Consider the following 56,394-nt stretch of genomic DNA (forward strand, 5'->3'; position numbering starts at 1 on the left):
CACCGCTGGCGCGGACAGCACGCTGATCGCCGGCTACGGCAGCACCCAGACCGCGGGCAGCGACAGCTCGCTGACGGCCGGTTACGGCAGCACGCAGACAGCGCGCCAGGGCAGCGACGTGACCGCCGGCTATGGAAGTACTGGCACCGCGGGTGCGGATAGCACGCTCATTGCCGGCTATGGCAGCACACAGACCGCCGGTAGCGACAGCTCGTTGACGGCAGGTTACGGCAGCACGCAAACGGCGCGGCATGGCAGCGATATCACTGCCGGCTACGGCAGCACCGGCACTGCCGGCGCCGACAGTTCGCTGATCGCCGGCTACGGCAGCACCCAGACCGCGGGCTACAACAGTAGCCTGACCACGGGCTACGGCAGCACCCAGACCGCTCGGGAGAGCAGTTCCCTCACCGCCGGCTACGGTAGCACCTCGATGGCGGGCTACGACAGCACGTTGACCGCGGGCTATGGAAGCACGCAAACCGCCGGCTACAACAGTACGCTGACCGCGGGCTATGGCAGCAACTCGACCGCCGGCCACGACAGTTCGTTGATTGCCGGTTATGGCAGTACCCAAACCGCCGGCTATGAGAGCACGTTGACCGCGGGATACGGCAGTTCGCTGACCGCGCAGCAGAACAGTTCGCTGACCGCCGGCTACGGGAGTACCGAGATCGCCGGCTACGCCAGCACGCTGATCGCCGGCTACGGCAGCTCCCAGACCGCCGGGTACGAGAGCACCCTGACCGCCGGCTACGGCAGTACCCAGATGGCCGAACACAGCAGTTCGCTGACGGCGGGCTACGGCAGCACCGGCATCGCCGGGCAGGACAGCTCGCTGATCGCCGGCTACGGCAGCAACCTGACCAGTGGCGTGCGCAGCTTCCTGACGGCGGGCTATGGCAGCAACTTGATCGCCAGCTACGGTAGCTCGCTGATCGCCGGCCATGACTGTATCCAGATCGCCGGCCACAAGAGCATGCTGATCGCAGGAAAAGGCAGCTCTCAGACGGCGGGGTCTCGCAGCACCCTGATTGCCGGTGCCGAAAGCGTGCAGACCGCTGGCGACCGCAGCAAGCTGATCGCCGGTGCCGACAGTACCCAAACCGCCGGCGATCGCAGCAAATTGTTGGCCGGACGCAACAGCCATCTCACCGCCGGCGACAGGAGCAAGCTCACCGCCGGGGACGACAGCACGCTGATGGCCGGCGACCGCAGCAAGCTGACTGCTGGCAAGAACAGCGTCTTGACCGCCGGCGCTCGCAGCAGGCTCATCGGCAGTCTGGGTTCGACGCTGACCGGCGGGGAGAATTCGACGCTCATTTTCCGCTGCTGGGACGGCGAGCGCTACACCAACCTCGTGGTCACGACCGGCGAGCAAGGCGTGGAAGCCGATATGCCGTATCAGGTCGACGAGCAAGGCAACCTCGTCGGAAGGGCCGATGCCGCCGAGGTGCTGGAGCTGGTGCCGTGCGTGCCCTCGGACCGTGATCCAGATGCCTTGGAGGACGTGCGCGATGCCTGAGGTGCGAGGTGACGGCGCAGGTCGTGGTCGCAACGGGACTCTGGATGCGTTCGAAGCCGCCCGGTTGCGTGCGTAGTTCGATTGCCTAGTTTTCCGGCCGCTCCCGGATGTGCTCGTGCGAGGCGCGCACGGGCACATCCGGGGTCGATCGTCGCGGTGTGGTGGGTGTCGTGCGACACGCTTTTGCGTTGTGCCCTTCGCCCGTTGCAACCGTTGCGGCCGTCGTCCGCTTCCGGACAGCTGATGTCACTTGCGGCATGGTGCACGAGGGATTCCAGGCGGCGGCAGCGCGGCACGGAACGGCTGCGCCACGCTGCGAAAGGGAGGGCGATCTGCCAGAATCGGCCGGTTGCCCGTCGATACCGCCTCCATGACCGTTGCCGCGTCTGCCGTTCCGCCCGTCAACTCGCCGCGTCGCGTGCTGCTGGCCAGCCTGGTCGGCACCACCATCGAGTTCTTCGATTTCTACATCTACGCCACCGCTGCGGTGTTGGTGTTCCCCAAGCTGTTCTTCCCCAAGGGCGACGCCGATGCGGCGCAGTTGCAGTCGCTGGCAACCTTTGCCGTGGCCTTCATCGCGCGACCGTTGGGGTCGGCGCTGTTCGGTCATTTCGGCGACCGCATTGGCCGCAAGGCCACCCTGGTGGCGGCGCTGCTGACCATGGGCCTGTCCACCGTGCTGATCGGCCTGTTGCCCAGCTACGACCGGATCGGCCTGTGGGCGCCGGCGCTGCTGGTGCTGTGCCGCTTCGGCCAGGGCCTGGGCCTGGGCGGGGAGTGGGGCGGGGCGGTGCTGCTGGCCACCGAGAACGCGCCGCCGGGCAAGCGCGCCTGGTACGGGATGTTCCCGCAGCTGGGCGCGCCGCTGGGCTTCCTGCTGTGTTCGGGCATCTTCCTGCTGCTGGGCGCGGCGCTGGACGATGCGCAGTTCCTGCGCTGGGGCTGGCGCATCCCGTTCGTCGCCAGCGCCCTGTTGGTGATCACCGGGCTGTGGGTGCGCCTGCGCATCCACGAGACCCCGGACTTCCAGCGCGCGCTGGACCGCAACGAGCGCGTGCGCCTGCCGATGCAGACGGTGCTGTCGCAGCACGCGGGCGCGACGGTGCTGGGCACGTTCGCGGTGCTGGCGACCTTCGTGCTGTTCTACCTGATGACGGTGTTCGCGCTGGGCTACGGCACCACCACGCTGCACTACAGCCGCGAGCAGTTCCTGCTGCTCCAGATGGTCGGCATCCTGTTCTTCGCCGCCGGCATCCCGTTGTCGGCGTGGTACGGCGACCGCCGCGGCACGCGCCCGGCGATGCTGGTGGCCAGCGTGGCCATCATCGCGTTCGGGCTGCTGTTCGCGCCGCTGTTCCAGGCCGGGCAGCCCTGGCAGGTGCTGGCCTTCCTGGCGCTCGGGTTCTTCTTCATGGGCCTGACCTACGGCCCGTGCGGCACGCTGCTGGCCGAACTGTATCCGGTGCCGGTGCGCTACACCGGCGCCTCGCTGGCGTTCAACCTGGCCGGCATCGTCGGCGCGGCGCCGGCGCCGTATGTGGCGGTGTGGCTGGCCACGCACCATGGCCTGCCGTGGGTGGGCTACTACCTCAGCGCGGCGGCGCTGCTGACCGTGCTGGCACTGCTGGCGATCAGGCGGCCGCGTCGCTGAGCGCCGGCTCCGCCGGCGGCGCGTGTTCGACCCGGTTGCGGCCGCCGGCCTTGGCCAGGTACAGGTACTTGTCGGCCTCGGTCAGCAGCGGATGCAGGGTCTGGCGTTGTGCGCCGCTGCTGCTGACGCCGATGCTGATGGTCAGGCGCAGGATCTGCGCGCCCAGCGGGATCTTGAGGTCGGCGATGCGCGCGCGCAGGGTTTCGAAGTAGTCGGCCGCCGCGGTGGCGTCCAGGCCCGGCACCAGCATGCAGAATTCCTCGCCGCCGAAGCGCGCCACCATGTCCTGCGAGCGCGCGTGCGCGGCCAGGGCTGCGGCGACCGCGCGTAGCGCTTCGTCGCCGGCCTCGTGGCCGAACGTGTCGTTGATGTGCTTGAAGTGGTCGATGTCGAGCATCGCCACGGCGACCGGCTCCTGCCGCGCCAGCCACTTCGCCAGCACGCGCTGGCTCTGTTCGAGGAAGTGCCGGCGGTTGGGCAGGCTGGTGAGGAAGTCGCGCGTCGCCAGGTCCTGCAGGGTGCCGATCAGTTCCAGCTGATCCACGTTCTGCGAGACCCGGCAGAAGAATTCCTCGCGCGAGAAGGGCTTGCGCAGGAAGTCGTTGGCGCCGTTCTTGAGGAAGCGCGGCACCAGCGACGGGTCGTTGTTGCCGGACAGGCCGATCACCGCCAGCATGTCGCGCGCACGCAACGCGCGCAGCCTGCGGGTGAATTCCACGCCTTCCATGCCCGGCATCTCCTGGTCCACCACCGCCAGGCGGATCGACGGGTTGGCCTCGATCGCGCGCAGCCCGGCGGCGCCGTCGGCGGCCTCGACCACGCGGTAGCCGTACATCGACAGCAAGCAGGCGGCATAGGCGCGCGCCGACGGCGAGTCGTCCACCACCAGCGCGGTGATGGACCGGTTGCGCGCCAGCCGCTGCACCAGCCAGGCCAGGTAGTCGATGCTGTCCGGTGCGTTCTTCAGCACGAAGTCGATGATCTGCTGGGTCAGGATGCGCTTGCGCAGGCTTTCGTCGTAGACGCCGCTGACCACCACCGTCGGCAGTCCGCGTGCGACGAAGAAATCCACCACCGTGTCGCGGTCGCCGTCGGCCAGCACCAGTCCGGTCAGCGCCAGGAACCAGGGGCCGCCGTCATCCAGGGCGGCGGCGGCCTCGGCCAGGGTGGAGACCACGACCACCGGCAGTTCGACCCGTTGCTCGATCGCCGCGCGCAGCAGGTCGGTGAAGGTGCGCGAGTTTTCCACCAGCAGGATGCGCTGCTGTGCAGGGCTGCCGTCGGGGGCGATCGGGGAGATCGGCAGCGGGTGCGACATGCGTGCCTCGCGGGCGGCAATCCAGGGGTGGAACCCCGGTTAGCGGCCGCGCGCGCGCGAACTTGAGGGCGGCGCGGTCGCGCCGGCGGTCACCACAGCGCGTCGCGCAGCTTGTACCAGGACATCGCCGCCACCAGCAGCGGCGTGCGCAGCAGGCGGCCGCCAGGGAAGGGGGCGTGTGGGATCCGCGCGAACACGTCCAGCCGCTGCGCCTGCCCGGCGATCGCCGCGGCGATGACCGCGCCGGCCAGGCCGGTCGCAGCCACGCCATGGCCGGAAAACCCCTGCGCGAAGTACACGTTCGGGGTCAGCCGGCCCCAGTGCGGGGCGCGGTTGCGGGTGATGTCGACGTAGCCGCCCCACACCGACGCCATCTCGACCTGGCGCAATTGCGGGAACACCCGCCGCATGCGCCGGGTCATCACCCCGCGCAGGCCCGGCGGCGGCAGCGACGAATAGCTGGCACGGCCGCCGAACAGCAGCCTGTGGTCGCGGCTGAGGCGGAAGTAGTCCAGCGCCCAGTTGACGTCGGCCACGGCCATGTCGTTGCCGATCAGCTCGCGCGCCAGCGCCTCGCCCAGCGGCGCGCTGGCGCCGATGTAGGTGCCCACCGGCATGATCCGCGATTCCAGTTCAGGGGCGATGCCGCGCAGCCAGGCGTTGCCGGCGAGAATGGCGAATTCGCCTTCGACCTCGCCGTGCGCGCTGCGCAGGATCGGTCGCGCCCCGCGCACCAGTTGCGTGACCGGGGTCTGCTCGTAGATGCGCACGCCGGCGGCCAGCGCCGCCCGCGCCAGGCCGCGCGCGTACTCCAGCGGGTGCAGGTGGCCGCTGGCCGCGTCGTACATCGCCCCCAGGTAGCGCGGGCTGCGCAGCTGCGACTGCAACTGCGCGCGGTCCCACCATTGCAGCGGATAGTCGTAGCGCTGCGCCATCTCGATGATGCCGGCGCGCAACGCGCGCTCCTGGCGCGGCTTGATCGCCACGTGCGCATGGCCGTCGCGCCAGTCGCAGGCGATGCCGTGGCGGGCGATGCGGGTGCGCAGCAGCTGCATGCCGTCGCGGGAGAAATCGAACAGCAGCCGCGCTTCGTCCGGCCCGAGCAGGGCTTCCAGGGTGTGCTGCTCGCAGCCGTAGCCGACGATGGCCTGCCCGCCGTTGCGCCCGGACGCGCCCCAGCCGACCCGCTGCGCCTCCAGCACCACCACCCGATACCCGGCCTCGGCCAGGGCCAGCGCCGCACTCAGCCCGGTGTAGCCCGCGCCAAGGATGCACACGTCGGCGCGCACCTGCCCACGCAACGGCTCCTGCGCCGGGAACGGCGTGGCGCTTTGGGTATACCAGTTGCGGGAGTGGGAGGGCATGCGAATGGGGATTCGGGATTGGGAATTAGAGATTGGGAGTCGCGCTGCTGGGAACTGGGTTCATCGGACCAGAAGAGGGCCGTCGTGCTGCCGTTACGAATCCCCAATCCCGAATGCCCAATCCCCGCACCTCACACCGTCCGCAGATACCAGCGATAGTCCACATCGCTGACCTGCGCCTGGAAATCCAGCAGCTCGCGGCGCTTCTGCTGGCCGTAGACATGCCGGAAGCGTGTGCCGAAATGGGTGGCGGCGAAGTCGCTGCCCAGGAAGCGGGCGATTGCGTCGCGCCAGTCCGGTTCGCGTGCGGCGTGTTGCGCGTAGGCGTTGCCCTGGGTCGGCGGGCCCGGATCGAGGCCCTGCGCCAGGCCGTGTTCGATGCCGGCCAGCACCGCCGCGGCGACCAGGTAGGGGTTGGCGTCGGCGCCGGCGATGCGGTGTTCGATGCGGGTGTTGGCCGGATCGCTGTGCGGCACCCGCATCGCCACGGTGCGGTTGTTGAAGCCCCAACTGTCGTTGAGCGGAACGAAGGCATTGGCGACGAAACGCCGGTAGCTGTTGGCGTGCGGCGCGAACAGCAGCAGGCAGTCCTCGGCGCTGCGCTGCAAACCGCCGATGGCATGGCGCAGCGGCGCGGCCGGCGCCTGCGGGGTGCAGGCGAACACGTTGTGGCCGGCGTCGTCGAGCAGGCTCACGTGCACATGCAGGCCGCTACCGGACTGCGCGGCGAACGGTTTGGCCATGAAGCTGGCGAGCAGCCCCTGCTGCTGCGCGATCGCCTTGATCGCGCGCTTGAGCAGCACCGCATCGTCGCAGGCGGCCAGCGCATCGGCGCGATGCTTGAGGTTGATCTCGAACTGGCCGGGCGCGTACTCGGCCACCGCGGTGTCGGCCGGAATGCCCTGCGCGCGGCAGGCCTGCGCGACCGCATCGGTGAAGCCACGCTGGTCGTCCAGTTCCTGCATGTAATAGACCTGGGTGCTGTCGTTGCGCAGCCCGCTGTGGGCGTGCAGCGGCGGCTGCGGGCGGCCGTGCGCGTCGGCGTGCGGGTCGAACAGGTAGAACTCCAGTTCCACCGCGATCACCGGGGTCAGCCCGCGCGCCTGCAGGCGCGCCAGCACCTGCGCCAGCACCTGGCGCGGGGCGAAGTCGAGCGCGCCGCCGGCGCCGTCCTGCATCGCCAGCAGCAGTTGCGCCGAGGGCACCGGCGCCCACGGCACCGGTCGCAGGCTGCCCGGTACCGGGAAGCACAGCCGGTCCTCGTCGCCGATGTCGTAGCCCAGCCCGGTTTCCTCGACGGTGTTGCCGGTGATATCGGTGGCGATCAGCGACATCGGCAGGCACACGCCGTCGCGGTGGACCTTGTCCAGCGCGTCGCGGGCGATGCGCTTGCCGCGCAGCAGGCCGTTGCAGTCCGGCAGCAACAGGTCGATCTGCTCGCAGCCGGCGATGCGCTGCAGGGTCTGGGCGTCGTCCGGGGGCAGCAGCGGGGCATCGTGCATGCGGGTCATCGCGGCGGACTGCGGGAGTGCTTCGAGCTTAGCAGAGCGCCATGGCGTCAAGAATACTCAACAGGTGCCCGGCGCGATGTGCCGGCGTTCGATCAAGCGGTTGCGCGGCGGTTGCGCGGTTTTGCCGAGTTGCAGGCGCAATGCACGCATTGCGCAGGCCCGGCAAGCGCTGCGTGCGCTCGCTCTGTGTTGCGTTCCGCGGTGCGTCGTGTTGTAAAAATAAAACGCCCGCGGTAAGTTGCGGCGACGCCGCACGAGTTCTTCGCATGGCCGTATCGCCCCTGGTCGGCGTGCCGACCGACCGCAAGCTCATCGGCCACCATCCGTTCCTGGCGGCAGGCGAAAAGTATCTGCGCGCCGCCGTCGATGGAGCCGGGGTGACCCCGGTGTTGCTGCCGTCGCTGCAGCCGCCGGTGGATGCCCGCGCCTGGCTGACGCGCCTCGACGGCCTGCTGCTGACCGGCGCGGTCAGCAACATCGAGCCGCATCACTACAGCGACGAGCCGAGCTGGCTCGGCAACATTCACGACCCGGCGCGCGACGCCAACACCCTGGACCTGATTCCGCAGGCGATTTCGCTGGGCCTGCCGATCCTGGCGATCTGCCGCGGCTTCCAGGAAGTCAACGTCGCCCTCGGCGGCACGCTGCATCAGAAGGTGCATGCGCAGCCGGGGTTGTCCGATCACCGCGAGGATCCGCAGGCGTCGCTGGAGGCCCAGTACGCGCCGGCGCACGAGGTGACGCTGAGCCACGGCGGCTGGCTGGAGGAGATCGCCGGCCGCGACCGGGTGCGGGTCAACTCGCTGCACGGGCAGGGCGTGGCCCGGCTCGGCGGCGACCTGATCGTCGAGGCGCTGGCGCCGGACGGGCTGATCGAGGCCTTTCGCGGCATCGGCCCCGGCTTCCTGCTGGGCGTGCAATGGCATCCGGAGTGGCGGGTGCTGGACGACGCGTTCTATCTCGGCATCTTCCAATCCTTCGGCGACGCCTGTCGCCACTATGCGGCCACCCGCAGGCACTGATTCCCATGGCCAGTCGACCCCGATCGCGCAAGCACACCCCGGAACAGCAGGAAAGCTCGCTGCGGCGCTGGCTCAAGGAACGCCACATCACCGAGGTCGAGTGCCTGGTGCCGGACATCACCGGCAACGCCCGCGGCAAGATCATTCCCGCCGCCAAGTTCTCGCACGACTACGGCACACGGCTGCCCGAGGGCATCTTCGCCACCACCGTCACCGGCGACTACCCGGACGACTACTACGACCTGACCTCGCCCTCGGATTCGGACATGCAACTGCGCCCGGACCCGGACACGGTGCGGATGGTGCCGTGGGCCGCCGACCCCACCGCGCAGGTGATCCACGATTGCTACACCAAGGAAGGCCAGCCGCACGAACTGGCGCCGCGCAACGTGCTGCGCGGGGTGCTGGCGGCGTATGCGGCGATCGGCTACAAGCCGGTGGTGGCGCCGGAGCTGGAGTTCTTCCTGGTGCAGAAGAACACCGACCCGGACTTCCCGTTGCTGCCGCCGGCCGGTCGCTCGGGCCGTCCGGAGACGGCGCGGCAGTCGTACTCGATCGACGCGGTCAACGAGTTCGACCCGATCCTGGACCTGATGTACGACTATTGCGACGCGATGGAACTGGACGTGGACACGCTGATCCACGAATCCGGCGCGGCGCAGCTGGAGGTCAACTTCACCCACGACGACGCGCTGTCGCGCGCCGACCAGGTGTTCCTGTTCAAGCGCACCATGCGCGAGGCGGCGCTGCGCCACGGTGTCTACGCCACCTTCCTGGCCAAGCCGATGGAGAACGAGCCGGGCAGCGCGATGCATATCCACCAGAGTCTGGTGGACAAGCACGGCAAGAACGTCTTCAGCGGCCGCCGCGCCGGCGAGTACAGCCGCACCTTCGCCCATTACCTGGCGGGCCTGCAGAAGTACGTGCCGATGGCAATGGCGGTGCTGGCGCCGAACGTCAATTCCTACCGCCGGCTGATGTTCGGCGAGGTGTCGCCGAGCAACGTGCTGTGGGGCTTCGACAACCGCACCTGCGGCCTGCGCGTGCCGATCGACACGATCGAGAACATGCGGGTGGAGAGCCGCTTCGCCGGTTCCGACGCCAACCCGTACCTGGCGATGGCGGCGACGCTGGCCTGTGGCCTGCTGGGCATCCGCGAGAAGCTGGAGCCGACCGCGCCGATCAGCGGCAACGGCAAGGAGTTGGGCTATCAGTTGCCGCGCTCGCTGGGCGAGGCGCTGGACGAGCTGGAGCGGTGTGCGCCGTTGCAGGAGTTGCTGGGGCCGCGCTTCGTGCGGGCGTACATTTCGGTCAAGCGCAAGGAGTACGAGACGTTCTTCCGGGTGATCAGTTCGTGGGAGCGGGAGTTTTTGTTGTTGAACGTGTGAGCTGCTTGCGGACGCTCTGGTTGGGCTGCTTCAGGCTTGTTCGTACTCATCGTCGGTGCTTCGGCTTCGGCTTCGGCTTCGGCTCGGCTTCGGCTTACGCTTCCGCTGTTGCTTCGGCTGTTGTCTTTGGCTTTTGATTTACCGGGTTCCCTTCCGAAGCGGCGAACCAGACGGGAAAAACCCGAAGGGCGGCGCACAGGGACGTGCGCCGTCCGCGGCAGGGGCAGGATGCCCCTTCCGCGGATCCCGTCTGGTTCGCGGACCCGGAGCGCGCAGCGCGGAGGGCGCGTAGGCAGGGCGCGCTTTCTTTTGGTTACCTTTTCTTTGCGCGAGCAAAGAAAAGTAACTCGCCCGCAAGGGCGAAAGCCTTTGCTGTTGCTTCAGGCTTGAGTGTCGGATGAGAAAGACTGTAGGAGCGGCTTTAGCCGCGACCAACGTAATTGGTCATACCTGTCGCGGCTGAAGCCGCTCCTACAATCCAGCGGCGCCGCCGCATCAGCTAGAGCAAGAGCAAAGCTTTCGCCTGGCGGCGAGTCACTTTTCTTTGCTTGTGCAAAGAAAAGTAACCAAAAGAAAGCACACCCTGCCTCGCGCCCTCCGCGCTAACGCGCTCCGGGTCCGCGTCCACCCCGGGGATTCGCGGAAGGGGCATCCTGCCCCTGCCGCGAACGGCGCACGTCCCTGTGCGCCGCCCCTTCGGGGTTTTTCCCCGGGCCGGCCGCCGCTTCGGAAGGGAACCCGGTAAGGCAAGGGCAACAGCGAGAGCAACGGCAACAACAAGAGCGCCAGCAACAGCAAGAGCAACGGCAACAACAAGTGCACCAACAACAGCAACAGCAACAGCAACAGCAACAGCAACAGCAAAGCTTGGTCGCGGCGGCGGCCTTGGCACCGACATTGGAGTGGACATGGACCGAATCGACACGCGTGCGCTGCAGGACCTGGATGCCGCGCACCACCTGCACCCGTTCAACGACAACGCCGCCCTGGCGCAGAAAGGCACCCGCATCCTCACCCGCGGCGACGGCGCCTACGTCTGGGATGCCGACGGCAATCAATTGCTCGACGCCTTCGCCGGCCTGTGGTGCGTCAACGTCGGCTACGGACGGAAGGAACTCGGTCAGGCCGCCGCGCGGCAGATGGAGCAGCTGGCGTACTACAACAGCTTCTTCCAGTGCACCACCGAACCCACCATCCGCCTGGCCGCCAAGCTCGCCGAGCTGGCACCGGGCGACCTCGACCATGCCTTCTTCACCAACTCCGGCTCCGAGGCCAACGACACCATCCTGCGCCTGGTGCGGCACTTCTGGGCAGTGCAGGACCAGCCGCAGAAAACCATCTTCATCGGCCGCCACGACGGCTACCACGGCACCACCATGGCCGGCGCCAGCCTCGGCGGGATGAAGGGCATGCATCGCCAGGGGGGCCTGCCGATCCCGGATATCCACCACATCGATCCGCCCTACGGGTTCGGCGACGGCGGCGACATGGATCCGGACGAGTACGGGCTGCTGGCCGCGCGGCGGCTGGAAGACAAGATCCTGGAACTGGGGCCGGAGCGGGTGGCCGCGTTCATCGGCGAACCGATCATGGGCGCGATCGGCGTGTACATCCCGCCGCGCAGCTATTGGCCGGAGATCGAGCGCATCTGCCGCCGCTACGACGTGCTGCTGGTCGCTGACGAGGTGATCTGCGGCTTCGGCCGGACCGGCGAATGGTTCGGGTCGCAGCACTTCGGCTTCCAGCCGGACGTGATGACCATCGCCAAGGGCATCACCTCCGGCTACATCCCGCTCGGCGCGGCGATGTTCGGCACGCGCGTGGCCACGGTGCTGAAGGAGCAGGGCGGCGAGTTGGCGCACGGCTGCACCTATTCCGGCCACCCGGTGTGCGCGGCGGTGGCGCTGGAGAACCTGCGCCTGCTGCAGGACGAGGGCATCGTCGCACGCGCGCGCAGCGAGATCGCGCCGTATCTGGCGCAGCGCTGGGCCGAGCTGGGCGAGCATCGGCTGGTCGGCGAGGCGCGCATCGTCGGCATGATCGGTGCGCTGGAACTGGTGCCGGACAAGCCACGCCGGCACTACTTCCCCGAGCGCGGCAAGGTCGGCGCGCTGTGCCGCGACAAAGCGCTGCGCCGCGGCCTGATCCTGCGCGCCACCAACGACGCGATGCTGCTGTCGCCGCCGCTGATCCTCAGCCGCGCCCAGGTCGACGAACTGTTCGACAAGGCCTGGCTTGCGCTGGAGGATACGGCGCAGGCCCTGGGCAAATAGCCCGGCGCTGGGTAGTCTGGAACGTCGACCCCGGATCCGGCTCGCCTCGCCGATCCTCCCCCTCTTGCCCATGGACCTGCGGAGACCTGCCATGACCTTGCGACTGCTCACTCTTTCCCTGGCCACGGCGCTGCTCGCCGGCTGCGGCGGCTCCGGCAGCGATGCGGACAAGGCGGGGCAGGGCGAGGCGAAGGTGCTCAACGTGTACAACTACTCGGACTACATCGCCGAGAACACGATTCCCGACTTCGAAAAGCAGACCGGCATCAAGGTCACCTACGACGTCTTCGACAGCGACGAGATGGTGGAGACCAAGCTGCTGGCCGGCGGCAGCGGCTACGACGTGGTGGTGCCGACGCTGAACTTCTTCGGCCGGCAGATCCAGGCCGGCGTGTTCCTGCCGCTGGACAAGAGCAAGATCCCCAACCTGGGCAATCTCGACCCGCAGATCATGCAGCGCATCGCGCAGCAGGATCCGGGCAACAAGTACGGCGTGCCGTACATGGTCGGCACCACCGGCATCGGCTACAACGTGGACAAGGTCAAGGCCGCGTTCGGCAGCACCGACATCGCCAACAGCTGGGACCTGGTGTTCAAGCCCGAGAACCTGTCCAAGCTCAAGGACTGCGGCGTGACCCTGCTGGACACGCCCTCGGACCTGATCCCGATCGCGCTGCACTACCTGGGCGAGGATCCGCACAGCACCGATCCCGCCAAGATCGAGCAGGCCGCGGCGCTGATCAAGCGCATCCGCCCGTACGTGCAGAACTTCCACTCCTCGCAGTACGTGACCTCGCTGGCCAACGGCAGCACCTGCCTGGCGGTGGGCTGGTCCGGCGACATCATCCAGGCGCGCGACCGCGCCGAAGAAGCCAAGAACGGCGTGCACGTGGCCTATTCGATCCCCAAGGAAGGCGCACCGCAGTGGTTCGACATGCTGGCCATCCCCAAGGACGCCAAGCATCCGGAGAACGCCTACGCGTTCATCAACTACCTGCTGACGCCGAAGGTGGCCGCGGCCAACACCGACTTCATCCATTACGCCAACCCGGTGCCGCAGGCGACCCCGCTGGTGGACGCGGCGATCCGCAACGACCCCACCATCTATCCGCCGCCGGACGTGGCCGCGAAGATGTTCACCTATTCGATCAACCCGCCCGAGGTGGACAAGCTGTACACCCGCCTGTGGACGGAGATCAAGACCGGCCGCTGAGCCGCTGGCGTTCGCGGTCCGGGTAATCCTTTGCGGTTTGACCCGGACAGCCATCGCACTGCGCTTGCCCAAGCGACCAGGGTGAGCGTGAGTGAGCGGCTGTTGTGGGAGGGACATCAGTCCCGACGCCATGCCGCCCGGGACATCTGGCGTCTTCGCTCGTCGCGGCTGAAGCCGCTCCTACAAGGTTTGCTGGCGCACGCAGGTACCGCGCCGGCGGGCTCTCCCGGTTGAGATCGGACAGGCAGGAACCGCTCCCGTAGGAGCGGCTTCAGCCGCGACGGGCCTTCCCGATAGCGCCTCGCCGCGCGGCTGCACGGCGCAGCCCGACACATGGCTTCCCTATCGGCATGGGAGACCGGAAATCGCTCCCTCGGCGCAGGCGACCGGGTCTGGCGCTGCCCAAGCGTCCGCAAATCGTGTAGACGCCGCAGGGCCATCGCCACGCGATGCTCACACACTCTGTACTCGCCGGTACAAATAATGCGCCGGCCGGCGTACGCTACCGTTTGGTGGTGTCGCCGTCCCGACCCGGCGACGTTCTTCCTCTCCCCAGGAATCAGCGACTTGAGCAACCACGACCCAGACTCCTCGCAGGCGCCGCGGCAGGCCGCCGCGCACGACGCCCACGCCGACCAGGGCCAGGCCGGCAAGCGCCGGGACGACGCGGGCGGCGACGACGCCGGCAAGGCCGACACTCCGTCGCCGCTGAAGAACCCGAAGGTCAAATGGACCCTGCTGCTGATCGGCCTGGTGGTGGTGATCGGCCTGGTGGTGTGGCTGATCTACTACCTCACCACCGGCCGCTACCTGCAGGAGACCAACAACGCCTATCTGCAGGCCGACACGGTCGCGGTGGCGCCGCGTGTCAACGGCTACGTGACCGCGGTATACGTGCGCGACAACCAGACCGTCGCCGCCGGGCAGCCGCTGCTGGAGATCGACCCGCGCACCTACCGCGCCACGCTGGAGCAGGCGCAGGCCGCCATTGCGGTACGCCAGGCGAACATCGCCGCCGCCGAGGCCGGGCTGCAGGCGCAGCGCGCCAGCCTGCTGCAGGCACGCACCCAGGTGACCGCGGCCGCCGCCAGTCTGCGCTTCGCCCAGGGTGAGGCCAAGCGCTTCGGGCCGTTGGCCGCCTCCGGTGCCGACACCCACGAGCACTACGAAAGCATCCTGCACGACCGCGACCGTGCGCAGGCGCAGTTCGACGCGGCCAAGGCCCAGGTGGTCGCCGCCGAGAGCCAGGTGCAGGGCACCAGTGCCCAGCTCGACCAGGCGCGCGCCGCGCTGGTGCAGGCGCAGGCCGACGCCGCGCAGGCGCAGGTGGCGGTGGAGGACACCCGGCTGACCGCGCGCATCGCCGGCCGCATCGGCGACAAGACCGTGCAGGTCGGCCAGTTCGTCGCCGCCGGCACCCGGCTGATGAGCGTGGTGCCGGTGGAGGCGCTGTACCTGAGCGCCAATTTCAAGGAAACCCAGGTCGGGCTGATGCGGCCCGGGCAGCCGGCGCGGATCGAGGTCGATGCGCTGTCGGGCGTGGAACTGGACGGCGTGGTCGAGAGCATCGCGCCGGGCACCGGCTCGCAGTTCGCGCTGCTGCCGCCGGAGAACGCCACCGGCAACTTCACCAAGGTGGTGCAGCGGGTGCCGGTGCGGATCCGGCTCAAGGCCGGCGCGGAAGCGCGCAAGGTGCTGGTGCCGGGCATGTCGGTCACCGTGACCGTCGATACGCGCGGCGCCAAGGACGCCAAGGAGCGCGTGAAGCAGGAAGACGCGCAGGGCCAGGATGCGGTCGCCCCGCGCGGGCGCAACCCGTGAGCGAAGCGGCCGCGGCGGCTGGCGCGCAGGCGCCGCGCAAGGCCGACAGCGGCGCCTGGCTGGCGGTCGCCGCCGGCACCATCGGTTCGTTCATGGCGACGCTGGACATCTCCATCGTCAACGCCGCGCTGCCGACCATCCAGGGCGAGGTCGGCGCCAGCGGCACCGAGGGCACCTGGATCTCGACCTCCTACCTGGTCGCCGAGATCGTGATGATCCCGCTGACCGGCTGGTTCGTGCGCACCCTCGGGCTGCGCAATTTCCTGCTGATCTGCGCGCTGCTGTTCACCTTCTTCTCGGTGGTGTGCGGGCTGTCCAACAGCCTGACCATGATGATCCTCGGCCGCGTCGGCCAGGGCTTCGCCGGCGGCGCGTTGATCCCCACCGCGCTGACCATCGTCGCCACGCGCCTGCCGCCAGCGCAGCAGACCCTGGGCACGGCGCTGTTCGGCATGACCGTGATCCTGGGTCCGGTGATCGGGCCGCTGCTGGGCGGCTGGCTCACCGAGAACGTCAGCTGGCATTACGCGTTCTTCCTCAACGTGCCGGTCTGCGCCGGCCTGGTGGCGCTGCTGCTGCTCGGCCTGCCGCACGAGCGCATGTACCTGCGCGGGCTGCTGGATGCCGACTGGCTCGGCATCTTCGGCCTGACCGCGGGGCTGGGCGCGTTGACCGTGGTGCTGGAAGAAGGCCAGCGCGAGCGCTGGTTCGAATCCACCGAGATCGTGCTGCTGAGCGTGATCTCCCTGGTCGGCTTCATCGCCCTGGTGGCCTCGCAGTTCTTCAGCCGGCAGCCGGTGATCCGCCTGTCGATCCTGCTGCAGCGCAGTTTCGGCGCGGTGTTCGTGATGGTGATGGCGGTGGGCATGATCCTGTTCGGGGTCATGTACATGATCCCGCAGTTCCTGGCGGTGATCTCCGGCTACAACACCGAGCAGTCCGGCTACGTGGTGCTGCTGTCGGGCATTCCCACGGTGTTGCTGATGCCGATGATGCCCAAGCTGCTGACCACGGTGGACGTGCGCGTGCTGGTGCTCGGCGGGCTGACCTGCTTCGCTACGGCCTGTTTCGTCAACATGCACCTGACCGCCGAGTCGGTCGGCATGCACTTCGTCGCCGGGCAGCTGTTGCAGGGCTGCGGGCTGGCGCTGGCGATGATGTCGCTGAACCAGGCGGCGATCTCCTCGGTGCCGCCGGACCTGGCAGGCGACGCCTCGGGCCTGTTCAATGCCGCGCGCAACATGGGTGGCTCGATCGGCCTGGCGCTGATCTCCACCTTCCAGGAGCGGCGCATGGTGTTCCATACGCAGATGCTCGGCAGCGGCACCACCGCCAACTCTCCATTGGCGCAGGACTACCTGCACGGCATCAGCGCGCAACTGCAATCGGTCTCCGGTGCCGGCGCGGCGATGCAGTCGCTGGCGCAACTGGCGCGGCTGGTGCAGCAGCAGGCGCTGGTGATGACCTACAACGACCTGTTCTGGATCTTCGGGGTGATCGTGGTCTGCACGATCCCGCTGGCGTTCCTGCTCAAGCCGCTGCCCAAGGGCGGCGCTCCGCTCGCGATGCATTGAGGATTCCATGGCCCAGCGTTTCTCCCGCGTTCTTGTCGCCGCCGCGCTGCCGTCGCTGCTGTCGGCCTGCATGCTCGGCCCGGACTACGTGAAGCCGCCGCCGGTGGCCGAGGCGGCGCTGGCGCAGCCTCGGCTGCATCGCGCCGATGCCACGGCCGCCGCCGCCGGGGTGGTGCCGGCACCGCCGCCGCAGCGTTGGTGGGAAACCCTGCACGACCCGCAGTTGAACACGCTGGTCGAGCAGGCTCTGCAGCACAGCCCGAACCTGCGGGTGGCACAGGCGCGCCTGCGCGCCTCGCGCGCGCTGGTGGACCAGCGCCACGCCGAGCAGTTGCCCAGCGTCGGCGCCAACGCGGCCTATCTCAACGCGCACGCGCCGGATGCGCTGACCGATCGCCTGGGCAGCATCGCCGCCGGCACCGGCCAGCCGGTGGAGATCGATCCGCGCGCACAGCTCTACAGCGTCGGCATCGATGCCAGCTGGGAACTGGATTTCTTCGGCCGCCGCCGCCGCGCCAGCGAGGGCGCACTGGCCGATGCCCAGGCCGACGAGGCCGACCTCGCCGATACCCAGGTGCAGATCGCCGCCGAAGTGGGGCAGGCCTACCTGGGCTACCGCAGCACCCGTGCGCGCATGGCCGTGGCCCAGCGCAATCTGGAGGCCGCCCGCCAGACCCTGCAACTGACCCGGCAGCGCCGCGAGCGCGGCGCCGACGCCGACCTGCAGGTGGAACGCGCGCAGGCCCAACTGCAGCAGCAGGAAGCGGTGCTGCCGGACCTGCAGGCCCAGGCGCAGGTGGCGCTGGACCAACTGGCGCTGATGATCGGCCGCGAGCCCGGGGCGCTCGACGCCGAACTGGCCGCCGACCGCCCGTTGCCGACGCTGCCGGCCAGCGTGCCGGTGGACGATGCCGGCGCGCTGATCCGGCGGCGCCCGGACGTGCGCCGTGCCGAGCGCCAGCTGGCCGCCTCGTCGGCGAAGATCGGCGAAGCGCTGACCGCGTATTTCCCGCAGGTCACGTTGCTGGGCAACATCGGCATGGCCGCGACCTCGCCGGGCGATCTCGGCCGCGACGCGGTCAACAGCGTGGTGGCGCCGTTCCTGCGCTGGTCGATCTTCGACTTCGGCGGCACCCGCGCCAAGGTCGAGCAGGCCCGTGCCGGCAATGCCGCGCGGGTGGCCGCCTACGAGGGCACGGTGCTGGCCGCGCTGCAGGATGCCAACGGCGCGCTGGCGCGGTTCGGCGCCGCGCGCCAGCAGGCGCTGGCGGCGGACAAGGCCGCGGCCTCGGCGGATCGTTCCGCCGCGTTGCTGCAGCAGCGCTATGCCGCCGGCGCCTCGTCGCTGATCGATGCGCTGGACGTGCAGCGCCAGCAAGCCTCCGCGCAGGACAGCGCGCTGCAGGCGCACACCCAGGTGCTGCTGCGCTACGTCGCGTTGCAGAAGAGTCTGGGCCTGGGTTGGGCGGCACCGGAGGCTCCGTCGTCCGCGCCAGCGCCAGCCACGGCGCACTGAGCGCGCGCTGCTTTTACCAATCCCCAATCCAGACTCCCGAATCCCGCGCCGTCACAGCTACACTGCGGTTCACCGCGCCGCGGTCGCCACTGCATCGGCGCTCCGCACGACGGCGTTGTTTCACGGGGAAATCACCAATGGCGTTGAGCGAAGCGAGAACCGACCATCTGCCGGCGCCGCCGCCGGCCAAGGGGGCCGGTTATGTGTCCATCGCCGGCCTGCGCAAGGAGTTCGACGGGTTCGTCGCGCTGGACGACATCGATCTGGACATCGGCCAGGGCGAGATCTTCGCGCTGCTCGGCGGCTCCGGCAGCGGCAAGTCGACGCTGCTGCGCTGCCTGGGCGGGTTCGAGCAGCCCAGCCGCGGCCGCATCGTGCTCGACGGCCAGCCGCTGGATGGGCTGCCGCCGTACCAGCGGCCGCTCAACATGATGTTCCAGTCCTACGCGCTGTTCCCGCACATGAGCGTGGAGCAGAACATCGCCTTCGGGCTGAAGCAGGACGGGTTGTCGCGCAGCGCCATCGCCAGCCGCGTCGGCGAGATGCTGGAGCTGGTGCGGCTGGGCACGCTCGGCAAGCGCAAGCCGCACCAGCTCTCCGGCGGCCAGCAGCAGCGCGTGGCGCTGGCGCGCTCGTTGGCCAAGCGGCCGAAATTGCTGCTGCTGGACGAACCCATGGGCGCGCTGGACAAGAAGCTGCGCTCGCAGATGCAACTGGAGCTGGTGTCCATCATCGAGACCTCGGGGGTGACCTGCGTGATGGTCACCCACGACCAGGAGGAGGCGATGACCATGGCCACGCGCATCGCGCTGATGGAGCAGGGGCGCATCCGCCAGGTCGGTACCCCGGGCGACATCTACGAGTCGCCGAACAGCCGTTTCGTTGCCGAGTTCATCGGCTCGGTGAACATGTTCGAGGGCCGCATCGGCGAAGACCACCCCGACCACGTGACCGTGCTCTGCCCGCAGTTCCCGGTGCCCATCTACATCAGCCACGGCATCACCGGCGTGGAAGGGCAGGAGGTGGCGTTCGCGGTGCGTCCGGAGAAGGTCTGGATCACCAAGGGCGAACCCGAGCAGACCTACAACAAGGCGCGCGGCACCATCGAGGACATCGCCTATTTCGGCAGCCACTCGATCTTCCACGTGCGCCTGCCCAGCGGTATCCGCGTGCAATCCAATTTCGCCAACCAGAAACGCTGGGACAGCGAAGGCATGACCTGGGGCGACACGGTGTGGGTGTCGTGGGACGACAACGACGGCGTGGTGCTGACCGCATGAGCGCGCCCGTCGTGCCGGTGCCGCCCGACTCGACACTGCGGCTGCGCCTGCAGCAGCGCTTGCGCCTGCGCTCCCTGCCGGCGATGCGCTGGCTGGTGATCGCCGCACCGTACCTGTGGCTGCTGCTGTTCTTCGCGATCCCGTTCCTGATCGTGCTGCGCATTTCCTTCGCCGAACAGGCGATCCGCAGCCCGCCATACAGCGAGCTGCTGCAGGTCCGCGACGGCGTGCTGACGCTGAAGCTGACCCTGCAGAACTACCTGGCGCTGCTGCGCGACCACCAGTACATCGAGGCCTACTGGGGCTCGATCAAGATCGCCGGCATCTCCACCGCGCTGACCCTGCTGATCGGCTACCCGATGGCCTACGCGATCGCACGGCTGTCGCCGTCGGCGCGCAACATCGCAATGATGCTGGTGGTGCTGCCGTCGTGGACCTCGTTCCTGATCCGCGTCTATGCCTGGATCGGCATCCTCGACAGCAACGGCGTGCTCAACCGGGCGCTGCTGGCGCTGGGCCTGATCGATGCGCCGCTGCACATCCTGTACACCCCGGTCGCGGCCTACATCGGCATCGTCTACTGCTACCTGCCGTTCATGGTGCTGCCGCTGTATGCGACCCTGGTCAAGCTGGACCAGCGCCTGCTCGAGGCCGCCTACGATCTCGGCGCGCCGCCGTGGAAGGCGTTCCTGACCGTGACCCTGCCGCTGTCGCGGCCGGGCATCGTCGCCGGCTGCATGCTGGTGATGATCCCGGCGGTGGGCGAGTTCGTGATCCCGGAGATGCTCGGCGGTCCGGACACGCTGATGATCGGCCGGGTGCTGTGGGGCGAGTTCTTCAACAACCGCGACTGGCCGACCGCCTCGGCGGTGGCGATCGCGATGCTGGCGTTGCTGATGGTGCCGATCCTGATCTTCAACCGCTACCAGCAGCGCCAGCTCGAAGGCGGGCAGGCATGAGCGGCGCGCGCGGCGGCATGGGCACGGTGCTGCGCTGGACGGTGCTGGGCGCCGGCTTCGCCTTCCTGTACCTGCCGATCCTGCTGTTGATGGTGTATTCGTTCAACGCCTCCAAGCTGGCGACGGTGTGGGCCGGCTTCTCCACCAAGTGGTACGGCGAGTTGCTGCGCGACCGGCAGATCCTGCAGGCGGCGTGGATCAGCCTGAAGGTGGCGTTCTGGACCGCCACCGCGTCGATGGTGCTCGGCACGCTGGCGGCGATGGCGATGACCCGCTTCCGCCGCTTTCCCAGCAAGAGCCTGTTCGGCGCGCTGGTGACCGCGCCGCTGGTGATGCCCGAGGTGATCATCGGCCTGTCGATCATGATGATGCTGGTGTCGATGGGCGGCGTGCTCGGCATCCCGCCCAAGGGGGTGATGGCGATCTGGGCCGCGCACGTCACCTTCACCCTGTCCTTCGTCACCGTGGTGGTGTCCTCGCGCCTGCAGGAGCTGGACCGCTCGCTGGAAGAGGCGGCGATGGACCTGGGCGCCAACCGGCTCAAGGTGTTCTTCCTGATCACCGTGCCGATCATCGCGCCGGCGCTGGTGTCGGGTTGGCTGCTGGCGTTTACCCTGTCGCTGGACGACGTGGTGATCGCCAACTTCGTCGCCGGCCCGGATTCGACAACGCTGCCGATGACCGTGTTCTCCTCGGTGCGCATGGGCCTGAAGCCCAAGATCAACGCGCTGGCCACGCTGATGGTGCTGGCGGTGTCGATCGCCGCCGTCGTCGGCTGGTGGTTGATGGCGCGCAACGAGAAGCGGCGTCAGCGCGATATCCAGCTGGCTCAGCAGCAAGCCGGCTAAGGTGTTGCGTTGCTCCGCGTAGGAGCGGCTTCAGCCGCGACTGGGCATTGCCGGTAACGGCCCCGTCGCGGCTAAAGCCGCTCCTACGGGCCTTGCGGAACACTGTGAGCCATCGCACTCGGCATGATCGCCACGCCGCCGCAACTTCCGCCGCGCTAGGCTGACCGGACATTTTCCGAGGAGTCCGCGCGATGCCTTACGACACCGTCAACCCGGCCAACGGCCAGGTCGAATACAGTCTCGAGCTGATGGATGCCGCTGCCGTCGAGCAGCGCCTGGCCGCCGCGGCGCAGGCGTTCCCGGGCTGGGCGGCGACGCCGCTGGAGCAGCGCGGCGCGCTGGTGCGCAAGGTCGGTGCGCAGTTGCGCGACCAGCGCGACGCGATCCAGCGGGTGATGACCGCGGAAATGGGCAAGCTGCGCAAGGAAGCCCTGGCCGAACTCGACAAGTGCGCCGCGGCCTGCGACTACTACGCCGAGCACGCGGCCGAGTACCTGCGCGAGCAGGCGGTGGCCACCGATGCGCAGCGCAGCTACGTGCGCTACGAACCGTTGGGCTGCGTGCTGGCGGTGATGCCGTGGAACTTCCCGATCTGGCAGGTGTTCCGCTTCCTGGCGCCGGCGCTGATGGCCGGCAACGTCGCCCTGCTCAAGCACGCCAGCAACGTGCCGCGCTGCGCCGACGCGATCGCCAAGGTGCTGGCCGACGCCGGCCTGCCGACCGGCGTGTTCGACGTGTTGCACATCGACAACGACCAGGCCGCCGAGGTGCTGCGCGATGCACGGGTGGCCGCGGTCACCCTGACCGGCAGCGAGCGCGCCGGCCGCTCCATCGCCGCCAACGCCGGTGGGCAGCTGAAGAAGTGCGTGATGGAACTGGGCGGCAGCGACGCCTTCGTGGTGCTGGACGACGCCGATCTGGACGTTACCGTGGCCGCGGCGGTGAAGTCGCGCTTCGACAACGCCGGGCAGACCTGCATCGCCGCCAAGCGTTTCGTGGTGGTGGAGGCGATCGCCGACGAATTCGTGCGTCGCTTCGTGGCCGCCACCGCCGAGCGTCGCCTCGGCGATCCGCAGGACGAGGCGACCACGCTGGCGCCGATGGCGCGCCAGGACCTGCGCGACGAACTGCACAAGCAGGTGCAGGCCAGCATTGCCAAGGGGGCCAAGCCGCTGCTCGGTTGCGAGCCCGAGCGCGGCAGCCACGCCGGCTATCCGGCGTCGATCCTCGACCACGTGGCACCGGGCATGCCGGCCTACGACGAAGAACTGTTCGGTCCGGTCGCGGCGATCCTGCGCGTGGCCGACGAAACCGAAGCCGTACGCGTGGCCAACGACACCACGTTCGGCCTCGGCGGCAGCGTGTGGACCGGCGACCGCGCCCGCGGCGAACGCGTGGCCTGTCAACTCGAGTGCGGCGCCGCCTTCGTCAACGCCATCGTCAAGAGCGACGTGCGCCTCCCGTTCGGCGGCATCAAGCGCTCCGGCTTCGGCCGCGAACTGGCCGAGCATGGCATCCACGAGTTCATGAACATCAAGACGGTGTATGTGGCTTGAGGGCGGGGATTCGGGAGTGGGGATTGGGGATTCGCAACAGCGGATCCCCTCCGCTGATGCAGCCCGTGCAACCCAGGCTTTAAACCATCAGGCGCAGCGCACCGCTTCAACGAATCCCCAATCCCCAATCTCCAATCCCGGCTTCACAGCCACCTTGCCCGCTTGAACGCCACATACAGCGCCACGCACACCGCGGCGACGCCGCCGACCATCAGCGGGTAGGCCCAGGGCCATTCCAGTTCCGGCATCTGCTTGAAGTTCATGCCGTACCAGCTGGTGATCAGGGTCGGGGCGGCGAGCAGGGCGGCCCAGGCGCCGAGGCGCTTGACCGTCTCGCCCTGGGCCAGGGTGACCAGCGACAGGTTCACGCTCAGCGCGGTGCCGAGCATTTCGCGCAGGGTGTCGATGGCGTCGTTGGTGCGCACCGCATGGTCGAGCACGTCGCGCACGTACAGCCTTACTTCCTCGGCGATCAGCGGGCCGGGGTGGCGCTTGAGGTGCGCCAGCACGTCCTGCAGCGGCGCCACGCCCAGGCGCATCTGGTTGAGTTCGCGCTTGAGTTCGTACAGGCGGATCGCGGTGTCGCGCCGATAGGCCTCGGCGAAGATGTCCGTCTCCAGGCGTTCCAGGCTCTGCCGGAAGTCGTCGAGGATCGGCTGGTAGTTGTCGACGATGTAGTCCAGCACCGCGTACAGCGCATACGACGGCCCCAGTTTCATCAGCGAGGCCTCGCGTTCCAGCCGCTCGCGCACCGGCGCGTAGGGCAGCGAGGCGCCATGGCGCACGGTCAGCAGGAAGCGCTCGCCGAGGAAGGCGTGGGTCTCGCCGTAGACGATGCGCGCGTCGATCACCTGCGCGGTGTGCACCGCCAGGAACAGCGAATTGCCGAAGGCCTCGACCTTGGGCCGCTGGTGCGCCTTGCGGGTGTCCTCGATCGCCAGTTCGTGCAGCTGGAACTCTTCCTTGAGCTGCTGCAACACGGCGTCGCCGGGCTCGTACATGCCGACCCAGACGAAGCCGTCGTCATGCCCGGCCAGCACATCGCTGATCTGCTCCAGGGCGATGTCGTGGCGGCGGCCGTGGCCGTCGTAGTGCACGCAGTTGATGACGCAGGCGGGATTGGCGGTCGCGGAGGCCATGGCGGGATCGGGTTCGGCGGAGACGCGCGTGGCGAGGTGGCGCGACGGTATCAGGGCTGCGGGCGAGGGCGGGTGAGCGCCCAGGCCAGTGCCGCGTGCACCGGCAGCATCAGTGCGATCCACTGCAGGTTGAACTGCGGCTGCAGCATCGACAGCCAGTGGATCAGCAGCGCGGCGCCGGCCAGCGCCACCACCAGCCACAGCAGCACGTCGAACCAGCGCCCGGGGCGGCGCCCGCGCAGCAGCGCCACGCCGCCGACCAGCAGCGGCAGGCACAGTGGATCCAGCAGCAGCAGGTTGCGGTTGCCCCAGGCGGCGCGATGCTCGCTGAAGCCCCACAGGTACAGCAGGACCGCACCGCCCAGCGCGCACAGCAGCCAGAACGGCAGCGCCAGCGTGGCCAGCCAGCGCGGGCGGCGGCCCAGCGCCAGCACACCGGCCGCCGCGGCCAGCCCGACCAGCAGCCACGGCCACCAGTGCCGCAGCTGTTCCGGCGGCTCCGGCGGCAGGCGCTGCGGCAGCAATTGTTGGCGCGCCTGCACCAGCGGGCGGCCGGCGCTGTTGTGAACCTCGTTCAGGCTCTCGGCCAGGCGCATCGGCACGAAGGCTTCTTCCCAGCGCGACAGCGGCTTGTCGGCATACGGGCCCAGGCCCAGGTCGAAGCCGAGCCACATCCACGGCGCCGGCGAGGCCAGGCGCACCGATTCGCTGCGGTAGGTGTTGCCGCGCGAGCGGCCCGACAGTTGCGCATGCAGCGCCCCGCCCATGGCCCGGTCCAGCGCGTCGCGGACCATCGTGGCGCAGTTGGCGGTGTAGTAGTCGTAGCGGTAGCGGGCATTCTCCGGGCGTGCGCGCCAGGCCAGCGCCTGCTCGAGTGCGCGTGCCTGCGCCGGCGCCAGGTCCAGCCACTGGATGTCCACGCCGCGTCCGGCCTCGCGGTACTGCTGCAGATCCTCCTGCAGCGGCAGTGCGACCAGGTAGTAGCGCATGTCGCCGGCGGCGAAGCGGCCGACGAAGCCCGGTTCGCTGGGGTCGAAGAACCCGAAGTTGTACGAGGTGGCCTGGCCCGTGCGCGGATCCAGCACCACGATGGCGTCGTGGCCGAAGCGCTCGAAGAACACTTCGCCGGGCTGCATCGTGGCCACGCCGATGCGCGGCGCCGGGTCGCTGGCATCGGCCGCGGCGGGCGCAGCCGTAACGGGCGCCGGTGCGGCCAGCGGCGGCGGTGACGCCGGATCCGCGGACGTGATCTGCGCGAAGGCCAGCCCGGCCCACAGGGCCAGCAGCATTCCCAGCCAGCGGGCCGCGCGTCTGCGCGGCACGGCGTGCGTGCTCAAGCGCCGTCCTGCGCAGGCGGCGGCAGGATGGTCACGTGGAAGGCCTGCACCCGGCGCGCGTCGGCCCGCGCCACACGGAATGCGAAACGCCCCAGGGTCAGTTCCTCGCCGGTCTCGGGCAGGTGGCCGATCGCCTCGGTGACCAGCCCGCCGACGGTGTCGTAGTCGTCGTCGGGGAAGTCGGCGCCGAAGCGTTCGTTGAAATCCTCGATCGGGGTCAGCGCATCCACCACGTACTGGCCGTCGGCCTGCGCGGCGATCAGCGACGCCTCGTCCTCGGCGTCGTCGTGCTCGTCGTCGATGTCGCCGACGATCTGCTCCAGCACGTCCTCGATGGTCACCAGCCCGGCCACGCCGCCGTACTCGTCGACCACGATCGCCATGTGGTTGCGCGAGAGCCGGAACTCCTTGAGCAGCACGTTGAGCTTCTTCGACTCGGGAATCAGCACCGCCGGCCGCAACAGTTCGCGCACCGTGCCCGGACCGTCATCGGCGACCACGCCGCGCAGCAGGTCCTTGGCCAGCAGGATGCCGAGGATGTCGTCCTTGTTCTCGCCATGCACCGGGAAGCGCGAATGGCCGGATTCGACCACCTGCTTCATCAGGTCGAGGAAGCGCGCCTCCACCGGCAGCGAGACCATCTGCGCGCGCGAGATCATCACATCGCCGACGGTGAGTTCGGAGACCGACAGCGCGCCCTCCATCATGCGCAGCGTGTCGGCGGCGATCAGGCCATCGTGCTGCGCGTCGCGCAGCACCTCGACCAGATCGTCGCGGGTGTGCGGATCGCCGGAGAACACCGAGGTCAGGCGTTCCAGCCAGCCGCGACGTTTTTCGTGGGATTCGGGGGAGGAGCTACTCGGTCCGTCTTCTGACATGTTCTGTGGGTAGGCGCCCGGTCGAACGGGCGGTAACCCCAAGTCTAGCAGGGCGGTCGCGACAGCATCGCGACGCCGGCGGCGGGCCATCGGCGGCGCGCCGGCCCGGGTTCAGCCGCCGGGGGGCGGAGTATGCAGCGCGTCGGGTGCCGGTGCCGCGCCCGGTTCCTCGGGCAGGTCCAGGCTGTAGCTGCAGCCGGCCAGGGTCTTGCCGGGGTGCGATTTCACCGTGGACACGCTGAGGATGATCGACTCGATCATCGGCTCGCCGGTCTTGGGGTCGTGGACGTCGCGGCTGAGTACCTCGCGGCCGAACATGGCCTTCTCCGGGGTGTCCACCGCCGCTTCCAGGTTCAGGCGCTTGGCCAGCGGCCGCGGGTCGGGCAGGTCCAGGATCGCCATCACGCTGGAGCCGGAGAAGGCGATGCGCTCGCTGCTGTAGCCGAACACCTGGATCGGCCGGGTCAGCGCGTACTCGGTCATGAACAGGTTGGACTGCGGCAGCGGTCGCCAGCCGTGCGCCACCGCCTTCAGCGGATCGGCCAGCAGCGGCGCCAGCGCACTGAAGTCGGCCACGTGCTGGCGGCATTCCAGCAGCGCCGGCAGGTCGATGGCCGGATCGGCGGCCGTGGTGGCGGCAGGCGCTGCCGCCGGCGGCACGGCAGGCGCGGCGACCGCTGGAGCGGCGCAGGCGAGCGCGAGCAGGACGAGCGAGGGACGGATCAACGCACGGAACCTCGAAGGAAAACGGGGCGGCGATCGCCGCGCGGCCACGTTACCGCCGGCGCCTGCGCTTGACCAGCGTGGGAGAGGTGGGCGACACACCGAGCCCCTCTCCCCCCGGGAGAGGGGTTGGGGTGAGGGTCGGTCGCGGCAGAGCGCGCGGGATATCGGATCAACGCTCGCCGGCGTAGGGGTCGGACACGCCGAGGCCGGCGAGGATCTCTCGCTCCAGTTGCTCCATCGCCTCGGCTTCCTTGTCGTCCTCGTGGTCCCAGCCGAGCAGGTGCAGCACGCCGTGCACGGTCAGGTGCGCGTAATGCGCGTTGAGCGGCTTGTCCTGTTCGGCGGCTTCGCGCGCCACCACCGGTGCGCAGATCACCAGATCGCCGAGCAGCGGCAGCTTGACGCCCTTCGGCAGCCCCTCCGGCAGTTCCGCCGGGAAGCTGAGCACATTGGTGGCGTAGTCCTTGCCGCGGTAATGCAGGTTGAGGGCGCGGCCTTCGCGGTCGTCGACCAGGCGGATCGCCAGATCGGCCTCGCGGATGCGGCCCTTCAGCGCCGCGGCGACCCATTTGCGGAAGCTCGGCGCCGCCGGCAGCCCGGCACGGGGCAGGGCGTAGCTGACGCCGACATCGAGGCGGACGGGACCTTTGGTCATGGCGGAACGGCCGGGTGCAGCGGTGGGTGCCACAGTATCGCGCTAACGCGCGCTCAGGGCGACGCCCCGTCGCCGGCGTCGTAGGCGATTTCGATCACTGTCGTGCGGTCGATGCCGGCGTCCGCTGTGCAGTTCCGGTCATGCACGCCTTGTCCTGGAGCGGCAGACGCGCCACTACAGACTCAGGTGACGCATTCGACCAGGAACAGCACGGGCTTTTTTTCGGCGTCTATGCGGTACGCCACGCTGCCCATCGGGCCTTGCTGGCATTGCGGATTGTCGTGCCGGATCTCCACCGTGGCGGCGAAGCGCCCCGAAGCAGAGAGCCATACGGCGGCCTGGCCGCGTTCGAGCAGGCGGCCGACCAGGTAGAGGCTGTCCGCTGGCACCTTGGCGTAGGCCAGCGCGTTGCAGCCGAAGCGATCGCGTGTCACGCCGGCGGTTTCGGCCGCATCGAGCAGCGCTTGCGCGCGGGTGCCGGCGATCCAGGCCAGGCGTTGCGCTTCGTCGCCGCGCGGTGCGGTCGGCGAGGTGCGAGAAATTGCCGCAGCGCGCTCGAGGACGTCGCGCGGCAGGCCGATGCTGGCCGCGTCCTGCACGATCGACAGGCAGGGCGGGGTCAGCGCTTGCGCCAGGGCGATGCGTTGCGGCGCCGGGTTCTGCGCGCGCGGCGGGTCCGACGAATGGCCGCTGGCGCCACCGGCCACGCCGAGCATCGCTGCCAGCAGGCCGGGCCAGGGCCGGATCATGCGGCGGGTCCGGTGGCGCGGTCGACGACGTCGCGCTTCTCGTAGGCGTTGACGATGCGCGCCACCAGCGGATGCCGGACCACGTCGCGCGCCTCGAAGAAGGTGAAGCTCACCCCGTCTACTTCGTGCAGCACCTCGATCGCGTCGCGCAGGCCGGACTTGACGTGCTTGGGCAGGTCGATCTGGGTCAGGTCGCCGGTGACCACCGCGGTGCTGCCGAAGCCGAGCCGGGTCAGGAACATCTTCATCTGCTCGATGGTAGTGTTCTGCGCCTCGTCCAGGATCACGTAGGCGTCGTTGAGGGTGCGTCCGCGCATGTACGCCAGCGGCGCGATCTCGATGACGTTCTTCTCCAGCAGCTTGACCACCTTCTCCACGCCCAGCATCTCGTACAGCGCGTCGTACAGCGGGCGCAGGTAGGGATCGACCTTCTGGCTGAGGTCGCCGGGCAAAAAGCCCAGCTTCTCGCCGGCCTCCACCGCCGGGCGCACCAGGATCAGGCGCTGCACCCGCGATTCGTTCAGCGCTTCCACCGCGCTGGCCACGGCCAGGAAGGTCTTGCCGGTGCCGGCCGGGCCGATGCCGAAGTTGATGTCGTGGGTGGCGATCTGGTGCAGGTACTTGGCCTGGTTGGCGCCGCGGCCGCGCACCGTGCCGCGCCTGACCTTGATCGCCACTTCTTGCGGCTGGTATGCGCGCTGCGCCACCTGGTCGACGTTGGACTGATTGAGCCGCAGGTGGATTTCCTGGTCGTCGAAGGTGACGTGGTCGGCCTCGACATATAGCGCCTGCAGCAGCCGCTCGGCCGCCGCCACCGCCTGCTCCGGCCCGGTCACCCGGTACACGTTGCCGCGGTTGGAGATCTCCACGCCCAGGCGCAGTTCGATCTGCCGCAGGTGCGCATCGAACGGGCCGGCCAGGTTGGCCAGGCGCTCGGTGTCGGCGGGATCCAGGGTGAAGTCGCGTTGCGCAGGGGTGGTCATGGCGGGCGCACACCGCCAGCGGCGGCGTCGAAGAAACGAGGGGCGCAAAGGGTAGCGCGCAGCGCGTAGCCGGGCCAGTGAAGGGCGCGCGGCGGCGCCGTCGTGGTGCGCAGGCCGCCGCGGTGGAGGTGCGCCGTGCGGATCGGCGCGCGCAGGCGCGGCGCCACCGCCGCGATCCTCGCGCCGCGGCGATGGCAACGTTGTCCACAATGGATGTGGATCGATTGTCCAAAAGCCTGTGGACAACCGCGCGAATACCTCGCTGCGCAAGGCCCCGGCCTGTGCTGGCGAAAAAATCGCACCGATCCGCCCGGCAACGCCTGCATGGCGGCGGCGCTGGTTCCGCGGAATCGGTTGCGGCGCGTCTTATCGACGATCGCCAGCGTCGGTGTCGCCTTCGCAGCGCGCCTCGCGGGCCTGCATCCACGCGCCCGCAATCGCGCGTGCGCCGGCGGGATCGTCCACGACCAGGATCAGTTGCCCGTGGTGGTCGCTGTACTGCACGGCGATGTTGATGCCGGCGGCGCCGAGCATGCCGGTCAGCAGGCCGAGCTGCCCTGGCGTTTCCTGGTCCAGGCGCAGGCTCACCACCGGGTGTTCGGCGGCCACGTGGAAACCGCGCGCGCGCAGGGTCTCGCTTGCCGGTGCGGCGGCGTCGAACAGGAAGTGCGCGACCGCGCGTCCGTCCACGCGCCACACGCCACCGCCTTCGATGCTGATGCCGGCCGCGCCGAGTGCCTGGGCCATGGCGGACAGGGCGCCGGGGCGGTCTTCGAGGCGGATTTCGACGTCCTTCATCGGCCTGCCTCCGGCGAACCGTCCAGGCACACGATCGTCGCCTCGCAACGCACCGGCATGGCGCAGCTGTTGGCGACGAAGCACTGCGCGTGGGCCTGCGCGTGCAAGGCCTGCGCGCGGCGCGCATCGCCGTCCGCCGCGATGGTCACCCGTGGCGCCAGTGCCACCTCGCGAAAGCGTCCGCCCTGGCCTGGAACCACCTCCAGCCAGCCCTGGGCCTGGTCCTCGTAGGCCAGCACCCGGATGCCGGCATGCGCGCACAGCGCCAGGTAGGTGAGCATGTGGCAGGCAGCGAGGGCGCCGACCAGCAGATCCTCGGGGTTGTGCAGCGCCGGGTCGCCGCGGAAGCGCGGGTCGGCGCTGCCGGCCAGCGCCGCTTTGCCGGGAACCTGCAGCGTGTAGTCGCGACCGTAGCCGCTGTAGTCGACGGTGCCGTTGCCGCGGTTGCCGGTCCAGTGCAACTGCGATGCGTAGTGGTGGAGCGTGTCGGTCATGCGCCTGCCTCGTGTGGAGAGCGGGCACGGTAGGCGCCGGCGTGGCGCCATGCTTCGTCTAGAATCGAAGCATGAGCGAGGACACCCTGCTTGCGCGCGCCGCCTTCCTGCTCGGCGACCCGGCGCGCAGCCGCATGCTGGCGGCGCTGATGAGCGGCCAGGCGCGTACCGCCAGCGAACTGGCGTTGGACGGCGCGGTGGCGCCGTCGACCGCCAGCCGGCACCTGGCGCAACTGGTCGACGCCGGCTTGCTCGTGGTGGCGCGCCAGGGTCGGCATCGCTATTTCCGCCTGGCCGGCGCGCAGGTCGCCGCGGCGGTCGAGGCGATGATGGGGCTGGCGCCGCCGTCGACGCGGCGGGTCGGTCCGGCGGATCCCGCCTTGCGCCGGGCGCGGGTGTGCTACGACCACCTCGCCGGCGACCTGGCGATCCGCTGGCGCCAGCAGATGGAAGCGCGCGGGCACCTGCTGTGCAGCGATGGCATGGCCCTGAGCGCGTCCGGCGCGGCCTGGTGCGCGGCGATCGGCATCGACGTGGCGGCGCTGCGTGCGTCGCGCCGGCCGTTGTGCCGGCCGTGCCTGGACTGGAGCGAGCGCCGCGACCACGTCGCCGGTGCGCTGGGCAGCGCCATGCTCGGGTATCTGCTCGACAACGGCCTGGCCCGGCGTGTGCCGGATTCGCGGGCCGTGCAGATCGGCCCGCGCGGAGAACGGTTCCTCAGCGCGCTCGAATAGAACGCACCCGCCGCCGCTCAGGCCGCGGCGTCGTCCTCGGCCAGGTGCAGGCGGCCGCGCAGCGAATTGCTCAGCGCCTCGGTGATCGTCACCTCGACGAACTGGCCGACCAGGCGCGGGTGGCCGGGGAAGTTCACCGAGCGCATGTTCTCGGTCTTGCCGGTCAGCTCGGCCGGATTCTTCTTCGACGGCCCTTCCACCAGCACGGTCTGCACGCTGCCGATCATCCCCTGCGAGATCTGCTGCGCATGCGCATTGATGTGCGCCTGCAGCCGCGCCAGCCGCGCGTGTTTGACCGCCTCGGGGGTGTCGTCTTCCAGGTCGGCGGCGGGCGTGCCCGGGCGCCGCGAATAGATGAAGGAGAAGCTCTGGTCGAAGCCCACGTCCTCGATCAGCTTCATGGTCTTGTCGAAGTCGGCGTCGGTCTCGCCGGGGAAGCCGACGATGAAGTCCGAGCTGATCGAGATGTCCGGGCGCACCGCGCGCAGCTTGCGGATCTTCTGCTTGAACTCCAGCGCGGTGTAGCCGCGCTTCATCGCGCTGAGGATGCGGTCGCTGCCGGCCTGCACCGGCAGGTGCAGGTAGTTGGCCAGCTGCGGCACGTCGCGGTAGGCCTCCACCAGCGAGTCGCTGAACTCCAGCGGATGCGAGGTGGTGAAGCGGATGCGGCCGATGCCCTCGATCTGCGCGATGCTGCGGATCAGCAGGCCCAGGTCGGCATGCTGCAGGTCCTCGCCGGCCTCGGCGTCGGCGTAGGGACCGCGGTAGGCATTGACGTTCTGGCCGAGCAGGTTGATCTCGCGCACGCCCTGCGCCGCCAGTTGCGCCACTTCCACCAGCACGTCCTCGAACGGCCGGCTGATCTCCTCGCCGCGGGTGTAGGGCACCACGCAGAACGAGCAGTACTTGGAGCAGCCTTCCATGATCGACACGAAGGCCGACGGGCCTTCGGCGCGCGGCTCCGGCAGGCGGTCGAACTTCTCGACTTCGGGGAAGCTGATGTCCACCTGCGACTTGCCCGATTCGCGCCGCGCGCGGATCAGTTCCGGCAGCCGGTGCAGGGTCTGCGGGCCGAACACCAGGTCCACGTAGGGCGCCCGCTTGACGATGGCCTCGCCTTCCTGCGACGCCACGCAGCCGCCGACGCCGATGATCACCGGCTTGCCGCCGGCCTTCAGCGCCTTCCAGCGGCCGAGCTGGCTGAACACCTTCTCCTGCGCCTTCTCGCGGATCGAGCAGGTGTTGACCAGGACCACGTCCGCTTCTTCCGGGTTGTCGGTCAGCTCCAGGCCCTCGGACGCGGCGAGCACGTCGGCCATCTTGGCCGAGTCGTACTCGTTCATCTGGCAACCGTGGGTCTTGATGTACAGCTTGCCGCGCACCACGGTCGGTGGTGCCGGCCGTGCGCTCGGCAGCGGCAGCAGGGCGGGGACGTCCGCGGCGGCGGTCGCGGTCGGCGAAACAGGGGCGGGCGTCCCGGGCATGGCGCTTATTCCAGACGGGTTGCGGGCGGGCAGCCGGCGACGGCTGCGGTGAGCCACATAGTGTATCGGGAACCGCGCCAGGACGTTGCGCGGTGGCCAGTCCGGCACGGAAGGCGCAGACGGCCGGCGTTGTCGCCGGCCGCCCGGGTGCGGCTCAGCGCACGTAGGGGGATTCGGCGTTCTCTTCCTGCTTGCGCTTGGCCTCGTCGTAGCGCCGCTGCGCCTCTTCGCCGCTCATCCGGTACTTGGGTGCGAGATGCGGCAGCAGCAACTTGGCCCAGGCGGTAGTGATGCGTTCGCTTTCGGTCTGGCAGCGCAGGGCACGGTCCTCGGGCAGCATGCCGCTGGTGACCAGGCGCAGGTATTTGGCCGGGTCGTGCCCGTACAGCATGCACATCAGGTTGTAGAAGCGTTGCTGACCGAGCGAATGCTCGTCGGCGAAGTCGGCCGCGCCGTACTGTTCCTTGGTGTTCAGCATGAAGAACAGACCGGCCAGGCGCAGGTTCTCAGCCAGAATGCTCGGCGACTCGTTGGGGGCCATGAACATCAGCATGAGCGATGAGGCCAACTGATCGGCAGCATCCTCTTCACGGCCGGTGCTGGGCAGCTTCAGCATGTCGATCAGCGCGTGGCCGAATTCGTGCAGCATGATGAAGCGTGCGTTGGCGAGCAGGAAGCGTGCGCTGAAGTTTTGATCCTGGTTCTGTTCGCCGAGGCCGGCGCCGACCTTGACCAGCATGTCCACCATTTCATAGCACATCACCAATTCGTGCTTGGCGGGCGAGTAAAAGGCATTGATCTGGCCGCATTCGGCCGCGATCAGATGCAGCGGCCCCGGCAGCATCAGCATCCCGTCCATCGCGTTGATCTCGGGCAGGCGATGCAGGATGTCGATGTCGACGGCGAAGTCGTGCGCCTCCTTCAGGTCGGGATTCTTCGGCGCGACATACTCGTAGGTGAACTTGACCCCTTCCGCGGCCACTGCATCCGCGGCCGGCGCCGGCGGAGCCCCGGCGGCCTTGTCGGCCTCGGCGGGCGCGGCCTGCTTGGGGTCGGCTGGCTTGGCCGCGGTTGCCGCCACCGGCGCTGCCGCCGTCGGGGCGGCCTGTTGCGCCTTCCAGGTGCTGTATCCCCAGGCGCCGCTGACCGCCAGCAACGCGAACAGCAGAATTGCGATCAAGATCTTTTGCATGGCGATGTCTTCCTTGGCGTCGATGGCGAGTCCGTGCGCGGAGCACACGCAACGCGAATGGTACGGTGCAGACTCTCTGCAGGAAAGCTGCGGCGTCGCTGGCAGGGCTCAGGCGGCGGCGTCCACCGCCAGCGCGCGCTGCACCGCCGGCCGTGCCGCCATGCGTTCGGCGTACGCGCGGGTCGGTGCCGGCGGGTCGAGCAGGCCGAACCCCAGCATCCAGCCCAGTGCGCTGCCCCACAGCACGTCGGCGGCGCTGCAGCGGTCGCCGAGCAGGTAGTCGCCGCGCGCCAGTTGCGCGTCCACCACCGCCAGTACGGTGTCGCAGTCGGCATACGGCGACATCGCCCGCGGCGGCGGGGCGCGCTTGAGCGCGCGATCGACCAGTGCCGGTTCGAAGCAGGCGCCGTAAAACGCCAGCCAGCGCAGGTAGGGGCCGCGCAGCGGGTCGCCGATCGGCGGCGCCATGCCGGCCTCGGGATACAGGTCGGCCAGGTAGGGGTAGATCGCGCCCTGTTCGGTGACCACCGCGCCGGCATGCACGATGGCCGGCACCTTGCCCATCGGGTTGATCGCCAGGTACTCCGGCGCCAGTTGCCCCTGCCGATCGAAGTCGATGCGCTCGATGGCGTAGTCGGCGCCCAGTTCCTCGAGCAGGATCAGCACGCCGCGCGAGCGCGAATGCGGGTTGTGGAACAGGGTGACGTGGCGGTCGGCGGTCATGGGCGGCTCCTGGGTGGTCGGTGCGCACAGCCTAGACCCCATTGCGGACAGCTTCTGTCCGCAATAGCGTGCACCGATGTCATCGCCCGCCGCCCGCCTGTTGCGCCTGATCGCCTTGCTGCAGACCCGCCGCCTGTGGTCCGGCGCCGAACTGGCGGCGCGGTTGGGGGTGGACCGGCGCAGCCTGCGCCGCGACGTGGAGCGGCTGCGCGCGCTGGGCTATGCGGTGGAGGCGGCGGCCGGCGTCGGCGGCGGCTACCGGCTCGCGGCGGGCGCGCAGATGCTGCCGCTGCTGTTCGAGGAGGACGAAGCGGTGGCGGTCGCGGTGGCGCTGCGCGCTGCCTGCGCCAGCATGGCCGGCCTGGAGGACACCGCGGTGCGGGTGCTGGCCAAGCTCGAACCGCTGCTGCCGGCGAGGGTGCGGCAGCGCGCCGAGGCCTTGCAGGGGGCGACCCTGGCGCTGGGCCAGGACCCGCTGCGGCCGGACACGCGGGTGCTGATCGGTGTCGCCAGCGCCTGCCGCGATCGGCGCCTGCTCGGCTTCGCCTACCGCGACCACGGCGGCCGCGCCAGCCAGCGCCTGGTGGAGCCGTTGCGCCTGGTCAATGCCGGCCGCCGCTGGTACCTGCTGGCCTGGGACCGCGACCGTGCCGACTGGCGTACCTTCCGCGCCGAGCGCATCGCGCCGCCCTTGCAGCTCGGCGCGGCGGCGGCGTTGCGCCTGCCGCCGCAGGAACCGGCGGCCATGGTCGATGCGGCGATCCGCTACAGCCCGCAGGCGCTGGGCTTCGCCCTCAGCGTACGGCTGCGCGGTAGCGCCGCCGAGTTGGGCGCGCGCATTCCGCTGTGGTGCGGCACCCTGCAGGACGAAGCCGACGGCCACTGTCGGCTGTCGCTGCTGGCCGACGCGATACCGTGGCTGGCAGCGCAGTTGCTAACCCTCGGCGTGCCGTTCGCCGGGCTGGAGGCTACGCCCGAGGTGCGTGCGGCGCTGCGCGAGGCGCTGAACGCGTTGCTGGAGCAGGTGCCGGAGTCGGTTCCGGTGGGATAGGTGCTACGGCCAGGGAGGGCACACTGACCGCTCGGCCGCGTCGCGGCCTCGAGCGGCCTGGACTTGGCAAGCGCCAGGGAAGTTGGGACACTCGCCGCCATGAAGGGGAAGCTGTGGCTCCTGGGGCTGGGACTCGCCACGTTGACGGCTGCGCCGGCCAGCGCCGGCACCCTGTACAAGTGCACCGGCGGCGACGGCGTGCCCAGCTACGGCAGCAAGCGCGTATCCGGCGCCAACTGCAGCGTGATCGGCCGCTACACCCCTGACCGCCGCGCCGCGCATACCGCCCCGGCGCCAGCGCCGGCCAGGGCCAGCACCGAGCGGCCGCCCAGCCGCGGCGTCATCGCCAACGCCGGCACCGTGGCGCCGGCCACCCTGATCAGCGCGCCGGTCGCGGCTCCTACGCCGGTCACTGCCAATGCCATGCCCAATCGCGTGGCGCCGGTGCCGCCCAGCAGCAGCGGTACGCCACGGCGCCTGGTCAGTGGCCAGCTGTACTCGTACATGAAGGACGGCGTGCGCCACTACACCAGTGCGCGCCCGACCCAGGTCGCCAATCTCGGTGCGGTGCGCACGATCCGCTACAGCTTCATGGAGACCTGCTACGCCTGCGCCAACCCGGGGGTGAACTTCGGTGCGGTGCGGCTGAACACCACCGCCTACCAGAGCGAGATCGCCGCCGCCGCGCGCGAATATGGGGTCGACGAGGCGGTGGTGCGCGCCATCATCCATGCCGAGTCCGCCTACAACCCGATGGCGCTCAGTCGTGCCGGCGCGCAGGGGCTGATGCAGTTGATGCCGCCCACCGCACGCCGCTTCGGCGTCAGCGATTCGTATGATGCAGCGCAAAATATTCGCGGCGGCGTGCAGTACCTGGCGTGGCTGCTGAAGCGCTTCAACGGCAACCTCAGCCTGGCCGCGGCCGGCTACAACGCCGGCGAGGGCGCCGTAGACAAACACGGCGGCGTGCCGCCGTACAGCGAGACCCAACGCTACGTGCAACGGGTGGGCGTGCTCGCCGAGCGCTACCGCGGCGTGCTGGCGACCGCGCATTGAGCCGTCGCCGCGGCCCGGCAGGAGGCGTTGCGCGTCCATTGTCGGCGCGTTAAGGGTTCCGCTACACTGCAGTGGATTCAGTGCGGCTCGACCCCCACCGAGCTGCTGGCAGCCTCACGCTACCCAATCACAGATCGGAGTGCCGGATGGCCAACGATGGGGTCAACGATTCTGTAAACGTAGGACGCCGCCGCTTTCTCACCGCCACCACGTCCGTCGTGGGCGCGGTCGGTGCGGGGTTCGTCGCGGTTCCTTTCATCAAGTCCTGGAATCCGAGCGCAAAGGCCAAGCTGGCCGGCGCGCCGGTCACCGCCGACATCAGCGCCCTGCAGGAAGGCCAGCGCCTGATCCTGGAGTGGCGCGGCCAGCCGATCTGGATCGTCAAGCGCTCCAAGGCGATGCTCGACGCGTTGCCGTCGCTGGACGGCCGGCTCAAGGATCCGGAGTCCACCAACAAGGACCAGCAGCCGGACTACGTGCTGAAGAATCCGGAGTACCGCTCGATCAAGCCCGACGTCTCGGTGCTGGTCGGCCTGTGCACCCATCTGGGCTGCTCGCCGGAAATGGTCGCCGAGATCCGCCCCGAACCCTACGACGCCGATTGGAAGGGCGGTTACTTCTGCCCTTGCCACAAGTCGCGCTTCGACATGTCCGGCCGCGTGTTCCAGGGCGTGCCGGCGCCGATCAACCTGCTGGTGCCGCCGCACCATTACCAGGACGACAACACCCTGGTGATCGGCGTCGACCCGGCCGGGTCCGCGAAGGGAGGGGCGTAAGTCATGGCCGACAACATCCTCACCCGCACCGCGGGCAACGTGTTCGACTGGGTCAACGAGCGCGCCCCCGGGCTGATGCCGTTCTACCGCAAGCACGTCACCGAGTACTACGCGCCGAAGAACTTCAACCTCTGGTACTACTTCGGCTCGTTGGCGATGGTGGTGCTGGTCAACCAGATCGTCACCGGCATCTTCCTGACGATGCACTACAAGACCAGCGCGGCCGAGGCGTTCAACTCGGTCGAGTACATCATGCGCGACGTCGAGTGGGGCTGGCTGATCCGCTACATGCACTCCACCGGCGCCTCGCTGTTCTTCATCGTGGTGTACCTGCACATGTTCCGCGGGCTGATGTACGGCAGCTACAAGAAGCCGCGCGAGCTGGTGTGGATCCTGGGCATGCTGATCTACCTGGTGCTGATGGCCGAAGCCTTCATGGGCTACGTGCTGCCCTGGGGGCAGATGTCGTTCTGGGGCGCGAAGGTGATCATCTCGCTGTTCGGTGCCATCCCGGTGATCGGCAACGGCCTGACCGAGTGGATCATGGGCGATTACCTGCCGTCCGACGCCACCCTCAACCGCTTCTTCGCCCTGCACGTGATCGCGCTGCCGCTGGTGCTGTTGCTGCTGGTGGTGCTGCACCTGGGCGCGCTGCACGAGGTCGGCTCCAACAATCCCGACGGCGTGGAGATCAAGAAGGGCCCCAAGGGCAATCGCTGGAGCCCGAACAAGCCCGCCGACGGCATCCCGTTCCATCCGTACTACACGGTCAAGGATCTGGTCGGCGTCGGCTTCCTGCTGATGATCGGCGCCTTCATCATCTTCTTCGTGCCCGGCTTCGGCGGCCTGTTCCTGGAGCACGACAACTTCACCGAGGCCAACCGCCTGGTGACGCCGGAGCACATCAAGCCGGTCTGGTACTACACCCCGTACTACGCGATGTTGCGGGTGGTGCCGAACAAGCTCGGCGGCGTGCTGGTGATGTTCTCGGCGATCGCGATCCTGTTCCTGGTGCCCTGGCTGGACCGCGCCAAGGTCAAGTCGATCCGCTACCGCGGCTGGATCTCGCGGGTGATGCTGGGAATCCTGGTGGTGTGCTTCGTCTGGCTCGGCGTGATCGGTTCCGGCCCCGGTACCGAGATCATCGAGACCTATATCGGCCGCGTGCTGACCGTGCTGTATTTCGCCTTCTTCCTGACGATGCCGATATGGACCTCGCTGGATCGAACCAAGCCGGTGCCGGAGCGGGTGAGCAGCCATGACTAAGCGCCTGATCGCTGTGTTCGCCGGCTTCGCCTCGGCGCTGCTGCTGTCCGCCTCGGCCATGGCCGCCGAGGGCGCCGCCACCCTGCAGGCCGGCAACGACCTGGGCGACCGCGCCTCGCTGCAGCGTGGCGCCAAGCTGTTCATGAACTACTGTTCCGGCTGCCACTCGCTGAAGTACCTGCGCTACCAGCGCATGGCCGAGGATCTGGGCCTGAGCGAGGACGAGGTGATGCACAACCTCAACTTCACCGGGGCCAAGATCGGCGAACACATCGAGACGGCGATGCCGCACGATGCGGCGACCAAGTGGTTCGGCAAGGCGCCGCCGGACCTGAGCCTGATCGCCCGCGTGCGCGGCACCGACTGGGTCTACACCTACCTCAAGTCGTTCTATCTCGACCAGTCGCGGCCGCTGGGCTGGAACAACAAGCTGTTCGCCAACGCGTCCATGCCCAATCCGCTGTGGGATCTGCAGGGCCTGCAGCAGCCGGTCTACGGCAAGGCCGAGCAGCCGGGGGTGGACAAGCCGGTGGAGCGGCTGCAGCTGGCGACACCGGGCAAGCAGAGCCCGGTCGAGTTCGACCAGACGGTGCGCGACATCAGCAATTTCCTCGAATACGCCGGCGAGCCGGCGGCGTTGAAGCGGCAGAGCCTGGGCGTGTGGGTGGTGCTGTTCCTGGCGCTGCTGACCTTCCTGGCCTATCTGCTGAAGAAGGAATACTGGAAGGACGTGCATTGAGCGGCGGCCGTCTCGGCCGCATCCCGGCTGCACCGTTGCTGAGCCGATCCCCTGTTCATCCTATTGGCTTTTGTGAGCGAGGGTTGCACACTCAGGGGCCGTGACGACCGTCCGCAATGTGCGGGCGGCGTCGATGCGGCCGGCGGATTCCGGCCGTCGGAGAGCCTTGAATGGCGGCGAGTTTGCGCATGCGAAATACCTTGACGTTGTTTTCCTCCACGGATGATGTCCTGTGCCACCGCGTCCGCCTGGTGCTCGCGGCCAAGGGCGTGACCTACGATTTCGTGGCGGTGGATCCGCAGAATCCGCCGGAAGACCTGATCGACCTGAATCCCTACCACTCGGTGCCGACCCTGGTGGAGCGCGAGCTGGTGCTGTACGCCGCCTCGGTGGTCAGCGAGTACCTGGACGAGCGCTATCCGCATCCGCCGCTGATGCCGGTGGACCCGCTCTCGCGCGCGCGGCTGCGCCTGGCGATGCTGCGCATCGAGCACGACTGGGTGCCGCAGGTGCAGGCGATCCAGCTCGGCAACAAGGCCCAGGCCGAAGCCGGGCGCAAGCGCCTGAAGGAACTGCTGACCGCGTCGGTGCCGCTGTTCAAGGCCAGCAAGTTCTTCCTCAATCCGGAGATGAGCCTGGCCGATTGCGCGATGGCGCCGATCATCTGGCGCCTGCAGGCGCTGGACATCCCGCTGCCGAAGGACGGCAAGGCGATCGAGGATTACGGCAACCGCATCTTCCGCAACCCGGGATTCATCCGCAGCCTGACCGACCAGGAAAAGAAACTGCGCGACCTGCCGGCATGATGCTGTCCGCCGCGCCGTCCCCGCTGACTTCCGAGCTGTACCGGCGTTGCGCGCCGGCACGTAGAATGGGCGCATGAGCGACGATACTTCCCGCATGACCAGCCATCGCCCGTACCTGCTGCGGGCGCTGGTGGAATGGATCAACGACAACGGCATGACCCCGCACATCCTGGTGGATGCGGGACTGCCCGGCGTCCAGGTGCCGCCGAGCGCGGTCAAGGACGGGCGGGTGGTACTGAACATCGCCGAGCGCGCGGTGGTGCGGTTGCAGATCGACAACGACGGAGTCAGCTTCACCGCCCGCTTCGGGGGCGTCAGCTACCCGGTGCAGGTGCCGATGTCCGCGGTGCTGGCGGTCTATGCGCGCGAAACCGGGCAGGGCATGGCGCTGCCGGACGACATCCACGGCGCCAGCGAGCCGCAGGGCGACGACACTCCGCCGCCGCCGCGGCCGGGCGGTTCCGACGACGCCGGCAAGCGTCCGCGTCTGCGCGTGGTCAAGTAAGCAGTGGTTGTGCGGCCCCGGTGGCCGCGCGCTGGCCCCGCGAGCTGGTGTTTTTCAGTGTGCGCGCATCGCACGCACCGCGTTCCGTCGTAGGAGCGGCTTTAGCCGCGACGGGCGTTACTGGTAAAGCCGATCGCGGCTGAAGCCGCTCCTACAACAGGCGGGGCGAATCCCTGCGACTGCCCGCTGGACGCGCCGGTGTCGAGGATCGAGGACGGTCGCCGTCCATTCCAGGTGGCACGCGAAGCGGTGTTGACCCACCTTTGCTGTCGCCCAAGAGGCCGCACGCCATCGGTGCGCAGTCGTGATAACTCGGCTCAGTCGCGCTGCGCGCGCGCTTCCTGCAGGCTGCTCACGCTGGCCACCGACGGCCCGCTGAAGGCGATCAGCTGGTCGCCGAGCAGCACCAGACGCCCGCTGTGGCGGTCGGTGCCGTCGTAGGAATAGTCGAAACGGAAGCTGCGCTCGAAGCCGAGCCAGCCGTTGGGCAGACGCCGCAGGCGCAGGCCGGTGCCGTGCACGCTCTGGTCCAGCCACTGCACGTCGGCGGCCTTGCAGGCATTGCGGCCGAGGATTTCGGCGCGTTCGGCGGCGGCGCGCGCGGCGTTCCAGAACGCGAACACCGCGGCGCCGGCGATCATCAACAGGATCAGGCTGGGCATGGCGCCACTGTAGCGAGGCGGCGGTAGGCGGGCAATCTTGGGGCGGTGATTGGGGATTGGGGATTGGGGATTTGCAAGAGCCGCGCCCTTGGGCCGCGTCGCGCGCTGCTTGCAGATGTCTGGGGCGAGGTGCCTTGGCTGACGGGCGCCTCCAGCCCCCACCATGGTCCTGAGCGAGGCGCCTGCATTGCATTGATCACGCGAGGTGTGCGTCCACCGGAGTCCCGGTGTTTAGAGGTGCCCTGGTGTCACGATTGGGCGAACACGCCTTAGCGCTGTGGCTGTGGCTGTGGCTGTGGCTGAGGTTCGGTCTTGGGTGCCTGGTTGCCGGTGGGCGCGGTGGGTTGCGGCGGTGCTGGTACCGCGATGGGGACGGGTGATGCCGCCGCCGGCGTGTTCGGGATCGTGGGTGGTGTGAGTGGTGCCGGCGGGGTGGCGGGCGTGCCGGGGGCCGCCGCGCTGGCCGCGGGCGCGGCTGGCGTCGCCATCGGCGCGGTGGCGGGATCGGTCGGCGCGGTCGGCAGCAGCATCTGCGCCTGCGGTTGCAGCTTCAGCAGGGCGGACCAGTCCTGGCGGTTGAAGTCGCACAGTTCCTCGTGGCCGGGCGTGCATTCGAGCGCGGCGCCTTCGTCGTTCTGGTCCTGCGCCAGCGGCGCATCCAGTTGCAGACGCCCGCTGCGGTCCAGCTTGAGCTTGCGCATGGTCACCGCGTTGAACACGTTGCCGCCGATCAGATACAGGGTCTGGTCGCCGCCGACATTGGCCGCGACCACGATGTCGCAATGCGATTCCCACGGCAGCGGGCGGCCGCGCGCCAGCGCCTCGCGCAGGCCGGCAGCGCCGACCGGCTGCCGACGTCCGCGCAGAAAACACAGCAGGTCGCCGGGCGCGGGTTTTTCCTGCTGCGGGTCGGCAAGGCGATAGGGCAGGCCGTCGGCACCGGCCTGGTAAGCGGCACGGATGTAGTCGATATGGCGGATCGAGGTGTGGAAGCCGGCCACGCCAGCGCGCACCATCACGTAGGACACGAAGGCCGCCGACCACGGGTTGTCGACGATGAAGGCGCGGCAGTCGTTCTCGCGGTAGCGCGACCCGTCCAGCTGCTGGCAGCTCTCGGCGCCGTCGAAGCGGCCCATCGCGCCCAGCGTGCCGCTGTCGCGCCAGTACGTGGCGACGCGCTGCCAGGCTTCGATGCCATCGTCGGCAAGGTCGGCGCGCTCTGCCTCGGTGACGCGCAGGCCGGCCAGGCGGCCGTCGCGATCGATGAACGGGCGCCACCACAGCCGGTGTTCGTTGCAGGCGGTGCGCACGATCGCCACTGCCGCCGGAGTCAGGCCGAAGCGCGGCGGCAGATCGCAGACTTCCGCGGCCGCGGCGCGGCCGGCGGGAAACAGGGCGGCGACACACAGCAGCGCGAACCAGGGGCGGAACATCGGCGAACTCGGCGGGGAGGGGAAAGCGTGCAGCGTCGCAGAGCGGCGTTGGCGAGGCCGTGAAGTGTAGGGCGTGTCGTGCGATGTAGGCAGGTCGCACCGTGCTGGCTGACGCGTTCGCTGGCGATCAGGCGCTTTGCAGCTTGCCCTGGCGCGTGGCGTGACTCATCCAGCGAGGGCTGAAGCGATCAATCTCGGGACCGAGGCATGCGTGCAGACGTGCACGCTTGAGAGAATGTGTCCGCGTTCGCCGCGGGCGAGGGTTTCGCCACAGCGGTCGCCTCGCCACGTGCAGGTCTTGCCGCTACCGCGGGGGCGGGCCGAGTTTCAGCGATAGATCCACCGCCTGCACGTGTTTGGTCAGGGCACCGATGGAGATGCAGTCGACGCCGTCGGCGGCGATCGCGCGCACCGCGTCCAGGTCGACGCCGCCGGAGACTTCCAGCGGGATCGCGCGGTGGAATGGTGCGGCTGCGGCGATCGCCACCGCGTCGCGGCGCTGCTCCGCGGTGAAGTCGTCGATCAGGATGCGGTCGCAGCCGGCCTCTAGCGCCTCGCGCAGTTGCTCCAGGGTTTCCACCTCGACCACCAGCGGCAGTGTCGGCCACTGCGCGCGCGCGGCGGCCACCGCGGCGGGCAGCGAGCCGGCGGCGTGGATGTGGTTTTCCTTGAGCATCACCGTGTCGTACAGGCCGATGCGGTGGTTGCTGCCGCCGCCGCAACGCACCGCGTACTTCTGCGCCAGGCGCAGGCCGGGCAGGGTCTTGCGCGTATCCAGGATGCGCGCGCCGGTGCCGGCGACTGCAGCCACGTAGGCGGCGGTGGCGGTAGCGGTGGCCGACAGAGTCTGCAGGAAGTTCAACGAGGCGCGCTCGGCGCTGACCAGGGCGCGACTGCGCCCGTGCAGCAGGGCCAGCACGGTGCCGGCAGCCACGCGCTGGCCTTCGGCCACCTGCCAGTCGATCCGTACCTGCGGATCCAGCGCCTGGTGGCAGGCGTCGAACCAGGGGCGGCCGGCGATCACCGCGTCCTGCTTGCACAGCAGGTAGGCGCTGTCGGCACGGTCGGGCAGCAGCGCGGCGGTGACGTCGCCGCTGCCGAGGTCCTCGGCCAGTGCGCGCGCCACGTCGGCGGCGATCAGCTCCGCTGCAGGCGCCTGCGGCGGCGCCGGGTCGGGGCTCATTTGGCCGGGAAGTCGGCGAGTTGGGCGGTGCCGATGGCTTCCTCGGCCAGCAGCACTGGAATGCCGTCGTCGACGCGGAACACCTGCTTGCGGTCGCGGGTGATCAGGGCTTCGCGCAGCGGTTGCGCCTGCGCACTGCCATCGGCGCGCTGCACGCCGCCGGCGGCGATGGCGCGATTCAACGCCTCCAGGCCGCGCGCCTCCAGCAGCGCCAGCGGTTGGCGGGTGTCGGGCGAGCAGAGCAGGTCGAGCAGTTTGCGGTCCATCCGGTCTTCGTCTTGCGTGGAAGACGGCTAGAATACGTCTTTAAGGCAGGGGACGGCCATGACCTCCAAGCAAACCGCGCCGCTCGTCGGCATCGTGATGGGTTCCCGCTCCGATTGGGAGACCATGCAGCATGCGGCGCAGAAACTCGATGCGCTGGGTGTGCCCTATGAAGTGAAGGTGGTGTCGGCGCATCGCACCCCGGACGTGTTGTTCTCCTATGCCGAGCAAGCGGCCGCGCGCGGCCTGCGCGCGATCGTGGCCGGCGCTGGCGGCGCCGCGCACCTGCCGGGCATGCTGGCGGCCAAGACCGCGGTGCCGGTGCTGGGTGTGCCGGTGCAGTCCAAGGCGCTCAACGGCATGGACTCGCTGCTGTCGATCGTGCAGATGCCGGCCGGCATCCCGGTAGCCACGTTCGCGATCGGCGTCGCCGGCGCGGCCAATGCCGCGCTGTTCGCCGCGGCGATGCTGGCTCACGACCACGCCGAGATCGGCGCGGCGCTGCGCGAGTTCCGCCAGCGTCAGACCGACGAGGTGATGACCAAGGACGATCCGCGCCAATGACCACCGTCGGCATTCTGGGGGCGGGGCAGTTGGCGCGCATGCTGGCGGTGGCCGGCGTGCCGCTGGGCCTGCGCTTCGCGCTGCTGGATCCGGCGGCCGATGCCTGCGCCGGGCAGGTGGCGCCGCTGCGGGTCGGCGACTATGCCGACCAGGCCGCGCTGGCGGCGTTCGCGGACGCGGTCGACGTGGCGACCTTCGATTTCGAGAACGTGCCGGCGGACAGCGCCGCGGCCCTGGCCGGACAGGTGCCGGTGTTCCCGAGCCCGGATGCGCTGGCGGTGGCGCAGGACCGCCTGGCCGAGAAGACCCTGTTCCGCGAGCTCGGCATCCCGGTGCCGGCGTTCGCCGCGATCGACACCCGCGCGGACCTGGATGCGGCGCTGGCGCAGGTCGGTACGCCCTGCATCCTCAAGACCCGCCGGCTCGGTTACGACGGCAAGGGCCAGTTCCGCATCGCCTCCGCCGCCGACGCCGATGCGGCCTGGGCGGCGCTGGGTGCGCAGGCGGCAAGCGTGGGCCTGATCGCCGAGGCGTTCGTGCCGTTCCAGCGCGAGGTCAGCGTGGTGGCGGTGCGCAGCCGCGACGGCGAATTCCGCACCTGGCCGCTCACCGAGAACTGGCATGTGCACGGTGTGCTCTCGGCCAGCCTGGCCCCGGCGCAGGCCGATGCCGCGCTGGAGCAGGCGGCGGTGGCGCATGCGCGTGCCCTGGCCGAGCGTCTGCAGTACGTGGGCGTGTTCGCGCTGGAACTGTTCTGCCGCGACGGCGAGCTGCTGGCCAACGAGATGGCCCCGCGCGTGCACAACTCCGGCCACTGGACCATCGAAGGCGCGGAAACCTCGCAGTTCGAGAACCACCTGCGCGCGGTGCTGGGGCTGCCGCTCGGTTCCACGCGCATGCGCGGCCACGCCTGCATGCTCAACTGGATCGGCACGATGCCCGATGCCGCAGCGGTGCTGGCGCAGCCCGGCGGACACTGGCACGACTACGGCAAGGAACCGCGCGAGGGCCGCAAGGTCGGCCACGCCACCTTGCGCGAGGACACGCCCGAGGCGCTGGCCCAGGCACTGCAGGCGGTGGGCGAGCAGCTGCAGCGCCAAGCCCAGGTCGCCCCGGTGATCGCCGCCCTGCGCGGCCAGCGCTGAATCAGGAGCAATAGGCCCAGGTTACGCCTGGGCCGGTGACTGGCGGCCACGGCCACCGCTCCTGCGACTCCCCAATCCCGACTCCCCAATCCCCACTCCCGGCTCACCGCAGATTGAACGCCGCGAACTCCCAGTTCACCAGCTTCCAGAACGCCTGCAGATAGCGCGCGCGGTCGCCGGGGTAGTCGGTGTAGTAGGCGTGTTCCCAGACGTCGCAGGCCAGCAGCGGCGTGTCGTCGCCGGTCAGCGGGGTGCCGGCGTTGGCCGTGCTGACCACCGCCAGACTGGCGTCCGGACGCTGCACCAGCCAGACCCAGCCGGAGCCGAACACGGCCAGCGCCATGCGCTCGAACTCGGCCTTGAACCGGGCCACGTCGCCGAAGCTCTTGACCAGGCGTTCGCCGAGCGCACCGCCGGGTTCGCCGCCGCCGCGCGGGCGCAGGCCGCGCCAGTAGAACTCGTGGTTCCAGACTTCGGCCGCCTCCTGGAACAGCCGGCCCTGGGCGCGCCGCAGCAGGTCCGGCAGCGCCAGCTCGGCCAGGTCGCTGCCGGCCAGCCGCGCATTGAGCCGCTCCACCAGGGCGCGCTGATGTTGGCCGTGGTGCTGTTCCACCGCGGCAGCGGACAGGTGCGGGGCCAGCGCCGCAGCGGCGTAGGGCAGGGGAGCGAGTTCGATGGGCATGGATCCTCTGGCGGTTTCGGGCGCGCGTCGCGGTACTGCCGCGCGCAGGGCTTACACTATGCGGCTACGCGAGAGTCTAGCCGACCGCCAAGGTCGTTCTTTCGCCCCAGCAGGAGAGAACCCGCATGCAGGTGATGGAGCGCATCCAGGCCGACGTCGAACGCCATCCCATCGTGTTGTTCATGAAGGGCACGCCGCAGTACCCGATGTGCGGCTTTTCCAGCCGCGCGTTGCAGGCGCTGCTGGCCGCAGGTGCCGACCGCCTGCACACCGTCAACGTGCTCGACGAGCCGGAGATCCGGGCCAACCTGCCGCGCTACTCGAACTGGCCGACGTACCCGCAGTTGTTCATCCACGGCGAGCTGATCGGCGGCTGCGACATCACCATGGAACTGTTCGAGTCCGGCGAACTGCAGCGCATCGTGACCGAGGCCTACCAGTCGTGAGCGCGCCTGCGTCGCCGCAGGCCGGCGCGCTGGCGCAGCGGGTGATCCTAGTCAGCGGTGCCGCCGGCGGGCTCGGCAGCGCCGCGGCGCTGGCCTGCGCCCAGGCAGGGGCCACGGTGGTCCTGCTGGGGCACAAGCCGGCGCGCTTGAACCGGGTCTACGATGCGATCGCCGCGGTCGGCGCCGCGCCGCTGCTGTATCCGCTGGACCTGCTCGGCGCCACTCCCCCGGACTACGCCACCTTGGCCGAGCGCCTGCAGGGCGAACTCGGCCGCCTGGACGGGCTGCTGCACTGCGCCGCCGACTTCGCCGGGCTGACTCCGTTCGAGCATGCCGATCCGGCCCAGTTCGCGCGCGCCCTCCACGTCAACCTGACCGCCGCGGCCTGGCTGACCCAGGCTTGCCTGCCGTTGCTGCGGCAGGCCGAGGATGCCGCGATCGTGTTCGCGGTGGACGATCCGGAGCGGGTCGGCCAGGCTTACTGGGGTGGCTACGGCGCGGCCCAGCATGGCCGCCGCGGCCTGTTGGCGAGCCTGCACGGTGAACTGGCCGCCTCGCGCGTGCGCGTGGCCGGCCTGCAGCCGGGGCCGATGCGCACCGCCTTGCGCGCCCGCGCCTATACCCATCAAGAAGACCTCGATGCGGTCGACCCGGCGCGCTACGCCGGCGCCTGCGTCGAGCTGTTGTCGCCCGCCGGCGCCGCGCACCGCGGCGCGATCTGGAATCCCCTGGCATGACCATTCTGTCGGCAGCGCTGCTGCTGTTCCTGATCCTCGACCCGCTGGGCAATATCCCGGTGTTCCTCAGCGTGCTCAAGCCGCTGCCGGCGCGGCGCCAGCGCGTCGTGCTGGCACGCGAACTGCTGATCGCGCTGGGCGTGCTGATGGGCTTCCTGTGGGGCGGCAAGTACGCGCTGGAAGTGATGCATCTGCGCCAGGAGTCGGTGGCCATCGCCGGCGGCATCGTGCTGTTCCTGATCGGCATCCGCATGATCTTCCCGCGCCCGGAAGGGCTGATGGGCGAGATTCCCGACGGCGAGCCCTTTATCGTGCCGCTGGCCATCCCGCTGGTGGCCGGTCCCTCCGGCATGGCCGCGGTGATGCTGATGGGCAGCAACGAGCCGACCCGGCTGGGCGAGTGGAGCCTGGCGCTGATCCTGGCTTGGCTGGGGACCTCGGCGCTGCTGTTCTCCGGCACGCTGCTGTACAAGTTGCTCGGCATGCGGGTGCTGACCGCAGTGGAGCGGCTGATGGGCATGCTGCTGGTGGCGATCTCGGTGCAGATGTTCCTGGACGGGCTCAGCGCCTATCTGAAGCTGCCAGTCGCCGGCTGAGGCCGCCCGCGGCCGAGCGGTGAGCGCCGTGGGGACGGCGCGGTCCCGGCAAATGTTTCGCCGCATCACGCTGCGCCGCTCGCCGGCCAGCGTGTGAGGTCATGGGAGGGCATCCGGTCGATCGCCGCCACATCCCGGCCGTGATCCTGTCTCCTCCTTGTCGCCAAAAGCGGCCAGGACTGGGATCCAGGTCCTGTGATGTCCGCTTGTGCCGGGTTGTCACGATTTGGCAACAAATTGGCCCTATGGTGTTAAACTCATGTTAACCCTTGCGGGGAATCGGCAAGGGTGACCAGCCCCCATTCCGCGGCCGTGCGCCCTTACTCGCACGGCACTGCCATGCGCATTTCGTCAAACTCCATCGAGGCTATTGCAATGATTCAACCCCGTCTGCGGATGTCCAAGCTCACTCTGGGCCTCGTTGCGGCGCTGGCCGCTGCGCCGGTGTTCGCCCAGAGCACCTCCGCCGGTGTCGGCGGTGTGGTGACCCATGGTGGCCAGCCGGTCGCTGGCGCCGAGGTGACCATCACCCACGTCGAGTCGGGTACGGTCAGCCGCGCCACCACCGATGCCGCAGGTCGCTACAACGCGCGCGGCCTGCGCGTCGGCGGTCCGTACAGCATCACCATCACCAAGTCGGGCGACGGCACCAAGACCGAAGACGGCGTGTACCTGAGCGTCAACCAGAACGCCACCATCAACGCCGACCTGACCGGCGACATGGCCGCGCCGACCACGCTGGAGACGGTCAATGCCGTCGCTATCGCCGGCGGCTCGGAAGTGTTCAGCGCCACCAAGATGGGCTCGGGCACCAACGTCGGCCGCGAGCAGATCGAAGCGCTGCCGTCGATCAACGGCAACATCCAGGACTACATGCGCCTGGATCCGCGCGTGGCCTTCGTCGATCGCGCCTCGGGCACGATCAGCGCCGGCGGCCTGAACCCGCGCTACAACTCGATCAACATCGACGGCGTCTCGGCCAGCGACACCTTCGGCCTGGAAGGCAACAACATGACCACCCGGCGCCAGCCGGTGTCGATGGAGGCCATCGAAGCCATCGACGTCAACCTGTCCAACTACGACGTCAGCATCGCCAGCGCCGCCGGCGCCACCGTCAACGCGGTGACCAAGTCCGGTACCAACGAGTTCCACGGTTCGGTGTACGGCAGCTATCGCGACGGCGACTGGTTCGGCGACAACCCGGACGGCAGCAAGTTCAACGGCTTCACCAAGGAGAAGACCTACGGCGCGACCTTCGGCGGCCCGATCGTCAAGGACAAGCTGTTCTTCTTCGCCAACTACGAGAAGTTCCAGCAGGACGCGCCGGGCCTCGACCTGGGCAGCACCGCGCTGGGCAAGGCCAACGCCAAGTACGGCATGGCCGACGTGACCCGCGCCCAGCAGATCGCCCAGAACTACGGCTTCGACGCCGGCACCCTGGACAGCGACGGCAACACCGATCTGAAGGAATACGCGCTCAAGCTCGACTGGAACATCAGCGACAACCACCGCGCCAGCTTCCGCTACAGCAAGCTCGACCAGAGCAAACTGCGCATCAACGGCGCCGGCAGTTCCAGCCAGGCCTCGCTGAGCTCGTACTGGTACCAGCACGAGAAGTCGGTCGAGAGCTACGTCGGCCAGCTGTTCAGCGACTGGTCCGAGAACTTCTCCACCGAGTTCAAGGTGTCCTACCGCGACTACTCCGCGATCCGCGTGGTGCCGACCAACGCGCCGAGCATCGCCGTGTACTTCGACGGTTCGGTCGCCAACCCGACCGGCGACGTGCTGTACCTGGGCACCGAGACCAACTCGCAGGGCAACATCCTCACCACCAAGACCTGGAACTACTACGGTGCGGGCACGCTGACCCTGGACAACCACAACCTGAAGTTCGGCGTCGACTACAGCACCAACGACATCTACAACCTGTACGGCCGCAACACCTGGGGCGTGTACACCTTCTTCGGCCTGGACAACTTCGCCAGCGGCCGCTGGAGCTCGTACCAGCTCAACCAGGAGCGTAGCCCGGGTTCGATCGCGGCCGACTACAAGAACAGCAACCTCGGCCTGTTCGTGCAAGACACCTGGTACGTCAACAACAACCTGACCCTGACCCTGGGTCTGCGCGGCGATCGTGCGAAGGTGAGCCCGGATCCGACCTACAACGCGGCGGCGCAGGCCTACTTCGGCTACGACAACAGCAAGGTCTTCAACGGCGACTTCCTGATCCAGCCGCGCGTCGGCTTCAACTACACCTTCGACACCGACCGTCCGACCCAGTTGCGCGGTGGCGTGGGCCTGTTCCAGGGCGATGCGCCGCAGGTGTGGATCGGCAACAGCTACTCCAACACCGGCTTCAACTACAACGCCTACAGCTATACCGCCTACAACCCGGCACTGCCGTTCAGCCCGAACAAGGACACCCAGCCGGTACCGAACGCCCCGGGTTCGGCGACCCAGGGCGTGAGCTTCGTCGGCAACGACTTCAAGCTGCCGTCGCTGTACAAGGCCAACCTGGCCCTGGATCACGAACTGCCGTGGTACGGCATCGTGGCCTCGGCCGAGCTGCTGGTGACCAAGGTCAAGGACGGCCTGTACTACAAGAGCCTGAATATCGGTCGCGTCAATGGCCAGGGCCAGGATCCGAGCGCGGCCTACTATGGTCCGGACGGCCGTGCGCTGTACTGGAACCCGGCCCGTACCGGGCGTCCGTGGGCGACCGGCGACAACCGCTACAACCGCAACCAGGCGTATAGCGACGTCTACCTGATCGACAACACCGACAAGGGCAAGACCCAGCAGTTCACCGTGTCGCTGTCCAAGCCGTTCAGCGAAGGCGGCGACTGGTCCTGGACCCTGGGCTACACCTACACCCACGCCACCGAAGTCGGCTCGCTGACCAGCTCCACCGCCAGCTCGGGCTGGGGCTACCAGTACGCCTTCAACGCCAACTCGGAAACCGAGAACACCTCGCGCTACGAGATCAAGGACCGCATCTCCGGCTCGCTGGATTGGAAGCACATGTTCTTCGGCGACTACGAGACCCGTGTGGGCCTGGTCTACGAAGGCCGCAGCGGCCGTCCGTACAGCTACGTGTTCAACGGCGACGCCAACGGCGACGGCCGTTCGACCAACGACCTGTTCTACGTGCCGAAGGGCCCGGGCGACGTGCTGTTCGGCACGCTGAGCAGCACCGGTGCGTTCACCGCCAACCCGGCCCTGCAGCAGCAGTTCTTCGACTGGCTGGCCAAGAACCCGCAGCTGGCCAAGTACGCCGGCAGCTACGCCCCGGCCAACGGCTTCCGTTCCGGCTGGATCAACACCTTCGACGTGCGCATCACCCAGCAGCTGCCCGGCTTCTTCAAGGGCCACAAGTCCGAGGTCTGGCTGGACATCCAGAACGTGGGCAACCTGCTGAACAAGAAGTGGGGCCGGATCTACGACTACGGCTTCTACGCCGACGCCCGCGTCGCCAACCTGCAGGGCATCTATCAGGGCAAGTACGTGTACAACACCCTGTACACCGACCAGCCGACGGCCGCCAACGCCGACGCCGATGGTTTCAACACCGGCGTGTCGCAGTGGTCGCTGCAGTTGGGCTTCCGCTATCAGTTCTGATCGCGGCGCAGGCTAGCTGAAGCGTTGGGAACGGCCGGGGCGACCCGGCCGTTTTCTTTTTGTGGGGGCTGACGTTAAAGTCGCCGGCTGACGACACCGACAAGACATTCGATATGACGACCAGCAATACGGCCGCGCGCGCGCTGCCGGTAGTGGATGCGCGGATCTACCCGCGCGGCGGCCTGGACATCCTCTCGCGCGTGGAAGTGGCGCGCCTGCGCGATGCCTCCAGCGGCGGCCTGCACGAGTTGCTGCGGCGCTGCGCGCTGGCGGTGCTGACCAGTGGCAGCGCGTCCGACGATCCGCGCGCGGCGCGCGACCTGTATCCCGACTTCGACATCCAGGTGGTGCAGCGCGACCGCGGTGTGCGCATCGATCTGCTCAACGCACCGGCGATGGCCTTCGTCGACGGCGAGATCATCAACGGCGTGGCCGAGCTGCTGTTCGCCGTGGTCCGCGACCTGGCCTACATGGCCATCGAGCTCGGCCCGGAATCGACCACCGACCTGCAGTCCAGCGAAGGTATCACCAATGCGGTGTTCGGCCAGTTGCGCAACGCGCGCATCCTGCAGCCGAACGATCCCAAGCTGGTGGTGTGCTGGGGCGGCCATTCGATCTCGCGCGACGAGTACCTGTACACCAAGCAGGTCGGCTACGAGCTGGGGTTGCGCGGGCTGGACATCTGCACCGGCTGCGGCCCGGGTGCGATGAAGGGGCCGATGAAGGGCGCCACCATCGCCCACGCCAAGCAGCGCAAGCACGACAACCGCTACATCGGCGTGACCGAGCCGGGCATCATCGCCGCCGAGTCGCCGAACCCGATCGTCAACCATCTGGTGATCATGCCGGACATCGAGAAGCGCCTGGAGGCCTTCGTCCGCATCGGCCACGGCATCATCGTGTTTCCCGGTGGCGTCGGTACCGCCGAGGAGATCCTGTACCTGCTCGGTATCCTGCTGCGCGAGGAGAACCGCGACCTGCCGTTCCCGCTGATCCTCACTGGCCCGACCATCGCCGCGCCGTATTTCGAGCAGATCGATCGCTTCCTGCGCCTGACCCTGGGCGAAGCGGCGACCTCGCGCTACGAGATCGTGGTCGGCGATCCGGTGGCGGTGGCGCGCAAGATGGCTGCCGGCATCCAGCAGGTGCGCACGCACCGCAAGGAGCAGAAGGACGCGTTCTACTTCAACTGGTCGGTGGACATCCCGCTGGAATATCAGCGTCCGTTCGAGCCGACTCACGAGGCGATGGCCGCGCTGGATCTGCACCATGGCCGTCCGCCGCACGCATTGGCCGCTGACCTGCGTCGCGCCTTCTCCGGCATCGTCGCCGGCAACGTCAAGGAAGACGGCATGCGCCGCATCGAGCAGCATGGCCCGTTCGAGATCCATGGCGATGCGGACATGATGCAGGCGCTGGACGAACTGCTGCGCGCCTTCGTCGAACAGCGCCGCATGAAGATCTCCGGCGAGTACCGGCCCTGCTACCGGGTCATGGCCTGAGCCCGATCCGGATCGTCGCGACGAACCAGGCGCCATCGCTGGCGGTGTGCAGCGAGGCGCCTTCCATGCTTTCCAGGCGCGTGCGCAGGGCCGACAGGCCGACGCGGTGACCGCGACCGATGTGCGGCGACAGGCCGCCTGCCGGCACTGCGTTGCGCACCCGGATCTCCAGGGCGCCGTCGCGTTCGCCGATGGCGATGCCGATCTCGCCGCCCTCGGCAGTGCATTCGATGCCATGATGCACGGCGTTCTCCAGCAGCGGTTGCAACGACAGCCGCGGAATCCGCACCGGTACCGACATCTCGGGTAAATCCCACTGCACGCGCAGGCGCGGCCCGAAGCGGATCGCCTCGATGTCCAGGTAACGCCTGGCCAGGTCGATCTCGTCCTGCAGGTCGACCAGGTCCGGCGCCGCCAGCGCGGCGCGAAACAGGTCCGACAGGTCCATCAGCAGCTGTTCCACCTGCTGCGGTTGCCGGTGCACCAGCATCACCGCGGTGTTGAGCGTGTTGAACAGGAAGTGCGGCTGCACGCGCGCGGTCAGCGCGTCGATCTCGGCCTGCTTGGCGCGTTCGACCAGTTGCTTGATGCGCACATGGTTGTGCAGCGCGGCCATGCCGAGCAGGCCGATCAGCAGGGCGATGCCGGACAACTGCAGCGACAATGCCAGCCATGCGCGGCTGGAGAGCTGCCAGTAGTCGCCGAAGGCATACAGGATCACCCCGCTGATCAGCCAGGTCAGTGCCTGCATCAGGCCCAACGTGGCCACGGTGATGGACAGGAAGCCGCCTCCGGCCAGCGCCCGTCGCAACAGCAGTAGGCTGGCCAGGGTCAGCAGCGCGACCCACTGGATGCCCAGCGATGCCAGCCCGAAGTAGACCCAGCGGCTTCCGGCCATGCCCGCGCCCGGGACCGGGGTCAGGGCCAGGATGGCGGCGATGCATTCGCCGGCCATCACGATCCAGATCAGGGTCGAGGGTTGCTTGAGGACCTGCAACTGGTCGTTGGAATAGGCGGAGGCGGGCATCGGGGCGGAAGGCGGTGGGGCAGGGCCGAGGTGCATCATGCCGGCTGGCGCCGCGCCGCGCACGGTCCGTCCACTCCCCCATATCCGCCATCCGTCGGCAACGGCTGGCGCGTGGGCGGTCCGGCCGCTAGCGTGGCCGGCGGGAGAATCTGGGGAAGACTATGGCGGTTCCTTGCGAGCGTGGCCTTGCCGAGCGGACGCAACGTGGCTTCACGCTGGTGGAGCTGATGGTCACCGTGGCGGTGCTGGCCATCATCATGGCGCTGGCAGTGCCCAGCTTCACCGGCCTGATCCGCAGCAACCGCCTGACCAGCGCCGCCAACGAGCTGATCGCCGCGGTGCAGTTGACGCGCTCGGAAGCGGTACGCCTGAACGGTGGTGTCAGTCTCTGCCGTAGCGACGACGGTGCCACCTGCGCCAGCGGCGGCAACTGGACCCGTTACCTGACCGTCGCCCGCGATGGCACCGTGCTGCGCAGCACGACCCTGCGCACCGGCCTGGTCGTCACCAGTAGCACCCTGGATGCCCTCGGCGACAAGCTGACCTTCGGTGCCGACGGCATTGCGCGCAACAGCAGCGGTACGCCAGTGATAGGCGGCATCGTGGTCTGCATGGCGGTTACCAACCCATCCAACAATGTCCGGAGCGTCAAGCTGATGGGCGGCAGCCGCGCCCAGGTCACATCGACATCCGACGGCGGCAGCTGTACCACCACCGGCTGAGCCGGTTCCGGCAAGCGGAGACACCATGAAGCGGTTCCAGAGCGGCAGACACATGGCAGGCGTCACCCTCATCGAGGTGATGATCTCGGTGTTGATCCTGGGAGTGGGGATGCTGGGCGTGGCGGCGATGCAGACCACGGCGCTGCGCAACAACCAGAGCGCGCTGCAGCGCAGCCAGATCGTCATGCAGACCTACACGATCCTCGATGCGATGCGCGCCAACCGCAGCGCGGCGATGCTCGGGGCCTACAACACCGGCAGCATGCTGTGCACGGCGCCGGCCGCGGGCGATCTGGTGGCGACCGACAAGTCGGTCTGGCTCAACGGCTTGAAGGATGCGATTGGCGGCGACAAGACGACGACCTGCGGTTCCATCGCCTGCAACGACGGCAATTGCACGATCACCGTGCAATGGGACGACAGCCGCGGAATGAACTCCAGTGCTAACGGCAACATCAGCGGCAGCGCGACCCAGACCCTGAGCACGACGGCCCAACTGTGAACATACGTATCGCGCTTACGCCGCCGCGGCGCCAATCCGGCTTCAACCTGATCGAGCTGATGATTTCGATGTTGCTCGGCCTGCTGGTGGTCGGTGCGGCGATCGGCATCTTCCTGTCCAACCGCCAGACCTATGCGGCGACCGAGGGCCTGAGCCGGATCCAGGAGTCGGCGCGGACCGGCTTCGAGATGATGGCCCAGGACATCCGCGAGGCCGGCGGCAATCCCTGCGATTCCGGATTGCCGGTGGCGAACGTGCTGAACAATCCGACGGCGAGCTGGTGGATGAATTGGGCGTTGCCGCTGACCGGTTACGAGAACACCAGCCCGTCCGGCCTCTCCATCACGTCAGGCACTGACGTGATCCAGATCCTGTCCGCCGGTACCGGCGGTGCGACCGTG

General features: G+C 68.9%; 51 protein-coding genes and 1 pseudogene (1 of these 52 only partly in view). 31 read left to right on the forward strand and 21 right to left on the reverse strand.

The window, feature by feature from the left end; all coding sequences use genetic code 11:
- Positions 1-1,525, forward strand: a pseudogene (inaX, locus tag GGR64_RS20900) (ice nucleation protein); the annotation flags it as partial.
- A gap of 370 nt (positions 1,526-1,895) precedes the next feature.
- Complete coding sequence (locus GGR64_RS13290) at positions 1,896-3,176, forward strand: MFS transporter (RefSeq protein WP_184646441.1); 1,281 nt, start codon at positions 1,896-1,898, stop codon at positions 3,174-3,176.
- Here GGR64_RS13290 and GGR64_RS13295 read toward each other — a convergent pair.
- The 3 genes from GGR64_RS13295 to GGR64_RS13305 form a co-directional block, all read right to left on the reverse strand.
- Positions 3,157-4,494, reverse strand: a complete 1,338-nt coding sequence (locus tag GGR64_RS13295; RefSeq protein ID WP_160965823.1) for a diguanylate cyclase — start codon at positions 4,492-4,494, stop codon at positions 3,157-3,159. The two genes, GGR64_RS13290 and GGR64_RS13295, sit on opposite strands and share 20 nt — an antisense overlap.
- An 89-nt stretch (positions 4,495-4,583) precedes the next feature.
- A complete protein-coding gene (locus tag GGR64_RS13300) occupies positions 4,584-5,858 on the reverse strand; it encodes an FAD-binding oxidoreductase (protein ID WP_184646443.1) in 1,275 nt (424 codons plus the stop codon).
- Positions 5,859-5,989: 131 nt separating this feature from the next.
- A complete protein-coding gene (locus GGR64_RS13305) occupies positions 5,990-7,369 on the reverse strand; it encodes a glutamine synthetase family protein (RefSeq protein WP_184646445.1) in 1,380 nt (459 codons plus the stop codon).
- A 266-nt stretch (positions 7,370-7,635) separates the two neighbouring features.
- On the opposite strand from GGR64_RS13305, the gene GGR64_RS13310 reads away from it, so the two are divergent.
- From GGR64_RS13310 to GGR64_RS13360, 11 genes are all read left to right on the forward strand, one after another.
- Positions 7,636-8,391, forward strand: coding sequence for a gamma-glutamyl-gamma-aminobutyrate hydrolase family protein (locus GGR64_RS13310; protein WP_160965827.1), 756 nt, complete (start codon positions 7,636-7,638; stop codon positions 8,389-8,391).
- A 5-nt stretch (positions 8,392-8,396) separates the two neighbouring features.
- On the forward strand, positions 8,397-9,779 hold the full coding sequence (locus GGR64_RS13315; RefSeq protein WP_160965829.1) for a glutamine synthetase family protein: 1,383 nt from the start codon (positions 8,397-8,399) through the stop codon (positions 9,777-9,779).
- Positions 9,780-10,687: 908 nt separating this feature from the next.
- Positions 10,688-12,052, forward strand: a complete 1,365-nt coding sequence (locus GGR64_RS13320) for an aspartate aminotransferase family protein (RefSeq protein WP_160965831.1) — start codon at positions 10,688-10,690, stop codon at positions 12,050-12,052.
- 91 nt (positions 12,053-12,143) lie between these two features.
- Positions 12,144-13,265, forward strand: coding sequence for a polyamine ABC transporter substrate-binding protein (locus GGR64_RS13325; protein ID WP_184447530.1), 1,122 nt, complete (start codon positions 12,144-12,146; stop codon positions 13,263-13,265).
- Positions 13,266-13,832: 567 nt separating this feature from the next.
- Entirely contained in the window at positions 13,833-15,086 is a 1,254-nt protein-coding gene (locus tag GGR64_RS13330) for an HlyD family secretion protein (RefSeq protein ID WP_160965835.1), read from the forward strand.
- The gene (locus GGR64_RS13335; RefSeq protein WP_184646447.1) at positions 15,083-16,660 is read left to right on the forward strand and encodes an MDR family MFS transporter; all 1,578 of its coding nucleotides are present in this window, start codon (positions 15,083-15,085) and stop codon (positions 16,658-16,660) included. Before GGR64_RS13330 ends, GGR64_RS13335 begins: the two co-directional genes overlap by 4 nt.
- Before the next feature lie 7 nt (positions 16,661-16,667).
- Positions 16,668-18,176, forward strand: a complete 1,509-nt coding sequence (locus GGR64_RS13340) for an efflux transporter outer membrane subunit (protein ID WP_184646449.1) — start codon at positions 16,668-16,670, stop codon at positions 18,174-18,176.
- 137 nt (positions 18,177-18,313) lie between these two features.
- Entirely contained in the window at positions 18,314-19,456 is a 1,143-nt protein-coding gene (gene potA, locus GGR64_RS13345; RefSeq protein WP_017912269.1) for a polyamine ABC transporter ATP-binding protein, read from the forward strand.
- Positions 19,453-20,415 (forward strand): ABC transporter permease subunit, encoded by a 963-nt coding sequence (locus GGR64_RS13350; protein ID WP_184646451.1) that lies wholly within the window; start codon positions 19,453-19,455, stop codon positions 20,413-20,415. The genes potA and GGR64_RS13350 overlap by 4 nt, the downstream gene beginning before the upstream one ends.
- Positions 20,412-21,263 carry an ABC transporter permease subunit gene (locus tag GGR64_RS13355; RefSeq protein ID WP_160965843.1) on the forward strand — a complete coding sequence of 284 codons (852 nt, stop codon included), beginning with the start codon at positions 20,412-20,414 and terminating at the stop codon, positions 21,261-21,263. Before GGR64_RS13350 ends, GGR64_RS13355 begins: the two co-directional genes overlap by 4 nt.
- Before the next feature lie 191 nt (positions 21,264-21,454).
- Positions 21,455-22,819, forward strand: coding sequence for an NAD-dependent succinate-semialdehyde dehydrogenase (locus tag GGR64_RS13360; RefSeq protein ID WP_184646453.1), 1,365 nt, complete (start codon positions 21,455-21,457; stop codon positions 22,817-22,819).
- Between the two features lie 143 nt (positions 22,820-22,962).
- On the opposite strand, the gene GGR64_RS13365 is transcribed toward GGR64_RS13360, so the two are convergent.
- From GGR64_RS13365 to GGR64_RS13405, 9 genes are all read right to left on the reverse strand, one after another.
- Positions 22,963-23,958, reverse strand: a complete 996-nt coding sequence (locus tag GGR64_RS13365) for a magnesium and cobalt transport protein CorA (protein WP_160965899.1) — start codon at positions 23,956-23,958, stop codon at positions 22,963-22,965.
- A gap of 50 nt (positions 23,959-24,008) precedes the next feature.
- A complete protein-coding gene (locus GGR64_RS13370) occupies positions 24,009-25,247 on the reverse strand; it encodes a DUF4105 domain-containing protein (protein ID WP_260303028.1) in 1,239 nt (412 codons plus the stop codon).
- A 44-nt stretch (positions 25,248-25,291) separates the two neighbouring features.
- Positions 25,292-26,173, reverse strand: a complete 882-nt coding sequence (locus tag GGR64_RS13375; RefSeq protein ID WP_160965847.1) for a transporter associated domain-containing protein — start codon at positions 26,171-26,173, stop codon at positions 25,292-25,294.
- 111 nt (positions 26,174-26,284) lie between these two features.
- The gene (locus tag GGR64_RS13380) at positions 26,285-26,899 is read right to left on the reverse strand and encodes a hypothetical protein (protein ID WP_184646457.1); all 615 of its coding nucleotides are present in this window, start codon (positions 26,897-26,899) and stop codon (positions 26,285-26,287) included.
- A gap of 169 nt (positions 26,900-27,068) precedes the next feature.
- On the reverse strand, positions 27,069-27,554 hold the full coding sequence (gene ybeY, locus GGR64_RS13385) for an rRNA maturation RNase YbeY (RefSeq protein ID WP_184646458.1): 486 nt from the start codon (positions 27,552-27,554) through the stop codon (positions 27,069-27,071).
- A gap of 182 nt (positions 27,555-27,736) precedes the next feature.
- Positions 27,737-28,303: a hypothetical protein gene (locus GGR64_RS13390; protein ID WP_184646460.1), complete on the reverse strand. Its 567-nt coding sequence runs from the start codon at positions 28,301-28,303 to the stop codon at positions 27,737-27,739.
- The gene (locus GGR64_RS13395) at positions 28,300-29,286 is read right to left on the reverse strand and encodes a PhoH family protein (RefSeq protein ID WP_184646462.1); all 987 of its coding nucleotides are present in this window, start codon (positions 29,284-29,286) and stop codon (positions 28,300-28,302) included. Before GGR64_RS13395 ends, GGR64_RS13390 begins: the two co-directional genes overlap by 4 nt.
- A gap of 366 nt (positions 29,287-29,652) precedes the next feature.
- On the reverse strand, positions 29,653-30,084 hold the full coding sequence (locus tag GGR64_RS13400) for an ACT domain-containing protein (protein ID WP_184646464.1): 432 nt from the start codon (positions 30,082-30,084) through the stop codon (positions 29,653-29,655).
- Positions 30,081-30,578, reverse strand: a complete 498-nt coding sequence (locus tag GGR64_RS13405) for an OsmC family protein (protein ID WP_184646466.1) — start codon at positions 30,576-30,578, stop codon at positions 30,081-30,083. The genes GGR64_RS13400 and GGR64_RS13405 overlap by 4 nt, the downstream gene beginning before the upstream one ends.
- 71 nt (positions 30,579-30,649) lie before the next feature.
- Here GGR64_RS13405 and GGR64_RS13410 point away from each other — a divergent pair, with 71 nt between their 5' ends.
- Positions 30,650-31,312: a winged helix-turn-helix domain-containing protein gene (locus GGR64_RS13410; RefSeq protein ID WP_184646468.1), complete on the forward strand. Its 663-nt coding sequence runs from the start codon at positions 30,650-30,652 to the stop codon at positions 31,310-31,312.
- Between the two features lie 17 nt (positions 31,313-31,329).
- Here the strand turns inward: GGR64_RS13410 and miaB are convergent, their stop codons facing one another.
- The 3 genes from miaB to GGR64_RS13425 form a co-directional block, all read right to left on the reverse strand.
- Positions 31,330-32,796: a tRNA (N6-isopentenyl adenosine(37)-C2)-methylthiotransferase MiaB gene (gene miaB, locus GGR64_RS13415; RefSeq protein WP_184646470.1), complete on the reverse strand. Its 1,467-nt coding sequence runs from the start codon at positions 32,794-32,796 to the stop codon at positions 31,330-31,332.
- A gap of 154 nt (positions 32,797-32,950) precedes the next feature.
- A complete protein-coding gene (locus tag GGR64_RS13420; protein WP_167087791.1) occupies positions 32,951-33,988 on the reverse strand; it encodes a DUF4344 domain-containing metallopeptidase in 1,038 nt (345 codons plus the stop codon).
- Positions 33,989-34,096: 108 nt separating this feature from the next.
- Complete coding sequence (locus GGR64_RS13425) at positions 34,097-34,711, reverse strand: glutathione S-transferase family protein (RefSeq protein ID WP_160965867.1); 615 nt, start codon at positions 34,709-34,711, stop codon at positions 34,097-34,099.
- Between the two features lie 76 nt (positions 34,712-34,787).
- Between GGR64_RS13425 and GGR64_RS13430 the strand changes: the two genes are divergently transcribed.
- From GGR64_RS13430 to GGR64_RS13460, 7 genes are all read left to right on the forward strand, one after another.
- Positions 34,788-35,762: a WYL domain-containing protein gene (locus GGR64_RS13430; protein WP_184646472.1), complete on the forward strand. Its 975-nt coding sequence runs from the start codon at positions 34,788-34,790 to the stop codon at positions 35,760-35,762.
- A gap of 99 nt (positions 35,763-35,861) precedes the next feature.
- Positions 35,862-36,818 (forward strand): lytic transglycosylase domain-containing protein, encoded by a 957-nt coding sequence (locus tag GGR64_RS13435; protein WP_160965871.1) that lies wholly within the window; start codon positions 35,862-35,864, stop codon positions 36,816-36,818.
- Between the two features lie 146 nt (positions 36,819-36,964).
- Complete coding sequence (gene petA / locus GGR64_RS13440) at positions 36,965-37,594, forward strand: ubiquinol-cytochrome c reductase iron-sulfur subunit (protein ID WP_160965873.1); 630 nt, start codon at positions 36,965-36,967, stop codon at positions 37,592-37,594.
- A gap of 3 nt (positions 37,595-37,597) precedes the next feature.
- Complete coding sequence (locus tag GGR64_RS13445; protein WP_184447546.1) at positions 37,598-38,860, forward strand: cytochrome bc complex cytochrome b subunit; 1,263 nt, start codon at positions 37,598-37,600, stop codon at positions 38,858-38,860.
- Positions 38,853-39,599 carry a cytochrome c1 gene (locus tag GGR64_RS13450; protein WP_160965877.1) on the forward strand — a complete coding sequence of 249 codons (747 nt, stop codon included), beginning with the start codon at positions 38,853-38,855 and terminating at the stop codon, positions 39,597-39,599. Before GGR64_RS13445 ends, GGR64_RS13450 begins: the two co-directional genes overlap by 8 nt.
- 170 nt (positions 39,600-39,769) lie before the next feature.
- Positions 39,770-40,405, forward strand: a complete 636-nt coding sequence (locus tag GGR64_RS13455) for a glutathione S-transferase N-terminal domain-containing protein (protein WP_010342124.1) — start codon at positions 39,770-39,772, stop codon at positions 40,403-40,405.
- A gap of 73 nt (positions 40,406-40,478) precedes the next feature.
- The gene (locus tag GGR64_RS13460) at positions 40,479-40,910 is read left to right on the forward strand and encodes a ClpXP protease specificity-enhancing factor (RefSeq protein ID WP_184646474.1); all 432 of its coding nucleotides are present in this window, start codon (positions 40,479-40,481) and stop codon (positions 40,908-40,910) included.
- Positions 40,911-41,227: 317 nt separating this feature from the next.
- Here the strand turns inward: GGR64_RS13460 and GGR64_RS13465 are convergent, their stop codons facing one another.
- The 4 genes from GGR64_RS13465 to GGR64_RS13480 all read right to left on the reverse strand — a co-directional run bounded on the left by GGR64_RS13465 (position 41,228) and on the right by GGR64_RS13480 (position 44,454).
- A complete protein-coding gene (locus GGR64_RS13465; protein WP_184447549.1) occupies positions 41,228-41,572 on the reverse strand; it encodes a DUF3301 domain-containing protein in 345 nt (114 codons plus the stop codon).
- Between the two features lie 269 nt (positions 41,573-41,841).
- Positions 41,842-43,005, reverse strand: a complete 1,164-nt coding sequence (locus GGR64_RS13470; RefSeq protein ID WP_184646476.1) for a DUF2272 domain-containing protein — start codon at positions 43,003-43,005, stop codon at positions 41,842-41,844.
- Positions 43,006-43,309: 304 nt separating this feature from the next.
- Positions 43,310-44,188, reverse strand: a complete 879-nt coding sequence (nadC, locus tag GGR64_RS13475) for a carboxylating nicotinate-nucleotide diphosphorylase (protein WP_184646478.1) — start codon at positions 44,186-44,188, stop codon at positions 43,310-43,312.
- On the reverse strand, positions 44,185-44,454 hold the full coding sequence (locus GGR64_RS13480) for a Trm112 family protein (RefSeq protein WP_010342118.1): 270 nt from the start codon (positions 44,452-44,454) through the stop codon (positions 44,185-44,187). Before GGR64_RS13480 ends, nadC begins: the two co-directional genes overlap by 4 nt.
- A gap of 58 nt (positions 44,455-44,512) precedes the next feature.
- Here GGR64_RS13480 and purE point away from each other — a divergent pair, with 58 nt between their 5' ends.
- Both purE and GGR64_RS13490 read left to right on the forward strand, forming a co-directional pair.
- Positions 44,513-45,016 (forward strand): 5-(carboxyamino)imidazole ribonucleotide mutase, encoded by a 504-nt coding sequence (gene purE, locus GGR64_RS13485; RefSeq protein ID WP_184646479.1) that lies wholly within the window; start codon positions 44,513-44,515, stop codon positions 45,014-45,016.
- On the forward strand, positions 45,013-46,161 hold the full coding sequence (locus tag GGR64_RS13490; RefSeq protein WP_184646481.1) for a 5-(carboxyamino)imidazole ribonucleotide synthase: 1,149 nt from the start codon (positions 45,013-45,015) through the stop codon (positions 46,159-46,161). Before purE ends, GGR64_RS13490 begins: the two co-directional genes overlap by 4 nt.
- Before the next feature lie 103 nt (positions 46,162-46,264).
- On the opposite strand, the gene GGR64_RS13495 is transcribed toward GGR64_RS13490, so the two are convergent.
- Entirely contained in the window at positions 46,265-46,843 is a 579-nt protein-coding gene (locus GGR64_RS13495) for a Fe-Mn family superoxide dismutase (protein ID WP_184646483.1), read from the reverse strand.
- Positions 46,844-46,968: 125 nt separating this feature from the next.
- Between GGR64_RS13495 and grxD the strand changes: the two genes are divergently transcribed.
- The 5 genes from grxD to ppnN all read left to right on the forward strand — a co-directional run bounded on the left by grxD (position 46,969) and on the right by ppnN (position 53,742).
- Entirely contained in the window at positions 46,969-47,289 is a 321-nt protein-coding gene (gene grxD / locus GGR64_RS13500; RefSeq protein WP_048489897.1) for a Grx4 family monothiol glutaredoxin, read from the forward strand.
- Positions 47,286-48,026, forward strand: a complete 741-nt coding sequence (locus tag GGR64_RS13505) for an SDR family NAD(P)-dependent oxidoreductase (RefSeq protein WP_184646485.1) — start codon at positions 47,286-47,288, stop codon at positions 48,024-48,026. The genes grxD and GGR64_RS13505 overlap by 4 nt, the downstream gene beginning before the upstream one ends.
- Positions 48,023-48,622, forward strand: a complete 600-nt coding sequence (locus GGR64_RS13510; RefSeq protein WP_160967296.1) for a MarC family protein — start codon at positions 48,023-48,025, stop codon at positions 48,620-48,622. The genes GGR64_RS13505 and GGR64_RS13510 overlap by 4 nt, the downstream gene beginning before the upstream one ends.
- Positions 48,623-49,018: 396 nt before the next feature.
- Positions 49,019-52,240: a TonB-dependent receptor gene (locus GGR64_RS13515; RefSeq protein WP_160967298.1), complete on the forward strand. Its 3,222-nt coding sequence runs from the start codon at positions 49,019-49,021 to the stop codon at positions 52,238-52,240.
- Between the two features lie 113 nt (positions 52,241-52,353).
- Positions 52,354-53,742, forward strand: coding sequence for a nucleotide 5'-monophosphate nucleosidase PpnN (ppnN, locus tag GGR64_RS13520; protein WP_184646487.1), 1,389 nt, complete (start codon positions 52,354-52,356; stop codon positions 53,740-53,742).
- Here the strand turns inward: ppnN and GGR64_RS13525 are convergent.
- Positions 53,732-54,769, reverse strand: coding sequence for a histidine kinase (locus GGR64_RS13525; RefSeq protein ID WP_160967300.1), 1,038 nt, complete (start codon positions 54,767-54,769; stop codon positions 53,732-53,734). The two genes, ppnN and GGR64_RS13525, sit on opposite strands and share 11 nt — an antisense overlap.
- A 227-nt stretch (positions 54,770-54,996) precedes the next feature.
- Between GGR64_RS13525 and GGR64_RS13530 the strand changes: the two genes are divergently transcribed.
- The 3 genes in view from GGR64_RS13530 to GGR64_RS13540 are tightly spaced (at most 25 nt apart) and all read left to right on the forward strand, a layout consistent with a single transcriptional unit that may run on beyond the window.
- Positions 54,997-55,491, forward strand: coding sequence for a GspH/FimT family pseudopilin (locus GGR64_RS13530; RefSeq protein ID WP_237475329.1), 495 nt, complete (start codon positions 54,997-54,999; stop codon positions 55,489-55,491).
- 25 nt (positions 55,492-55,516) lie between these two features.
- Positions 55,517-55,993, forward strand: coding sequence for a type IV pilus modification protein PilV (gene pilV / locus GGR64_RS13535; RefSeq protein ID WP_160967302.1), 477 nt, complete (start codon positions 55,517-55,519; stop codon positions 55,991-55,993).
- Positions 55,990-56,394, forward strand: partial view of a PilW family protein gene (locus GGR64_RS13540; RefSeq protein WP_184646488.1) — the 5' end (the start) only. It continues 564 nt past the right edge of the window; only the first 405 of its 969 coding nucleotides appear in the window; its start codon is at positions 55,990-55,992; its stop codon lies off the right edge, out of view. Before pilV ends, GGR64_RS13540 begins: the two co-directional genes overlap by 4 nt.

The organism is Xanthomonas sp. 3307 (assembly GCF_014199735.1).
Classification (GTDB): Bacteria; Pseudomonadota; Gammaproteobacteria; order Xanthomonadales; family Xanthomonadaceae; genus Xanthomonas_A; species Xanthomonas_A rydalmerensis.

Coding starts and splice junctions, on each gene's coding strand:
- GGR64_RS13290 (WP_184646441.1), top strand. CDS start 1,896: ATGACCGTTGCCGCGTCTGCCGTTCCGCCCGTCAACTCGCCGCGTCGC.
- GGR64_RS13295 (WP_160965823.1), bottom strand. CDS start 4,494: ATGTCGCACCCGCTGCCGATCTCCCCGATCGCCCCCGACGGCAGCCCT.
- GGR64_RS13300 (WP_184646443.1), bottom strand. CDS start 5,858: ATGCCCTCCCACTCCCGCAACTGGTATACCCAAAGCGCCACGCCGTTC.
- GGR64_RS13305 (WP_184646445.1), bottom strand. CDS start 7,369: ATGACCCGCATGCACGATGCCCCGCTGCTGCCCCCGGACGACGCCCAG.
- GGR64_RS13310 (WP_160965827.1), top strand. CDS start 7,636: ATGGCCGTATCGCCCCTGGTCGGCGTGCCGACCGACCGCAAGCTCATC.
- GGR64_RS13315 (WP_160965829.1), top strand. CDS start 8,397: ATGGCCAGTCGACCCCGATCGCGCAAGCACACCCCGGAACAGCAGGAA.
- GGR64_RS13320 (WP_160965831.1), top strand. CDS start 10,688: ATGGACCGAATCGACACGCGTGCGCTGCAGGACCTGGATGCCGCGCAC.
- GGR64_RS13325 (WP_184447530.1), top strand. CDS start 12,144: ATGACCTTGCGACTGCTCACTCTTTCCCTGGCCACGGCGCTGCTCGCC.
- GGR64_RS13340 (WP_184646449.1), top strand. CDS start 16,668: ATGGCCCAGCGTTTCTCCCGCGTTCTTGTCGCCGCCGCGCTGCCGTCG.
- potA (WP_017912269.1), top strand. CDS start 18,314: ATGGCGTTGAGCGAAGCGAGAACCGACCATCTGCCGGCGCCGCCGCCG.
- GGR64_RS13350 (WP_184646451.1), top strand. CDS start 19,453: ATGAGCGCGCCCGTCGTGCCGGTGCCGCCCGACTCGACACTGCGGCTG.
- GGR64_RS13355 (WP_160965843.1), top strand. CDS start 20,412: ATGAGCGGCGCGCGCGGCGGCATGGGCACGGTGCTGCGCTGGACGGTG.
- GGR64_RS13360 (WP_184646453.1), top strand. CDS start 21,455: ATGCCTTACGACACCGTCAACCCGGCCAACGGCCAGGTCGAATACAGT.
- GGR64_RS13365 (WP_160965899.1), bottom strand. CDS start 23,958: ATGGCCTCCGCGACCGCCAATCCCGCCTGCGTCATCAACTGCGTGCAC.
- GGR64_RS13370 (WP_260303028.1), bottom strand. CDS start 25,247: ATGCTGCTGGCCCTGTGGGCCGGGCTGGCCTTCGCGCAGATCACGTCC.
- GGR64_RS13375 (WP_160965847.1), bottom strand. CDS start 26,173: ATGTCAGAAGACGGACCGAGTAGCTCCTCCCCCGAATCCCACGAAAAA.
- ybeY (WP_184646458.1), bottom strand. CDS start 27,554: ATGACCAAAGGTCCCGTCCGCCTCGATGTCGGCGTCAGCTACGCCCTG.
- GGR64_RS13390 (WP_184646460.1), bottom strand. CDS start 28,303: ATGATCCGGCCCTGGCCCGGCCTGCTGGCAGCGATGCTCGGCGTGGCC.
- GGR64_RS13395 (WP_184646462.1), bottom strand. CDS start 29,286: ATGACCACCCCTGCGCAACGCGACTTCACCCTGGATCCCGCCGACACC.
- GGR64_RS13400 (WP_184646464.1), bottom strand. CDS start 30,084: ATGAAGGACGTCGAAATCCGCCTCGAAGACCGCCCCGGCGCCCTGTCC.
- GGR64_RS13405 (WP_184646466.1), bottom strand. CDS start 30,578: ATGACCGACACGCTCCACCACTACGCATCGCAGTTGCACTGGACCGGC.
- GGR64_RS13410 (WP_184646468.1), top strand. CDS start 30,650: ATGAGCGAGGACACCCTGCTTGCGCGCGCCGCCTTCCTGCTCGGCGAC.
- miaB (WP_184646470.1), bottom strand. CDS start 32,796: ATGCCCGGGACGCCCGCCCCTGTTTCGCCGACCGCGACCGCCGCCGCG.
- GGR64_RS13420 (WP_167087791.1), bottom strand. CDS start 33,988: ATGCAAAAGATCTTGATCGCAATTCTGCTGTTCGCGTTGCTGGCGGTC.
- GGR64_RS13425 (WP_160965867.1), bottom strand. CDS start 34,711: ATGACCGCCGACCGCCACGTCACCCTGTTCCACAACCCGCATTCGCGC.
- GGR64_RS13430 (WP_184646472.1), top strand. CDS start 34,788: ATGTCATCGCCCGCCGCCCGCCTGTTGCGCCTGATCGCCTTGCTGCAG.
- GGR64_RS13435 (WP_160965871.1), top strand. CDS start 35,862: ATGAAGGGGAAGCTGTGGCTCCTGGGGCTGGGACTCGCCACGTTGACG.
- petA (WP_160965873.1), top strand. CDS start 36,965: ATGGCCAACGATGGGGTCAACGATTCTGTAAACGTAGGACGCCGCCGC.
- GGR64_RS13445 (WP_184447546.1), top strand. CDS start 37,598: ATGGCCGACAACATCCTCACCCGCACCGCGGGCAACGTGTTCGACTGG.
- GGR64_RS13450 (WP_160965877.1), top strand. CDS start 38,853: ATGACTAAGCGCCTGATCGCTGTGTTCGCCGGCTTCGCCTCGGCGCTG.
- GGR64_RS13455 (WP_010342124.1), top strand. CDS start 39,770: ATGGCGGCGAGTTTGCGCATGCGAAATACCTTGACGTTGTTTTCCTCC.
- GGR64_RS13460 (WP_184646474.1), top strand. CDS start 40,479: ATGAGCGACGATACTTCCCGCATGACCAGCCATCGCCCGTACCTGCTG.
- GGR64_RS13465 (WP_184447549.1), bottom strand. CDS start 41,572: ATGCCCAGCCTGATCCTGTTGATGATCGCCGGCGCCGCGGTGTTCGCG.
- GGR64_RS13470 (WP_184646476.1), bottom strand. CDS start 43,005: ATGTTCCGCCCCTGGTTCGCGCTGCTGTGTGTCGCCGCCCTGTTTCCC.
- nadC (WP_184646478.1), bottom strand. CDS start 44,188: ATGAGCCCCGACCCGGCGCCGCCGCAGGCGCCTGCAGCGGAGCTGATC.
- GGR64_RS13480 (WP_010342118.1), bottom strand. CDS start 44,454: ATGGACCGCAAACTGCTCGACCTGCTCTGCTCGCCCGACACCCGCCAA.
- purE (WP_184646479.1), top strand. CDS start 44,513: ATGACCTCCAAGCAAACCGCGCCGCTCGTCGGCATCGTGATGGGTTCC.
- GGR64_RS13490 (WP_184646481.1), top strand. CDS start 45,013: ATGACCACCGTCGGCATTCTGGGGGCGGGGCAGTTGGCGCGCATGCTG.
- GGR64_RS13495 (WP_184646483.1), bottom strand. CDS start 46,843: ATGCCCATCGAACTCGCTCCCCTGCCCTACGCCGCTGCGGCGCTGGCC.
- grxD (WP_048489897.1), top strand. CDS start 46,969: ATGCAGGTGATGGAGCGCATCCAGGCCGACGTCGAACGCCATCCCATC.
- GGR64_RS13510 (WP_160967296.1), top strand. CDS start 48,023: ATGACCATTCTGTCGGCAGCGCTGCTGCTGTTCCTGATCCTCGACCCG.
- GGR64_RS13515 (WP_160967298.1), top strand. CDS start 49,019: ATGTCCAAGCTCACTCTGGGCCTCGTTGCGGCGCTGGCCGCTGCGCCG.
- ppnN (WP_184646487.1), top strand. CDS start 52,354: ATGACGACCAGCAATACGGCCGCGCGCGCGCTGCCGGTAGTGGATGCG.
- GGR64_RS13525 (WP_160967300.1), bottom strand. CDS start 54,769: ATGCCCGCCTCCGCCTATTCCAACGACCAGTTGCAGGTCCTCAAGCAA.
- GGR64_RS13530 (WP_237475329.1), top strand. CDS start 54,997: ATGGTCACCGTGGCGGTGCTGGCCATCATCATGGCGCTGGCAGTGCCC.
- pilV (WP_160967302.1), top strand. CDS start 55,517: ATGAAGCGGTTCCAGAGCGGCAGACACATGGCAGGCGTCACCCTCATC.